This is a genomic window from Pandoraea apista (genome assembly GCF_001465595.2).
Lineage (GTDB): Bacteria > Pseudomonadota > Gammaproteobacteria > Burkholderiales > Burkholderiaceae > Pandoraea > Pandoraea apista.
Window position 1 is genome coordinate 2924242 of record NZ_CP013481.2, and the last position, 57671, is coordinate 2981912.

The 57671-nt window shown below is 63.3% G+C and carries 51 protein-coding genes (2 of these 51 only partly in view); 34 read left to right on the forward strand and 17 right to left on the reverse strand.

From position 1 onward, the window contains the following. Positions 1-2279, reverse strand: partial view of a hypothetical protein gene (locus AT395_RS13465; protein ID WP_048629467.1) — the 5' portion only. It extends 964 nt beyond the left edge of the window; the window shows 2279 of its 3243 coding nt (coding positions 1-2279); it begins with the start codon at positions 2277-2279; its stop codon lies beyond the left edge, outside the window. A 468-nt stretch (positions 2280-2747) separates the two neighbouring features. Between AT395_RS13465 and chrA the strand changes: the two genes are divergently transcribed. Continuing rightward, positions 2748-3962 carry a chromate efflux transporter gene (gene chrA / locus AT395_RS13470; protein ID WP_048629468.1) on the forward strand — a complete coding sequence of 405 codons (1215 nt, stop codon included), beginning with the start codon at positions 2748-2750 and terminating at the stop codon, positions 3960-3962. Between the two features lie 13 nt (positions 3963-3975). On the opposite strand, the gene AT395_RS13475 is transcribed toward chrA, so the two are convergent. Next, positions 3976-6672 carry a penicillin acylase family protein gene (locus tag AT395_RS13475; protein ID WP_082164838.1) on the reverse strand — a complete coding sequence of 899 codons (2697 nt, stop codon included), beginning with the start codon at positions 6670-6672 and terminating at the stop codon, positions 3976-3978. Between the two features lie 178 nt (positions 6673-6850). Between AT395_RS13475 and AT395_RS13480 the strand changes: the two genes are divergently transcribed. Continuing rightward, the gene (locus tag AT395_RS13480; protein ID WP_042115976.1) at positions 6851-7876 is read left to right on the forward strand and encodes a MerR family transcriptional regulator; all 1026 of its coding nucleotides are present in this window, start codon (positions 6851-6853) and stop codon (positions 7874-7876) included. Between the two features lie 34 nt (positions 7877-7910). On the opposite strand, the gene epsC is transcribed toward AT395_RS13480, so the two are convergent. Further along, the gene (epsC, locus tag AT395_RS13485) at positions 7911-8852 is read right to left on the reverse strand and encodes a serine O-acetyltransferase EpsC (protein ID WP_042118497.1); all 942 of its coding nucleotides are present in this window, start codon (positions 8850-8852) and stop codon (positions 7911-7913) included. A gap of 386 nt (positions 8853-9238) precedes the next feature. Beyond that, positions 9239-10672 carry a MocR-like pyridoxine biosynthesis transcription factor PdxR gene (pdxR, locus tag AT395_RS13490; protein WP_048629469.1) on the reverse strand — a complete coding sequence of 478 codons (1434 nt, stop codon included), beginning with the start codon at positions 10670-10672 and terminating at the stop codon, positions 9239-9241. Between the two features lie 127 nt (positions 10673-10799). On the opposite strand from pdxR, the gene AT395_RS13495 reads away from it, so the two are divergent. Continuing rightward, a complete protein-coding gene (locus AT395_RS13495; RefSeq protein WP_042115978.1) occupies positions 10800-11231 on the forward strand; it encodes a carboxymuconolactone decarboxylase family protein in 432 nt (143 codons plus the stop codon). 39 nt (positions 11232-11270) lie between these two features. Here the strand turns inward: AT395_RS13495 and AT395_RS13500 are convergent, their stop codons facing one another. Beyond that, on the reverse strand, positions 11271-12239 hold the full coding sequence (locus tag AT395_RS13500) for a LysR substrate-binding domain-containing protein (RefSeq protein ID WP_042115979.1): 969 nt from the start codon (positions 12237-12239) through the stop codon (positions 11271-11273). A gap of 264 nt (positions 12240-12503) precedes the next feature. Here AT395_RS13500 and AT395_RS13505 point away from each other — a divergent pair, with 264 nt between their 5' ends. The 4 genes from AT395_RS13505 to AT395_RS13520 are packed head-to-tail and all read left to right on the forward strand — an operon-like array spanning position 12504 to position 16500. Next, on the forward strand, positions 12504-13895 hold the full coding sequence (locus tag AT395_RS13505; RefSeq protein WP_224787578.1) for a 2-hydroxycarboxylate transporter family protein: 1392 nt from the start codon (positions 12504-12506) through the stop codon (positions 13893-13895). Between the two features lie 42 nt (positions 13896-13937). Then, a complete protein-coding gene (locus AT395_RS13510; protein ID WP_042115981.1) occupies positions 13938-15125 on the forward strand; it encodes a CaiB/BaiF CoA transferase family protein in 1188 nt (395 codons plus the stop codon). A gap of 3 nt (positions 15126-15128) precedes the next feature. Beyond that, on the forward strand, positions 15129-15953 hold the full coding sequence (locus tag AT395_RS13515; protein WP_048629487.1) for an HpcH/HpaI aldolase/citrate lyase family protein: 825 nt from the start codon (positions 15129-15131) through the stop codon (positions 15951-15953). Between the two features lie 49 nt (positions 15954-16002). Beyond that, a complete protein-coding gene (locus AT395_RS13520) occupies positions 16003-16500 on the forward strand; it encodes a hypothetical protein (protein ID WP_048629488.1) in 498 nt (165 codons plus the stop codon). Between the two features lie 89 nt (positions 16501-16589). On the opposite strand, the gene AT395_RS13525 is transcribed toward AT395_RS13520, so the two are convergent. Further along, the gene (locus AT395_RS13525) at positions 16590-17045 is read right to left on the reverse strand and encodes a MerR family transcriptional regulator (protein ID WP_042115985.1); all 456 of its coding nucleotides are present in this window, start codon (positions 17043-17045) and stop codon (positions 16590-16592) included. 84 nt (positions 17046-17129) lie between these two features. On the opposite strand from AT395_RS13525, the gene AT395_RS13530 reads away from it, so the two are divergent. Beyond that, positions 17130-18365, forward strand: coding sequence for an NADH:flavin oxidoreductase/NADH oxidase family protein (locus AT395_RS13530; RefSeq protein WP_048629489.1), 1236 nt, complete (start codon positions 17130-17132; stop codon positions 18363-18365). A gap of 32 nt (positions 18366-18397) precedes the next feature. Here AT395_RS13530 and AT395_RS13535 read toward each other — a convergent pair whose 3' ends face one another. The 4 genes from AT395_RS13535 to AT395_RS13545 all read right to left on the reverse strand — a co-directional run bounded on the left by AT395_RS13535 (position 18398) and on the right by AT395_RS13545 (position 22407). Next, positions 18398-18790: a carboxymuconolactone decarboxylase family protein gene (locus AT395_RS13535; protein ID WP_042115987.1), complete on the reverse strand. Its 393-nt coding sequence runs from the start codon at positions 18788-18790 to the stop codon at positions 18398-18400. Positions 18791-18935: 145 nt separating this feature from the next. Next, positions 18936-20558 (reverse strand): methyl-accepting chemotaxis protein, encoded by a 1623-nt coding sequence (locus AT395_RS26265; protein WP_053086395.1) that lies wholly within the window; start codon positions 20556-20558, stop codon positions 18936-18938. A 643-nt stretch (positions 20559-21201) separates the two neighbouring features. Further along, positions 21202-21330 carry a hypothetical protein gene (locus AT395_RS26230; protein ID WP_257787200.1) on the reverse strand — a complete coding sequence of 43 codons (129 nt, stop codon included), beginning with the start codon at positions 21328-21330 and terminating at the stop codon, positions 21202-21204. A gap of 186 nt (positions 21331-21516) precedes the next feature. After that, positions 21517-22407 carry a LysR substrate-binding domain-containing protein gene (locus AT395_RS13545; protein WP_048629490.1) on the reverse strand — a complete coding sequence of 297 codons (891 nt, stop codon included), beginning with the start codon at positions 22405-22407 and terminating at the stop codon, positions 21517-21519. 101 nt (positions 22408-22508) lie between these two features. Here AT395_RS13545 and AT395_RS13550 point away from each other — a divergent pair, with 101 nt between their 5' ends. After that, positions 22509-23810 (forward strand): aspartate aminotransferase family protein, encoded by a 1302-nt coding sequence (locus tag AT395_RS13550; protein WP_048629491.1) that lies wholly within the window; start codon positions 22509-22511, stop codon positions 23808-23810. Positions 23811-23867: 57 nt separating this feature from the next. Here AT395_RS13550 and AT395_RS13555 read toward each other — a convergent pair whose 3' ends face one another. After that, positions 23868-24794 (reverse strand): alpha/beta hydrolase, encoded by a 927-nt coding sequence (locus AT395_RS13555; RefSeq protein ID WP_231606151.1) that lies wholly within the window; start codon positions 24792-24794, stop codon positions 23868-23870. A gap of 198 nt (positions 24795-24992) precedes the next feature. On the opposite strand from AT395_RS13555, the gene AT395_RS13560 reads away from it, so the two are divergent. The 5 genes from AT395_RS13560 to AT395_RS13580 all read left to right on the forward strand — a co-directional run bounded on the left by AT395_RS13560 (position 24993) and on the right by AT395_RS13580 (position 31053). Beyond that, positions 24993-25400 (forward strand): hypothetical protein, encoded by a 408-nt coding sequence (locus AT395_RS13560; protein ID WP_048629492.1) that lies wholly within the window; start codon positions 24993-24995, stop codon positions 25398-25400. Between the two features lie 225 nt (positions 25401-25625). Next, the gene (locus tag AT395_RS13565; RefSeq protein ID WP_082164841.1) at positions 25626-27149 is read left to right on the forward strand and encodes a glycosyltransferase family 39 protein; all 1524 of its coding nucleotides are present in this window, start codon (positions 25626-25628) and stop codon (positions 27147-27149) included. A 105-nt stretch (positions 27150-27254) separates the two neighbouring features. Beyond that, positions 27255-28223, forward strand: coding sequence for an aliphatic sulfonate ABC transporter substrate-binding protein (locus AT395_RS13570; RefSeq protein ID WP_048629611.1), 969 nt, complete (start codon positions 27255-27257; stop codon positions 28221-28223). A 267-nt stretch (positions 28224-28490) separates the two neighbouring features. Then, positions 28491-28760, forward strand: coding sequence for a hypothetical protein (locus AT395_RS13575; RefSeq protein ID WP_124988602.1), 270 nt, complete (start codon positions 28491-28493; stop codon positions 28758-28760). Between the two features lie 97 nt (positions 28761-28857). Then, positions 28858-31053: a TonB-dependent receptor gene (locus AT395_RS13580; RefSeq protein ID WP_048629493.1), complete on the forward strand. Its 2196-nt coding sequence runs from the start codon at positions 28858-28860 to the stop codon at positions 31051-31053. Positions 31054-31108: 55 nt separating this feature from the next. Here the strand turns inward: AT395_RS13580 and AT395_RS13585 are convergent, their stop codons facing one another. Further along, positions 31109-32065: a LysR substrate-binding domain-containing protein gene (locus AT395_RS13585; protein WP_048629494.1), complete on the reverse strand. Its 957-nt coding sequence runs from the start codon at positions 32063-32065 to the stop codon at positions 31109-31111. A 127-nt stretch (positions 32066-32192) separates the two neighbouring features. Between AT395_RS13585 and AT395_RS13590 the strand changes: the two genes are divergently transcribed. Then, entirely contained in the window at positions 32193-32885 is a 693-nt protein-coding gene (locus tag AT395_RS13590; protein WP_048629495.1) for an HAD family hydrolase, read from the forward strand. Between the two features lie 11 nt (positions 32886-32896). Further along, the gene (locus AT395_RS13595) at positions 32897-34054 is read left to right on the forward strand and encodes a DSD1 family PLP-dependent enzyme (protein WP_048629496.1); all 1158 of its coding nucleotides are present in this window, start codon (positions 32897-32899) and stop codon (positions 34052-34054) included. A 46-nt stretch (positions 34055-34100) separates the two neighbouring features. Here AT395_RS13595 and AT395_RS13600 read toward each other — a convergent pair whose 3' ends face one another. Together AT395_RS13600 and AT395_RS13605 are read right to left on the reverse strand one after the other, a co-directional pair. Next, a complete protein-coding gene (locus AT395_RS13600; protein ID WP_094069006.1) occupies positions 34101-35078 on the reverse strand; it encodes an alginate lyase family protein in 978 nt (325 codons plus the stop codon). A 59-nt stretch (positions 35079-35137) separates the two neighbouring features. Then, complete coding sequence (locus AT395_RS13605; RefSeq protein WP_048629498.1) at positions 35138-36034, reverse strand: LysR substrate-binding domain-containing protein; 897 nt, start codon at positions 36032-36034, stop codon at positions 35138-35140. A gap of 241 nt (positions 36035-36275) precedes the next feature. Here AT395_RS13605 and AT395_RS13610 point away from each other — a divergent pair, with 241 nt between their 5' ends. From AT395_RS13610 to AT395_RS13695, 18 genes are all read left to right on the forward strand, one after another. Next, a complete protein-coding gene (locus AT395_RS13610; protein WP_082164842.1) occupies positions 36276-37175 on the forward strand; it encodes an ABC transporter permease in 900 nt (299 codons plus the stop codon). After that, positions 37172-38212, forward strand: coding sequence for an ABC transporter ATP-binding protein (locus AT395_RS13615; protein ID WP_048629500.1), 1041 nt, complete (start codon positions 37172-37174; stop codon positions 38210-38212). Before AT395_RS13610 ends, AT395_RS13615 begins: the two co-directional genes overlap by 4 nt. 54 nt (positions 38213-38266) lie before the next feature. Then, positions 38267-39385 carry an extracellular solute-binding protein gene (locus AT395_RS13620; RefSeq protein ID WP_082118041.1) on the forward strand — a complete coding sequence of 373 codons (1119 nt, stop codon included), beginning with the start codon at positions 38267-38269 and terminating at the stop codon, positions 39383-39385. 11 nt (positions 39386-39396) lie between these two features. Beyond that, positions 39397-40284: an ABC transporter permease gene (locus tag AT395_RS13625; protein WP_082164860.1), complete on the forward strand. Its 888-nt coding sequence runs from the start codon at positions 39397-39399 to the stop codon at positions 40282-40284. A 70-nt stretch (positions 40285-40354) separates the two neighbouring features. Beyond that, on the forward strand, positions 40355-40834 hold the full coding sequence (locus AT395_RS13630) for a TIGR00725 family protein (RefSeq protein ID WP_107337588.1): 480 nt from the start codon (positions 40355-40357) through the stop codon (positions 40832-40834). Between the two features lie 98 nt (positions 40835-40932). After that, positions 40933-42141, forward strand: a complete 1209-nt coding sequence (locus AT395_RS13635) for a porin (protein ID WP_048629502.1) — start codon at positions 40933-40935, stop codon at positions 42139-42141. Positions 42142-42436: 295 nt separating this feature from the next. Further along, positions 42437-43192 carry a histidine utilization repressor gene (hutC, locus tag AT395_RS13640; protein WP_042116002.1) on the forward strand — a complete coding sequence of 252 codons (756 nt, stop codon included), beginning with the start codon at positions 42437-42439 and terminating at the stop codon, positions 43190-43192. A 168-nt stretch (positions 43193-43360) separates the two neighbouring features. Next, positions 43361-45040 carry a urocanate hydratase gene (gene hutU / locus AT395_RS13645; RefSeq protein ID WP_042116003.1) on the forward strand — a complete coding sequence of 560 codons (1680 nt, stop codon included), beginning with the start codon at positions 43361-43363 and terminating at the stop codon, positions 45038-45040. Between the two features lie 33 nt (positions 45041-45073). After that, complete coding sequence (hutH, locus tag AT395_RS13650; RefSeq protein WP_376738372.1) at positions 45074-46630, forward strand: histidine ammonia-lyase; 1557 nt, start codon at positions 45074-45076, stop codon at positions 46628-46630. Between the two features lie 186 nt (positions 46631-46816). Beyond that, positions 46817-48196: an amino acid permease gene (locus AT395_RS13655; protein ID WP_042116005.1), complete on the forward strand. Its 1380-nt coding sequence runs from the start codon at positions 46817-46819 to the stop codon at positions 48194-48196. A 7-nt stretch (positions 48197-48203) separates the two neighbouring features. After that, entirely contained in the window at positions 48204-49421 is a 1218-nt protein-coding gene (hutI, locus tag AT395_RS13660) for an imidazolonepropionase (protein ID WP_042116006.1), read from the forward strand. A 28-nt stretch (positions 49422-49449) separates the two neighbouring features. Then, positions 49450-50418, forward strand: coding sequence for a formimidoylglutamase (hutG, locus tag AT395_RS13665; protein WP_231606152.1), 969 nt, complete (start codon positions 49450-49452; stop codon positions 50416-50418). A gap of 442 nt (positions 50419-50860) precedes the next feature. Further along, positions 50861-51823: a LysR family transcriptional regulator gene (locus AT395_RS13670; protein ID WP_042116007.1), complete on the forward strand. Its 963-nt coding sequence runs from the start codon at positions 50861-50863 to the stop codon at positions 51821-51823. A 107-nt stretch (positions 51824-51930) separates the two neighbouring features. Beyond that, positions 51931-52935, forward strand: a complete 1005-nt coding sequence (locus AT395_RS13675) for an ABC transporter substrate-binding protein (protein WP_042116008.1) — start codon at positions 51931-51933, stop codon at positions 52933-52935. A 70-nt stretch (positions 52936-53005) separates the two neighbouring features. After that, positions 53006-53773, forward strand: coding sequence for an ABC transporter permease (locus tag AT395_RS13680; protein WP_048629505.1), 768 nt, complete (start codon positions 53006-53008; stop codon positions 53771-53773). Positions 53774-53844: 71 nt separating this feature from the next. After that, on the forward strand, positions 53845-54612 hold the full coding sequence (locus AT395_RS13685; protein WP_042118514.1) for an ABC transporter ATP-binding protein: 768 nt from the start codon (positions 53845-53847) through the stop codon (positions 54610-54612). Between the two features lie 30 nt (positions 54613-54642). After that, positions 54643-55971, forward strand: a complete 1329-nt coding sequence (locus AT395_RS13690) for an NAD(P)/FAD-dependent oxidoreductase (RefSeq protein WP_042116010.1) — start codon at positions 54643-54645, stop codon at positions 55969-55971. Between the two features lie 158 nt (positions 55972-56129). After that, positions 56130-56417, forward strand: coding sequence for a YciI family protein (locus tag AT395_RS13695; RefSeq protein WP_042116011.1), 288 nt, complete (start codon positions 56130-56132; stop codon positions 56415-56417). A gap of 101 nt (positions 56418-56518) precedes the next feature. Here the strand turns inward: AT395_RS13695 and AT395_RS13700 are convergent, their stop codons facing one another. The 3 genes from AT395_RS13700 to AT395_RS13710 all read right to left on the reverse strand — a co-directional run. Next, the gene (locus tag AT395_RS13700) at positions 56519-56890 is read right to left on the reverse strand and encodes a GFA family protein (protein ID WP_042116012.1); all 372 of its coding nucleotides are present in this window, start codon (positions 56888-56890) and stop codon (positions 56519-56521) included. A gap of 90 nt (positions 56891-56980) precedes the next feature. Then, positions 56981-57442, reverse strand: coding sequence for an Rrf2 family transcriptional regulator (locus AT395_RS13705; protein ID WP_048629506.1), 462 nt, complete (start codon positions 57440-57442; stop codon positions 56981-56983). A 7-nt stretch (positions 57443-57449) separates the two neighbouring features. After that, on the reverse strand, positions 57450-57671 hold the final stretch of the coding sequence (locus AT395_RS13710) for a class I SAM-dependent methyltransferase (protein WP_042116014.1). Its footprint extends 471 nt past the window's final position; only the last 222 of its 693 coding nucleotides appear in the window; its start codon lies beyond the right edge, outside the window; its stop codon occupies positions 57450-57452.

Here is a 57671-nt window from a genome sequence, read left to right on the forward strand (position 1 = left end):
GCTTGCGTCAGGGTGTGAATCGCCCGCCTCGCTTCGACCACGGATAGGGAAATGTCCTCAAGCCCTCGCCACACGTCTGCCGGCGACGGCGCGTGCTGCCAGACCTTGAGATACAACTGCAACAGCGTGCGTGCCTCGCCGTAGCAAATCGACGGCAAAACGATGGCGTTTTCCGCTGCCGCGCGATGATTCTGCGCGGCGCGATACTCCCGGATATCGCGGTGCTCCGCCAGACGATGGTGCAGTTGCACCGTGTGGGTGGTTCGCGCGTCAGCGCCGACCGGCAGCGTGAACCGGTAGTAGACGTCGTGCGACAGTTGCACGACGCCGTGCAGGACGTCGTGGCGTCTGTCACGGTAAGTGCCGAACGGTACTGCGATACGCATGTCGCCGAGCGTCAGTCTCACGCGCCGCCCGCCAATCGGGCCCGCCGTCGTAGCCTGCTCGTAGTAGCTCATCTCGCCAGACAGGCTGGTGGTGTAGACCGACGCGTCGACAACAGGCGAATGCTCGGACACTCGCGGTATTCCCGCGTCGTCGAAATGACCCAGCCTCCCAAAGGCGAAGAACGCGAGACTGCCGTCCGGGGTTGAAAACGGGTGCGAATAGATGGCGACACGCAGCCGTACCATTGGCGACGTCTGCATCGCCTGATGCTGTGTGAGCGTTGCGCCCTGCTCCGTGACCGAGACTTCGCCATCCCGATCGCCGTGGCATTCGAGGCACATGCCGTCAACATCGGCCCCGATGCCACGCGAGATCCGGCACAGCGATTCCGGTCCCCACTCGGCGCGCATGTCCTCAAGCGGGCGTAGGTCGGAGGCGTGTTTGCGCGTGTGCGCCACCGACGCACCGTATAGCTCGCCATCGATGGAAAACACCTTCACACCGTTTTGCGCCCGATCCGGGAGATATTCGACGTAGACATCCGGCGGCAAGGACCAAGTCACGCCTCTTCCGTGGGCGCCGGAGAACGGTTCGTGCCGGATGAGCGCGGGCACGGACTGCGCATGCGACGGTGCCTCGTGGTGCACTTCTGCGGGGGCATCGGGCCATAGGTGCAATAACAGCGAGATGGCGTGCTGATGGAGTTTATCGGCTTGCACCACCGCGGCAAGACACTCAAGTCCCGTCAGGGAGAGTCGCGAAGCCAATGCGTTCACGGCATGCCCGTCGGAGATCGCATCCCGCCGGGAGCGTGGCATGAGCGACGCACCCGACTCCTCGCGACGATCCCGAGGCGCGTGTTTCATCACGGTCTCGATCAGTAGTTCGGCCACTTCCTCCATGTCAGGCGAGTCGAGTATCGACGATTCGGGAGACGGCCAGCCGGGGGCGATTGATGCGCCGGCGCGTTTGAGCGTGAAGCGGATCTCATCGTTCTCGCCGATACGCGACTCGATCGACGCCCAACGTTCGCCCCAGAACACCGGACCATATGTCTCGGCGAAGCACCGATCCTTGAGCGGGCTTCGCTTACCGCCGCATACCACGGGTGTGATGAGCGCTGGCGCCTCGAAGGCTAACGAGAGCGCGAATTCGCTCCATTCGCCGTCCTCATTACGCAGATGAAGCGAGACGGCGTGCGAAGCGTCATAAGCCATACGTCTCGGCGGCGAACCCTCCCGTGACGCGCGTTCGACGACCAACAACGTACGGCTTGGGACCAGTATTTCGGCCCCGGCAAAGGCGGCCCGCGTGTCTTCGTCCGAAGTCGCGACGGCTTCCCGAATCATGCTGACGACGGCGGACCGGATATCGCTACGATAGGAGATCAGTCCCGCTCGCAAGCCTTCATTGCCGTACGCCGAGACCGCCACCGCGCCGACCGCTTGCGCCGGATTGACGGGCAGGCACTGTGCCATTACGCCTTCGCCATTGGCGTGAGTCGGCCACACCCCGAGCAGTCCGTACAAGCCGGAAAGCAGTTCCGAATGCGATAACCCGGCAGGCGCCGCCACGGCAGGCATCTCCGTAGTTTCCCGTCGGTGACCGATCGGGCGCAGTGCATGGGTAGCCGTACCGGAGGCACGGGATACACCGGGCACGGCGGCGGCACTCGCGACCCCCGCCGCGCAAACCACCGTCAGCAGGCCCAGCGCAAATGCGGCCCGGCTGCCTTCGCGAGGGGCCGTATTGCCGGAGTCACGAACGGACCCGGCGGCCGGCGTTTCCCGCGGGGTCGTACCGCGGCGCATGCGCGAATGGCTAACGTGACGAAGTTCGCGTGGCGGCGTCGACATGCCGGCACGCCAGTCCTCGACAAATGACGGATGCATACTGCTCCGTCTTGCCTGGCGCGCGTGTGCGACATAGCGATGCGTGTGGGGTGGCATTGCGTGGTGCAATCGTGTCATTCGACGTGACTCCCTTAGGTCCTGCCACGGCGTACCTTCGCGCCCTCGGAAAGCACGGTATCCGCGACAAAAAGGGCACACCCTATCGTGGTGCGGGACGGCACGATTGCAGAAACGGACCGCCAACTGTGGCAGTTTTCCCTTAGGTATCCGATGCTGTCTTACTTTTTGGAGATTTGGGAACCCGACGAATGCCATCCGCCTCAATCCGGACGACCGATGGGAAAATGTGGGCGAACGAAACACGGCCCCCTCGCGAACGGGTATCGCGTAAGCTGGAGGGCATCGGCGGCGCGGCGTCACGCTCGCGTCACCGCCTTGAGGCTATGCTTGGGGACTTCCATCCCCCGCTCACTTGCCTTGAATCCCTTGAAAACCGATAGCGACGCCATGGCCGCGATTGCCCGCCCGAATCTGAGAAACGCACTCGAAGTCTTGCGCGCGTTTCTCGTGCTGGGTCTGACCAGCTTCGGCGGGCCAGTGGCACACATCGGCTACTTTCGCCGGGAATTCGTGGAACGCCGTCGCTGGCTGGACGACGCGAGCTTTGGGGATCTGGTGGGGTTATGCCAATTCCTCCCCGGACCGGCGAGCAGTCAGGTGGGCTTCTCCATCGGATTGCTTCGCGCAGGCTGGCTGGGCGGCATCGCTGCGTGGTGCGGGTTCACGCTGCCTTCCGTCCTGCTGCTGCTCGTGTTTGCCGTCCTGGCGCCGCATCTCGGCGGCCCGATCGGCGACGGCGTACTGCACGGACTCAAGCTGATGGCGGTGGCGGTCGTGGCGCAGGCCGTCTGGGACATGGCGAGGCGGCTATGCCCGGACACGCGTCGTGCCGGCATCGCCTTGATGGCCATCGCCATTCTCGCAATGACGACAACCCGCTTTGCCCAACTCATCGTGATCGCGGTGGGTGCGGGGCTTGGCTATGCAATGTTGCGCACGGCCGCCCCGCTGTCGGCGTCCCCTTCACCGCCTAGGCTTCGATTCCGGCTCTCCCGGAGGTCGGGTGCGGTCGCACTCGTACTCTTCGTCGCGTTGCTGGCCGGACTGCCTGTCCTGTATCAAGTCACTGGCGAGCGGTCCGTGGCGGTGTTCGACGGCTTCTACCGTGCCGGCGCGCTGGTATTTGGAGGGGGGCACGTGGTGTTGCCGCTGTTGCAGACGCAGACCGTTGCCACGGGGTGGGTATCGGCGAACGACTTTCTGGCCGGCTATGGCGCCGCGCAGGCGGTGCCCGGCCCGCTGTTCACCTTCGCCACGTTTCTCGGTTGGCTCGCGGGAGGCCCCGTGCATCCATGGCTCGGTGCGACACTGGCAACGTTGGGAATATTCTTGCCGGGATTGCTCCTCGTCATCGCTGCGCTGCCGCATTGGCAGGCGCTGCGAGAGCGGGCCACGACAGCCGCCATGCTGGCCGGGGTCAATGCGGCGGTGGTTGGTATTCTGGCGTCGGCGCTGTACTCGCCTGTCTGGACCAGCGCCGTACACAGTCCTGCCGACTTTGCAATTGCCGCCGTTGCCTTCGTCCTGCTGACTCGCTGGAAAACCCCGCCGCTTGCCGTAGTCGCGATGTGCGCGATTGCCGGTGCGGCGGGGCTTGCCTGATGGGCCGTACCCCTTACTGGGCGTTCGACTCTCGCTCGATACGCAGGCGTTCCACCGATTTCGCCATGCGATTCACGTCGGCCGCGTCGTGCCACAGCGGCTTACGCCCGAACGACGTGTACATCTCCAACTGATCGGCATAGTGCGGCGAGCGCGTGCCATCAGGCGCGATGAATCCGCTCTGGCCCGGCGCCACCACATCGTACGCGACGACCTTCGCTGCATTGCCCTTGGGACCGAAAACAATCAGGTCGTTCTCCGTCCCCCGGTTCATATAGACGGGCGTGCGCGCCGCTTCTGCGGCGTTCGCCTGAGGCACACCGAAGAAGTTGTTTGCGCGGAACGTCAGCGGTACGGTCGGTGCGCGCCACGCCGTCATGTCCGGGCCGAGCTTCGTCTTGAGCGAGGCGATGGCGTCGTCCAGTGCGGCGAGAATCACATCGTCCTGACGTTTGCCCTCGAAGATATCGAACGTTTGCGGCACACCTGCCTTGTCGCCGCGCAACGCTTCATAGAGCACCTTGCTGCCATTGCCGATATTGATCGACCCGGTCGGGCCGTCCTGGGGGGCGGCGTAGCCACTTGCCAGGAACCACTTATCGTACGGCGCAGGCACCACCTGCCCCAGCGTGCGCTTGAGCATGGCGCTCAGCCATGCGTCCATGACAGCCGGGCCCGCCGTGTCGTAGTGGCCCGTGTGCTGCGGATCGCGGCTCAAGCCGTTCCATGCGGCCAGTTGCATGGCGAGTTGGCGTCGGGCATCGGTTGCGGGGAGGGTCGCCGTGGCGCGTTCGATGAACGGCACGAAGTGGCGGCGATTGACGTCCACAGCGCTGGTGTCCTTCAGGATCTGCCACATATCGTCGACGCTCAGCTTGTCGTGGGCTTCGATACGCTGGTCGATTTCGACAACGCGGTCGGCGCCACCCCACAGGAACGCAAACAGGTCGCTGGCGGGATAGCCCTTCTGCGGCGAATTATTCCAGTTTGCGATCCAGCCCTGCTTCGGGTTGTAGACCTTCGGGTTGGTCGAGAACGGCAACAGTCCCTTCCAGTCCCACTCTCCGGTGCCGGGCACGGGCAGTCGCGGGTCGTGTCCCGGCTGGCGCGAAGGATAGGCGCCTGTGTGGACATAGCCGATATTGCCCGCCACGTCCGCGTAGTACCAGTTGATGGTGAGTGCGTGACGCGCCGCCTGCGCCGTCCAGGACTTCCAGTCCTGGGCTTGCGCCTGATGGGTCCAGGCCAGCAGCGACTGCACTTCGAGGCCGTCCCATGCGCGAGCCTTGGCGTAGGCAATGGGCTGTTTCGCGTCGCGTTGCATCACAATGCCGTGCACCGTGCGATAGACCTCTTGCACCACCGGCTCCCCGCCTTTCACCTTGATGATCTCTACCCGCTTCTCCATCTCGTGCCATTGGCCTTTGTGGAAATAGCGATTCGGGTTAGCCGGGTCGAGCTTTTCCGCGTAGATGTCGATATCGTCGCCAAAGCCGGCCGTCGAGCCCCAGGAGATCTTGCCGTTGTGGCCGAAGAGAATGCACGGATAGCCGAAGGGCGTGTTGCCGACGAGGTCGAAACCCGCGCCATGCAGTCCGATGCCATACGTATAGGCGGGGGCGAACCAGCCGAATTGCGGGCCATTAAGCATGATGGCGCGGGCGTCACGGGCCTTGTTCTTGCCGACGATCCACATATTGCTGGTGGTAGGGAAACCTGCGAGGCCCGGCTGCCCCGAAGCGGCGAATTGTGCAAGCATCGTGGCAGCGTTCGTCTCGGGGTCCTGATGCAGCAAGCCACCGTCGCTGCCACGGGCAAGGCGGGCGAACATCGGTGCGGGGCCGTCGTAGCGGGCAAGCGGCTGCATCGGCGCGCCGGCGTCGGGGCCGACCTTGACCGGGTAGACACCTTCCGAAGCCGGGACCGTCGAGGGGGCATCCGGATTGGCGATCCACTTCAGTTCGTTGAACAGCGCCATGCCCTTCTGTGCGCCGTACTTGTCCTTAAGCGCCGTTACCAGTGCCAGATTGTCAATTTCGCTGGTGGCGTCCGAGAAGCGGTTCGCCATCGTGCCGACGAAGACCATTGCCACGTCGAAGGCGTCCCAATTCGTGGGTTGAAAGCCGAAGTCATTGAATTGCTTCGGCATGCGTTTATCGGGTTGCGCGCGAATCTGCGCAATCCAGGCGTTCATGCCGGCGGCGTAGCCGTCGAGAATATCGCGCTCGCGCTGCGGCAGATCGGCCAGTTGACGACGAATCGAGGCTGGCCAGTAATTGCCGCGAATCGACTTATCGAAGTCCACGAACTTCTCGCCCAATACCTCAGCCACCGTGCCTTGAGTGCTGCGGCGTGCCATCTCCATCTGGAACAGCCGATCCTGCGCAATCGCATAGCCATAGCCGTAAAACAAGGCGTACGTCGTCGAAGCATAGATGTGGGGCACACCGAACTCGTCGCGCTTGATCGTCACGTCGACATGTCCGGGCACGGTGCCCTCCTGCAACGCCGTCGCGGTGTCGTGCGAGACCTTGCTCTCAGCGGTCGCGGCCGAGGCCACCGCCGGCACCACAACCACGAGGCTCAGCAGCGAAGCCGCAATGCCGGCGAACAGACGTCGCCGACCGGGCGCGCCATAGCGGTTCCATGGTTGCGCCGACGTTACAGCCACCGCACCAGGCACACGAGGCGAACGAGAAATCAAAGTCATCAATGTCTCCGTATTTTTTATGAGAGGAAGCGTAGTGAAGCCTAACATGACAAAAACCGACCGGTCGGTTAATTAATTCGACAGCCGTTGATATGTTAAGTAACGTCGAACGACGTTGACCTGTCCCTTGGGGCCGGCCTGAGCATGGCGTCAACCGGTCAACACTACGAGGTGAACGATGAAGGATTCCGCGATCCGCCTGAACGCATCGGAGGCAGCCCGACGGCTTGGCGTCTCCAACAAAGCGCTGCGGCTTTACGAACAACACGGCCTGGTTTCACCCGCCAGAACCACGGCGGGCTACCGCGTGTATGGACCGGCCGAAATGGCGCGGGCGTCCGAAGTGGTTGCGCTGCGCGCCCTGGGGTTGAGCCTTGCGCAAGTCCGGGGCGTATTGAGCGGTGGCGAACCGCGGGCCCTGGCGAGCGCGTTGGCCGTGCATGAACGCGTGCTTGACGACGAGATTCGCGATCGGCTGAGGCGGCTGGAGAGCGTAAGAAGCTTGCGAGCTGGGCTCGCGGCTGGCCGAATGCCTGCCGAAGGGGAATTGCCGGGCCTCATTGAACGGTCCGCGCCGAGTGTCGCCTTCGATTTGCCGTGGCCGTGGGGTGGCGAGCGATTCGAGATGCGTGACATTCGGCCGTTGAACTACATCATCGGGTCACTTGGGAGCGGCAAAACGCGGTTGGCCATACGGCTCGCGCAGGCTTTGCCAGGTGGCACATTTCTTGGTCTTGATCGACTGGAAGCCGGTCGTTCAACCGCCCTCCTCGCCCTTGAACGGGACGATGCGTTGCGCGCGCGGGTCGAACATGCGACGACGTGGTTGCGAGACGAGGGGGCGAGCGAATCCGAGGCGTTGACCGTGCTGCTCGTTGCGCTGGAATCGGAGTGCACCGGGGCCTTGGTCATCGACATGATCGAACAGGGACTTGCACAAAACACGCAGGAAGCCCTGAGTCGCTACTTGCGCAGGGAGGCAAAAACGCGGGGGCGGCTGCGTTTCGTCATGACACGTTCGTCGGCCATTCTCGACCTGACGGCGGTGGGTCCTGACGAGGCCATTATGTTGTGCCCGGCCAACCACAGTCCGCCCGTACGGGTGGCCCCCTACCCTGGCGCGCCCGGTTTCGAGGCCGTGGCGACGTGTCTCGCGTCGCCCGAAGTGCGATCGAGAATCGCAATGCCGCCGCAGACTGCGTGAGCAGTACGGCATTGCGGCGGCGTGGCGTGACGGATCAGGCCGGGTCGTTATCGCATCCTGAGACGGGGGGCGAGCCGGCTTCCGTGCGCGAGCGGGCTTGGGTGATGTTGCTGTAGGGGGGAACGTCTTGCGTTAGCCAGACGTTACCGCCGATGACCGAGCCTTGTCCGATGGTGACTCTGCCGAGAATCGTGGCACCGGCATAAATGACGACATTGTCTTCCACGATCGGATGGCGAGGGAGGCCCTTCTGGGGGTTACCGTCGTCGTCGGCGGGGAAGCGTTTGGCGCCGAGCGTCACGGCCTGATACACGCGCACGCGTTGACCGAGGATAGCGGTTTCGCCGATCACCACACCGGTTCCGTGATCGATAAAGAAGCCTGCGCCGATTTGGGCACCGGGGTGGATATCGATACCGGTTTCGGAATGGGCTTGTTCCGCGATGATACGGGCGAGCAGAGGCAGTTCGAGGCGATAGAGTTCGTGGGCGATCCGGTGGTGGATCATCGCGTGGATGCCGGGGTAGCAGATCAGGACTTCGTCGACGCTGCCTGCGGCCGGATCGCCTTGATAGGCGGCGAGTACATCGCAGTCGAGCAGTTCGCGGATTTCCGGGAGTTTGCGGGCGAATTGCTGGATGGCGGAGTGTGCGCGTTCCTCGATGAGTGCGGAGGTAATTTCGGCATTATGCCGGGCCTTATAGCGCCATTCGAGCCGAGCTTGTTCCGAGAGGTCGTTAAGAACGCTGGTGAGGGTATGACCGACGTAATAATTCTCGCCTTGTTGGTGGAGGTCGAGAGGACCGAGGCGCATGGGAAAGAGAACGCCTTTGAGTTGCGTGATGATTTCCGCGAGGCGTTCACGCGAGGGGAGATCGCGTCCACCGGATTCGAGCAGGCGACGTTGGCCGTCACGCCAGCGCAGGCGGGCGGAGTGCAGTGAGGAGACAATATCGTCGATTTCGAAAGCGGCCACGGGTGGGAACTCCTGAAAAGCGAAAGTGGCGAAAAATGCATCGCCGACAAAAAAAAGGGGGATGACGCTGACGTCGAGCAAAGAAGCATAACGGGTTTCCAAAGCACCTGTATCGACAGGGTTTCTGGGGCCGTTTAGCAAGCAAAGCCTGAGACATCAGAAAAGAGGAAAAAGAGGGACAAAAGGCAAACGAAAAAGACGGACCGGGGCCCCTTTCTGCAGCGAGTTGGGTTTATGTCTGAGAGGCGGAAAGGGGCGCCGGTCCGTCTGGAGGGCGGTGTAAAGGGGTTATAAAGGGCGCAAAAGGCACAAAAGGTGCGAAACAGAGCAGACGAAATAAAACCGACGAAACGAAGCGGCCACCAGAAAACCGAGCAGTAAAAAAGTCAGCGAGAATTCGCGGCAGCAGACAGTTGTTGGCAGAGCAGCAGCGCTGTTTCCGGGTCGGGAATATTGGTGAACCCCATCAGCAGGCCGGAACGCGGTGTGCCGTGAAGTTGCCAATGGCTTAAGGCGTGCACCGCGAGGCCGAGTTCATGTGCGGCATTCGCGAGCGAAACATCGCTTTGACGGCTGAGCGAATTGCGGAGATAAGCGAGGGTCTGGATACCACCAGCCTGGGGCTGCACGCCAACGTCATCGCCAAAGACGCGATTGAGCGCGTTGACAAGAAACCCGCGTCGTTCGGCGTAGAGCGTGCGCATCTTGCGCAGATGGCGGGCAAAATGGCCGTGATCCATGAAGTCGGCGACCGTTGCTTGTGTGGAGATGGGCCCCGGGCCACCGAGGAGGTTTGCGGATTTGCTGAAGCGTTCGATATGGGCAACCGGCACCACCAGATAAGCCAGGCGGAGGCCGGGGAACAGCGCCTTACTGAAGGTTCCCGCATAGAGTACACGGCCGTCGTGGTCGAGGCTCTTGAGCGCGGGAACGGGGCGGCCGTGATAGCGAAACTCGCTGTCGTAGTCGTCTTCCACGATCCAAGCGTTTTGTTGTCCTGCCCATTCGAGCAGTGCGAGCCGCCGGGGCAGCGACAGCGTTGCGCCGGTGGGACTTTGGTGAGTGGGTGTCACAACGGCAAAGCGTGCGCCGGCAGCGTGTCGAATGCCGTAGCTGACGTCGATCCCCTCATCGTCCACCGGGATCGGGGTCAGACGCATTCCGGCGGCGATCAGGAACTGGCGGGCAAACAGATAGCCCGGGTCCTCGAACCAGCCCTCATCCCCCGGTTCGAGCAACGTGCGGCAAATCAGATCGAGTCCGGCGCGATAACCCGCCGTCACAAACACCTGGTCCGCCGTGCAGGCGATGCCACGGGAAATACCCAGATAAGTTGCAATGGCGTGGCGAAGCGGGCCATATCCGGCAGACTCGGGATATGCCATCGACGTGAGATCCAGCGCGCGAAGGTTGCGCGCGGCGAGGCGAACCCATGTCTTGCGCGGGAAGGCGTCGAGCGCGGGCAGTCCCAATTGAAACGGCCGCGGTACGCCCGCGGCCATCTGTGTATCGATGGGCATCGGCGAAGGTATTGTCGGCGCACCGACCGGCGCCGTCTCGCCAAGATGGGCCAGACGCGGCGACACAAACGTTCCCGCAGCGCCGCGAGGCGAAAAATACCCCTCGCTCGTCAGCATCTGATAGGCCAGTTCCACCGTGCCCCGCGCCAGATTCAGCTCGCTGGCGAGACTGCGCACCGAGGGCACGCGATCGCCCGCCCGGAGCTTGCCGGTGGCGATAGCGTCGCGGTAGCGGCGGTACAGTTGCAGGTAGAGCGGTGCGTCGTCACCCCGGCCCGGCTTCAGATAAGGGAAATCCATCGCAATGTCCCATTCATTTTGTCAATTCTTGCATCTGATAACTAGGACATGATTTTCCTAAAGTGACGACATTGCGACAAGCCCCCGATTGCCGCAACTCACTTCACTACCCCTCTGGAGAATTAGCATGAGCCCCCTTCGTTTGCCGTACTACACGCTGTCGCCCGAAGCCTACCAAGGGTTCGGCGCGACCAAAAAAGCGCTGGAGAAAAGCAGCCTCGGCAAGCCGCTGGTAGAACTGGTGTACCTGCGCGTGTCCCAAATCAACGGCTGTGCATTTTGCCTTGAGATGCACGCGAAGGCGTTGCGTGCGGGAGGCACCCCCGACTTCAAGATCGACAGCCTGGCCGGATGGCGCGTCAGTTCCCACTACAGCCCCCGCGAACGTGCCGCGCTCGCCTGGACCGAATCGCTCGTTGCCATCGACCGTACGCATGCGCCCGATGAAGACTTCGAACCGCTACGCGAACACTTCACCGAGGCCGAAATTTCCGACCTGAGCTTCGCCGTCGCCCTAATGAGCGCGTTCAATCGTCTGGCCATCGGCATGCGTCAGTAAGGCAAGTAACGTTGGCCCACAGCCCCGGCATCACAGGCATCAGGCGAGATCGGCACCCCGATCCGCCGGGCGCAACGTGATGCCCGTCCAATGCCCGTCCGCCTGAAGTTCACGAATCAGATCGGCAATGCACTGACGAACCGCCACCGTGGCCGAGCCCACCGGCAGTGAGTTCGACCAGCACAAGCTGGCCGGCCGTTGCAGGTGCGGCGCCACAATGCGCCGCGACGGCGGGCGCAGCGCCGGATCGCGCGACGCAAGAGACGACGCCGGCAGAATCGAGCACGCGTCGCCCGAGCGTGCAATGTCGATAAGCGTTGGCAGCGAGTCGATATCCGCCACAATGTTCAGTTCCACATTCGCCTGCGCAAAACTGCGCTCAATCAGCAGGCGCAAGCCGTTCGATCCACTCGGCGCGACAATCGGCACGTTGGCCAGCTTCGCCAACTCGCATGTGCCGCGTGCGTCATCCTCGTAAATCGCCGGACACGCCCGATGTCCCCCGAGAACATACAACGCCTCGTCGAACAACGGCATGACCGACACGCCACGCGTTTCCGAATCGCGAAACAGCATCGCCAGATCGAGACGCCCGTTCGCCAGCAACTCGCCGATATAGCCGCTCATGCTCTCGAAAATCTGCAACCGGATGCCCGGATACTGCTCGCGCACCCGCGCGAACAACGGCACCGCGAGAATCGCGGCAATCGTCGTCGGAAACCCGACTGCGACCGGCCCCGCCTCACTGCCCCCGCCCTCCCGAACCTCCTGACGAATCTGCTCCATCTGCCGCAACACCACGCGGGCATGCCGGTAAAGCGCCTTGCCCGCTTCCGTGGGTGTCACCCCCTGTGCACTGCGCAGCAGCAACTGCGCCTGGAGTTCCTCCTCAAGCCCGCGCAACTGCGCACTCAACGACGGTTGCGCGATATGCAGCCGATCTGCCGCCTTCGACAGGCTGCCGCTATCCACAATCGTCACAAAATTCCGAAGCTGTCTGACGTCCATAACGCCGCACGCCACCGACACGCATCGGCGGACTAAAGGGAGAAAGGCTATAGCGTACCGCTATACAGCAACAGCGGGCAGCCCCCCTCCCTCAGCGCTCACCCACAACAATCGTCAATTCTCAGCCATCAGGAACCGAATTGACCGAGGGGCCATAGCCCCACCCTATACCCACATCCAAAATCGGTATTTCCTCCGAGGCGCTGCGCACGCCTATAGTCCCGTCAACAAACCAATTCCAAATTGACGCACGGAGACAACAGCATGCGAGACGGACTCTCTGCCACCACCGCACAGGGCGGTCACGGCGCGAACGGAACTTCCACGACCCCATCATCCGGCCATGCACTGCGAGACGCGTGGTGGCGCTTCATGGACATGCGCGTCGGGATCGTGCCGTTGCCAGTCCACCTCGTGCTGATCGCCGCCATCGTCACAACAGTTCTCACCACGGGAAAACTCTCGGCCGAACTCTCGCCGATCATCGCCCTGCTCGCCGTGTGCAGCTTCACCTGCATGGAGATCGGACAACGGATTCCCATCTTCCGCAGCATCGGCGGCCCGGTGATCCTCGTCACCTTCCTGCCGTCGTGGCTTGTGTTCACGCATGCGCTGCCGCCGTCCGTCGTCACGCCCATCGTCGCCTTCTGGAAACAAAGCAACTTCCTGTACCTGTTTATCCCCGGCATCATCGTCGGCAGCATTCTGAGCATGGACCGCAAAGTGCTGATCGGCGGCTTCCTCAGAATCTTCGTGCCGCTCGCGATCGGTTCGGTGCTCGCCGGCATTGTGGGCACGGCCGTTGGCACCCTGCTCGGCATGGGCCTCTTTCACACCGTATTCTTCGTCGTGGTTCCGGTAATGTCCGGCGGACTGGGCGAAGGCGTGATTCCGCTGACCCTCGGCTACGCCGAAGTGCTGCACGAGAGCGCCGGCGACCTGCTGGCGCAAGCCCTGCCCGCCGTCATGCTCGGCAACGTTTGCGCCATCGTCTTCTCCGGCGTACTCAACGCCATCGGCAAACGCTATCCGTCGCTGACCGGTAACGGCCAACTCATGCGCTCGGGCAATGACGACCTCGGTACGCAGGACTCCCACGATGAAACCGCCAAGCCCGCGCTGCCAGTCGACGCCACCGATATCGCCGCCGCCGGCATGATCGCCGTGTGCCTCTACTTCGTCGGCATGCTCGCGCAAAACACGCTGGGCCTGCCCGGTCCCGTGATGATGCTTGTGTTTGCCGTGGCCGCGAAGATCGGGTTCATCTTCTCGCCGAAGATCGAAGCCGGTGCCGGCGTCGTCTACAAATTCTTCGCCACGGCAGTCACCTATCCGCTGCTGTTCGCAATCGGCGTTGTCATCACGCCGTGGCAGAAAGTCGTCGCATCGTTCAACGTGCCCACGCTCGTGACGATTGTTGCAACCGTTCTCACGCTGATGGTGACGGCCTTCGTCGTGGCGCGCCGCATGAACATGCACCCCATCGACGCCGCCATTGTCGTGGGCACCCATAGCGGCATGGGCGGCACCGGCGATGTGGCCATCCTCACGGCCGCCAACCGCATGCGACTGATGCCGTTCGCCCAGATCGCCACACGCATTGGCGGCGCCATCACCATCACGCTGAGCCTGATCGTGCTCGCCAAGATCGTCTGATCCGGCGCCCGCACCGCTCATCTTTTTTCGGAGATTTTTGTCATGAGGCCCCTGGACGGCATCAAGGTCATTGCACTCGAACACGCCATCGCGGCGCCGTTCTGCACCCGTCAATTGGCCGACCTCGGCGCGCGCGTCATCAAGATCGAGCGCCCGGGCGCCGGTGACTTTGCCCGCGCCTACGATGCGCGCGTGAACGGCATGTCGTCGCACTTCGTATGGACCAACCGCTCCAAGGAAAGCCTGACGCTCGACCTGAAACAGGACGCGGCGCAGGCCGTGTTGCACGACCTGCTCGCCGATGCCGACGTACTCGTTCAGAACCTCGCCCCGGGCGCAGCCGATCGTCTGGGTCTGGGCTACGACGCGTTGTCGGCCCGCTATCCGCGCATTATCGTGTGCGGTATTTCCGGCTACGGCCCCGACGGCCCTTACCGGGACAAAAAGGCTTACGACCTGCTCATCCAGAGCGAGTCCGGATTTCTGTCCGTGACGGGCTCACCCGAGGCCTCTGCCAAGGCGGGCTGCTCGATCGCCGACATCGCAGCCGGCATGTACGCGTACACCAATATCCTTTCGGCCCTGATCCAGCGCGGCAAAACCGGACGCGGATGCCGCATCGATATCTCCATGCTCGAGTGCATGGTTGAATGGATGGGGTTCCCGCTCTACTACGCCGTCGACGACCAGTCGCCGCCGCCACGCGCGGGGGCCGCACACGCCACGATCTTCCCATATGGTCCGTTCGAGACCGGCGACGGCAAGACCGTCATGCTCGGCTTGCAAAACGAACGCGAGTGGAAGATCTTCTGCGACAAGGTGCTTGAACAACCGGCGCTGGCCGACGACGCACGCTTCGCATCGAACCCGAAACGCCTGGAAAATCGCGACGCCCTGCGCGCCATCATCCGCAACGTTTTCATGCAGCTCAGCGCGCCGCAACTGGTCAGCCGCCTCGACGCCGTCGGCATTGCCAACGCCAATCTCAACGACATGCACGACGTGTGGCAGCATGCGCAGCTTGCCGCACGCGAGCGGTGGGCGAACGTCGCCACACCGAACGGCACGATCAAGGCACCCATTCCGCCCGGCATGCCCGCAGCAGGCCCCGATTTCACGCCGCGTATGGATCCGATTCCTGCGCTCGGACAACACACCGACGCCATCCTCGCCGAACTCGGCCGTTCGGCGTCGCAGATCGAAGCGCTGCACGCGGCGCAGGTGGTGTAATCCATGTCGTCTATCCCTGTCATTCGAAGCTGGCTCTTCGTGCCGGGCAATCGCCCGGAACGGTTCGACAAGGCTCTCGCATCTGGCGCAGACGCCGTTATTCTCGACCTCGAAGATGCCGTGCCGCCCGCCGGCAAGATCGAGGCTCGCGACACCGTGCGTCGTTGGCTGAACACACGAGACACTACCGGATCAGCGCCCGTGTACGTACGCATCAATGCGGCGGCAACGCCCTGGTTCGATGCCGATGTCGCGGCTCTCGCCGGATTGCCACAAGTGAGCGGCTTCGTCGTGCCGAAGACGGAAGATGCCGCCACGCTACATCGGGCGGCGCAAGACGCCGGGCCGGCCTTACGGCTCGTGCCACTCATCGAGACCGCGCAGGCCTTCGCCGCATTGACCGAGATTGCCACGGCCGCGCGGGTCGAGCGGTTGATGTTCGGCACCATCGACTTCCAACTGGATATCGGCATCGAAGGCGATGGCGACGAACTGCTCTTCTTCCGTTCCCAATTGACGTTGGCATCGCGCATCGCAGGGATTGCCGGGCCGGTCGATGGCGTCACCACGTCGCTCGACGATGCCGCGCTCATCGAGGCTTCGGCACGCCGGGCACGTGCGCTCGGATTTCGCGGCAAGCTGTGCATCCACCCTCGTCAGGTGCGCGCCGTGCACGCGGCGTTTGCGTGGCGCGACGACGAAATCGCCTGGGCCGAGCGCGTGGTGGAGGCCGCACGCGCCAGCGGCGGCGCCGCCGTGGCGCTGGACGGCAAGATGATCGACGCCCCCGTGATTGCCAAGGCAAGCGAGATCCTGGCGAGCCGCTGAGCTTCATCTACATGGAGGATGGCCGGGTGCAATGACTGTGATGTAATAATTGGCGAATCCCGCCCTCGCCGACAGCCGCGCGGGCGACCAGTGTCTCGCAGGCGCAATCACCGCCAGACTCGATGAACTTGGCTGGAGTCCCGAGGCCATCGATCGCACCCACAAGACGAAGTTCGACGAGATCACGGCCCGGTCTTCGACGGAGCGCGACAGCGGCAACGGGCGCAAACGCCTTGTGCTCAAGCAGAACCCCGGTTGCCTGAAGGTGGTCGACATCAAACGCGACAGCACCGTGAAGAACATGTATTGGTACGCTATTGCCAACACCTGCGGCGAAGTCGTGCAAGCGTATTGGTGCGAGGGCAAGGGCTGCCATCCGACAGATCGCGCGGCCGAGATCGGCGCGGGCGACAAAGAGGAAAGCTGGATGCAGGCGCAGACCCCGTCTGACGTGCGCTTTCGGGGTACCGCTTGCGCCACGGCGTATCGCGGGCATAGCGTGCAGTATGACAAGACGCGCAATGAGTGCTGGGTCTGGGCCGAGTAATGCGCTCGGCCACACTCAGCCACGCTCGGGCCGCTCGAGCGGCATGGCCGGCGTGAGCCGAACCGGCGATTAAGCGCAAGCGGTTCAGTTCAGGCGCGCTTTCTCCCCGCAACGCGCCGTGGCACTGTCTGCGGCGTGTCGTCACTCTGGCGCACCGACGCCAGCACGCGTTGCGCCGCCACCTGACAACTCTCACCTTCCGCGCGCTGCTCGATGGCGTCGATCAGCGTCGACAGGTTTCGCTTCGCCAGCGCCAGATTCTGCGCCAGCGTGTCGATCTCCTCCACCTTGCGGCGCAAGACCGCCAGCAGCGTGTCGTGGGGCCACGCGTTGAGATCCGGTGGCAGGATCGAGCGGATTTCGTCGAGCGAAAAGCCCGCGTTTTGCGCTCGTCGAATGAGGTCGAGCCTCGTGAGCGCATCGTCGTCGTATTCGCGGTAGCCGTTGGCCTGCCGCAGCGCATTCGGCAGCAATCCCTGCGCCTCGTAGAAGCGAATACGCGACGCTGCCACCCCGCTCACCTGCGCCAGTTCACCGATCTTCATTGGTTACCTCTTGACACTTGACTTTAAAGTGAACTTTAAGGTTATGGTCATGCCATCGTCAACAGGAGATTCGAGGCATCGACCATGACACTCTTTACGCCCCTCACCTTGCCCAACGGCACATCGATCCCTAACCGCATCGCCAAAGCGGCCATGGAAGAGAACATGGCAGACGCCGACCACGCGCCATCTGACGCCTTGCTGAGGCTATACGACGCCTGGGCACAGGGCGGCGCCGGTCTGATCCTTACCGGTAACGTCATGATCGATGCGCGCGCCATGACCGGCCCGGGCGGCGTCGTGCTGGAAAGCGATGCCCATCTCGCCCGCTTTCGTCGCTGGGCCGAGACGGCGCGGGCAAAGGGCGCACAAGTGTGGATGCAGCTGAATCATCCGGGACGTCAGATGCAGGCGGCACTGGGCCAGCCGACGGTCGCGCCGTCGGCGGTCGCGCTCGACCTCGGCTCGATGTCCAAGCGCTTCGCCATGCCCCGCGAACTGACCGACGCCGACATCGCCGAGGTCGTCGCACGCTTCACTCGTAGCGCCCTGCTGGCTGAGCAAAGCGGCTTTACCGGCGTGCAGATCCATGCGGCGCATGGGTATCTGCTCAGCCAGTTCCTTTCCCCGCTGACCAACAAGCGCCAGGATCGCTGGGGCGGTAGTCTGGAAAACCGCGCCCGATTGCTCGTCGACGTCGTGCGTTCGGTTCGCGAGGCGGTCTCGCCAGCATTTGCGGTGGCCGTGAAGCTCAATTCGGCCGACTTCCAACGCGGCGGATTCGGGCCCGAGGACGCGCGACGCGTTGTTGAATGGCTCGGCCCGCTCGGCGTGGATCTGGTGGAACTCTCGGGGGGCAGCTACGAGGCACCGGCAATGCAGGGCGAAGCGCGCGACGGCAGAACCCTGGCGAGAGAGGCGTACTTTCTGGAATTTGCCCGCGAGGTGGTGGCTGTCGCATCAATGCCGCTCATGGTCACGGGCGGGATTCGCCGGCGCGCCGTCGCCGAGCAGGTCCTGGCGAGCGGCATCGCCATGGCAGGCATTGCGACCGCGCTCTCGCTCGATCCGCAACTGCCGAATCAATGGCGTGCCGGCCAGCCGAGCGAGCCGCAGCTCAAGCCGATCCGCTGGAAGAACAAGACCCTCGGCTCGCTGGCGAATATGGCCGTCGTGAAGTTCCAGCTCAGGCGGCTGAGTACCGGACGGTCCCCCCGTCCAGCCGTCTCCCCGGTGCGCGCACTCGTTCTGCAACAATTGAGCGCAGCGTGCCAGACCCGGCAATACCGTCAGTGGATCGCGCGCGGTCTCGCGCGCTGATCTCCACGACTGCCGCCCCGTTGCGGCTGGATTTACTCGAATGCGGGATCGACCGGCACGCGGTAACCGACCGCGAGCCGGTTCGTTTCGTTAGCCATGCCGACAACGGCAAGCAGTTCGCCGAACATCTCGTCGGTCATGCCTGCACGTCGTGCCGCCGCCGTGTGGCTGGCAACGCAATACCCGCAGTTGTTCGTGACGCTGACCGCCACGTAAATCAGTTCCTTGATGAGCGGATCGAGCGCCCCCGGGGCCATCACGTCCTTGACGCTGTCCCACGTGCGTTCGAGTGTCGGCGGGTGTTGCGCAATGTATTTCCAGAAGTTGTTGACGTCGGGCACACCGCGCGTGGCCTTGATGTCGTCGAAAACCGCTTTGACCTCGGGGGTGGCGGATACGTATTCAACTGGCTTTTGCTGGCTCATGGATGGGCTTTGCCGGACAGGCATTCGTTGAGATGAAGCCGTAGATTACAAGCATTCCTCGCCCCGCGCCGCCTCATCGATCCGTGACGTCACGGGCGCTACGCCGAACAAGAACACCTCGCTATCGACGAGCGCCGCCATCCGCTCAGGACGACGCCACGGCATGCAACCGCGCCCGAGCCGTTGTGGCGCTTGCCGCGCCGAACGCGCTGCCCGTGTCATCGGCCTGATTCGCCAGACGGAATACTGCGACGGCTTCCTTCAGTGATTCGGCCTGTTCGGCGAGCGACTGTGCCGCTGCTGACGCCTGCTCGACCAACGCGGCGTTCTGCTGCGTGACCTCGTCCATTTGCGTGACGGCTCGCGCGACCTGATCAATGCCCGCCGTCTGCTCTTCGGAAGCCGCCGAAATCTCGGCCATGATGTCAGTCACGCGCCGCACGCTATCCGCGATGCTGTGCATGGCTGTGCCCGCTTCGCCGACAATGCGGCTGCCGGCCGCCGACCGTTCGGCAGACGTCTCAATCAGCGTTTTGATATCCCGTGCGGCGCTGGCTGAGCGCTGGGCCAGGGTGCGCACTTCGCCCGCGACCACCGCGAAGCCACGCCCCTGCTCGCCTGCCCGCGCGGCTTCCACGGCCGCGTTCAGCGCCAGAATATTGGTCTGGAATGCAATGCCGTCGATCAGCGAGATGATTTCACGAATCTTGGCCGATCCGGCGTCGATGGCGCGCATGGTGTCAGTGACTTCGACCATCGCGATATCGCCCGCCCCCGTCTGATCACTCGCCTGACGGGCCAATTGATTGGCCTGTCGCGCGTGCTCCATGTTCTGACGCACGGTACTCGTGAGTTGCTCCATGCTGGCTGCGGTCTCTTCCAGCGACGCCGCTTGCTGCTCCGTGCGGGCCGACAGATCCAGATTGCCTGCCGCAATCTCGCGGGCGCTGGCGGCAATTGCCTCGCCGCTCTTGCGCACCTTGGCGACCGTCTCGCCCAGTTGCGTTTTCATGTTGGCAAGCGCGGCGAGCAGGTGCCCCATCTCGTCGTTGGACGTCACATGCACGGCGCGTTGCAGATTACCGTCAGCGATCTCCTGGAAGTGATCGAGAATGTCGCCCAGCGGACGCGTAATCGCCCGGTTGAGCGAGCGGGCCGTGAGAAATGCCGCAATGATGGCGAACGCAATCGCACCGAGCGTCATCGCGAACAACCGGTCGTAAGTGCCGGTGGCCGAATCGAAACTCTCTTTGGCCCGGCTATCGTAAAGCCGCTTGAGCGCGTCGTTGGCGTTGACGTAGGCGGTGTAGCGCTTGCCGAGCACGGCGGCCTGCTCGTAATAAACGTCGGTCTGCCCGGCGGCAATGCTGTTCTGAACCTGCGAGAAGGCGTCTTTGAGGGCTTGTCGTGCCCCCGTGACCTCCGCGGCGAGACGTTGCTCGTCCGCGTCGGCGGGCAGTGCGAGGTAGGCTTGCCACGCCTTCTCCGATTCGCCCCAGTATTCGGTGCCCTTCTTGACGTCGGCCGCCTTGATCTCGGCGCTTGGCGCCTGAGGGGCCCGCAGCACGACCGCCCGCGCTCGTCCGATATGAATCTCCGCCTCTCCCAGCAGTCGCGTGCTGGCCAGTTCCTTGTTGTACACCTCGCGCAAACTGCCAACGGTGTCTCGCAAGCCCAGCAGGGCGAGCCCGCCGATCACCAGCACCAGACCGGCCAGACCTGCTACGGCCAACCTTAACCGCCAACGAATCGTCCAATTCTTCAACATTTGCGCTCCCGCCTTTCTTTCCTGAGCGTGGCCGCCGACACCGGCTGCCACCATCTGCCACCCGGCACGATACACGCAACCGGGTGATAGCGTTACCCGCTTCAAACGGCTTGAACCCGGAAAACTTGAGGCACCACCGGCACCAGGGCTTCTTTTCCGTAAATTGGCGCCAGAACCTTGCGATATGCGTACCCGTCACAACGCATTAACGTCTAATGGCCGATATTGATCTGCCTCGCACCCCAACGGCTGGTTCTGCACTGATACCGACGACGCTCACAAGCTCGCCCCGTCAACGGCCACGCACGCGGTGATCGTTATCCGGGCAGACGATCCCGCGCCGGGCACACTGGGCTGTCCTTCCGCAGGAAGAGGGGATGTGTCTTTGTGCATTCTGCACACGGCGCGCACGCGGCATGTGCGCAAGAGAGACGAACTAGGGCATTTCCAAAACGGCGGATCAGCCTGTTGCCTGATCTTCGGGGCAGGCGCGGTCCTGTCGTTGACGGTAGACGAAAGCGGGCTGCCGCGTGAAAAGCCGCTGAAACTCAACGCGGCGTTAGCGCTCGCGCAACGATTGATGGCGCGCCGGAATCGCCGGAATCGCCGGAATCGCCGGACGAGCCTCGCCCGGCCCCGCCGCTTACAACGCCCGCTTGACGGTACGCGCCGCGCCCGAAATATCCTGCCCGACGCCGTCGACAGTATTGCAGGCTGCCAAAGAGAGCAGCGAACCGATCACCAGGAGAAACGCCACGAAACGCGACAACATATCGACCTCGATACAAAAAACAGAATCACCCCCAGGTTTCCCGCCTTCGTTTCATGATCCAAAGGCCCGGAACCCGACATTTTTTTGAGTGGCGCGACGGCTTCCGCCCGCGCCTCGAAACAACGCGCAATTGTGCTTCAAATTCGCCCGGATCGGAACTGGCCGAACAGCACCGTAGTTCCCTCGCTATAACACGGCCAGCGTTTGCCGGATGTGCTCGGCAAAGGCCATGCTCAGGTGATTCGGGCGTGCGCGATCGAACTTTACCGTAATCCCGACCGAGGGCAAGGTTGGCAGCGTATCACCTGTAACAATGCGTAAATCTGCGGGCACAGCGGTCTGTGTCATGACCGCTAACGCTTGCCCGGAACGCGCCAGCGCCGTCAGCCCGGACAGATTGCTGCTCGCATAGGCAACGCGATACGCCCTGCCCGCCCGTGTCAACGCCTCGCACGCCGCAATGTAATCGAGCGTATCCGGGTCGGACAGGGCCAGCGGTAAAGGCGCGACGGGATTGGCCAGCAGCGTCTCCAACCCCGGATTGCCGATCCATACCAACGGCTCGCGGCGAATGACGCTGGCCTCGTCGACCCCTTCCGGCAGCGAGATCAACGCCAGATCGAGCGCATGCCGTTTCAACTGTTCCAGCAATCGCGGCGTTGGCTCGCATATCACCTCGACCAGCGCCTGCGGGTGCGCCACCGCAAATTCACGCAGCAAGTGAGGCAGGAACGCGGCCGCGTAGTCGTCCGGGCAGCCAAAGCGGAGGGTGCCGCTCAGCCCGCGCCCCGACATATCGGCCATGGCTTCGTCGTGCGAACGCAGAATTCTCTGAGCATGCCCGAGCAGGCGTTCTCCGGGGTTCGTCAGCACGACCCCGCGCCCGGTGCGCTGCAACAGCGGCTGGTCGACGATGGCCTCCAGACGCTTCATCTGCTGGCTCAACGCCGATTGCGTGCGCGCAATTCGCTGCGCTGCACGGCTGAGCGAACCGGCTTGGGCGATCGCAACAAACGAGCGCAACAGATCGATATCGAGAGACGCACTCAAGGTATTAGCCTCACTTCTATCTTTCATTAGCATTATTCGCTTCTATGAAATCAGAGTGCTGCTTAGACTGCAAGCGATGGCTGCGCCTGCCCATCGCTTTGTCTATCGGATCTATCGGAGATTTCCGCGTGTCCAAGAACCAAGACGCCGACTTCTGGCGCAATGCCCGGCAGCATCTGATTCGTTATGGCGGTACGTTCGAGCCCCTGATCGTCGAACGGGCACAAGGCAGTTTCGTCTATGACGCCGACGGCCGCGCGATTCTCGATTTCACCTCGGGCCAGATGAGCGCGGTGCTCGGCCATAGCCATCCCGACATTGTCTCGGTCGTCACCGAGTCCATCGGCCAGCTCGACCACCTGTTCAGCGGCATGCTCTCGCGGCCGGTGGTCGACCTCGCCAAACGACTCGCCGACATCACTCCGGCAGGGCTGGAACGGGTCATGCTGCTGAGCACCGGCGCCGAATCGAACGAGGCCGCCATTCGCATGGCGAAACTCGTGACCGGCAAATACGAAATCGTCGGGTTCGCACAGTCCTGGCATGGCATGACAGGGGCGGCCGCCTCAGCGACGTACAGCGCAGGCCGCAAAGGTGTCGGCCCGGCGGCCGTGGGCTCGTTCGCGATTCCGGCCCCGTTCACCTACCGTCCGCGTTTCGGTCCCTCGGGGCAGTACGACTATCTTGCCGAACTGGATTACGCCTTCGACCTGATCGATCGCCAATCCAGCGGCAATCTCGCCGCATTCATCGCCGAGCCGATTCTGAGTTCAGGGGGCATTATCGAGTTGCCGCCCGGCTATCTGGCGGCACTCAAGCGCAAGTGCGAAGAACGCGGCATGTTGCTGATTCTCGACGAAGCGCAGACGGGCATTGGCCGCACCGGCACGATGTTCGCATTCGAGCGGGATGGCGTGACGCCGGACATTCTCACGCTCTCGAAGACACTTGGCGCGGGGCTGCCGCTCGCCGCGATCGTCACGTCGGCCGAGATCGAGGAACGAGCCCACGAGCGTGGCTATCTGTTCTACACGACGCACGTATCCGACCCGCTGCCGGCCGCTGTGGGCCTGCGCGTGCTCGACGTGATCGCCCGCGATGCTCTGGTGGACCGCGCCAATGTCATGGGCGAGCGTCTGCGCAACGGGCTGTCAGGTCTCATGGAGCGCTTCGAATGTGTCGGGGATGTGCGCGGACGCGGCCTTCTGCTCGGCATGGAGATCGTCAGGGATCGGCACAGCAAAGCGCCGGCCGACGGCCTCGGCGCGAAGATCACACGCGAATGCATGAACCTCGGCCTGAGCATGAACATCGTTCAACTGCCCGGTATGGGCGGCGTATTCCGCATCGCGCCGCCGTTGACCGTCAGCGAGGAGGAAGTCGATCTCGGCGTGTCATTGCTCGGGCAGGCCATCGAGCGATCTCTGTAACGCGCGCGGCGCCGCGCACCTTCCGGCTGGAGGCTGCGGCGCCGTTATCTCACCCGATCATCGGCTGCGCTGCGGGCGCTGGACGTCGCGGAAGATGTACTTCAGCGCATCGGGCAGCGTGCTCGACCACACCGACCACTCGTGTTTGCCGTCCACAATGCGCAGCTCGGCCGGTTGCTTGTTCGCGCGCAACAGCTCATAGAAGCGCGTAGCCTCCATTTCGATGTTGAAATCGTCGTCGTCGCCCGAATTGATGTACATCGGCACCTTGATGCCCTTCTTCAGGAACTCGTCGAAGTACGCCGGGTAGTTGTTCTGCTGCCAGACGCGTGCGCTGTACTCGCCGTTGGTGTTCGGCTCGGCGAACACCTTCACGAAGCGGGCCGACGAGTCCTTTGGGGGTTCCGGATTGTAGATGGCCGGGCTCAGCAGCGCGGCCGCCTTGAACTTCTCGGGATACTTGAGGGCATAGCGCATGGCGCCGTAACCGCCCATCGACAAGCCGCCGATCAAACGCCCGTCGCGGGTCTTGAGGGTGCGATACGTCTTCTCCACGTGCGGGATCAGTTCGCTGAAGAACGCCGTCTCCATGCGCTCCTTCAGGTCGACATACCAGTTGGTATTGGCGTCCGGCATGATGACGATGGCCGGCGGGATGTCGCCGTGGCCGATCAACTTGTCCATGGTGGATTGCATGCGGCCCTTGACCACCCAATCGTTCTTCACGCCGTCGTTGCCATGCAGGAGATAAAGCACCGGATAGGTGGTGCTGCCATTCGCCTCGTAGCCCGTCGGCAGATACACGTTATAGGTCAGCGGCCTCGCCAGATTCTTGCTGTAGACCTCGCTGGAGAGCACTTCGCTCGCATGGGCTTGCACGCTGAGAAGCGCGGCACCCGCCATCATCCCCACAACCAATTGTCGAGCCAGACCGGCGCCGCGTTGACGGAACATTTCGAACACATACCCTCCTGATGACATCATTGTCTCGTTAGTTTCGTTGTCCAGACCGTTCGCCACTAAGAACGAACGCCCGAAAGATTAACATTTGAAATGAAATTCGGGGCAGCAAATCCGCTTCGACGCCCCGGGGCGCGTTACCATGTCGAGCGCCGTGAGCATTGCGCCGCCCGCTTCCGAACTGCGTCGACGCCACGGTATGAAGCCAATCCGACATTCCCCATGAACGATCTTCCTTTTCTCGATCACGCGGCACTCGCCGAGCTCGCCCAGTCGCACGCGCCCATCGACACCCCCTGCCAATGTACGAAGACGCCGCTCGACGGCTGGGCCAGTCTGCCGAACTCGCTGCCCGACGACCTTCTGGAGGCCGTCGGCACGCTCATGGCGCTGCATGATTCGCAAGAACCCACGTACAACGAATATCACCCGGGCGGCACGTCATACTGGGCCGTCAATGCGCCGATTGCGCCGCGCTACTTTCCCTACAATCGCGCAAACGTTTGCCGATGCCGCCAATGTGCACGCCTCTATCTTCGCTATCAGGAAGGCGGGGGGTATTTCGTCGATCAGCGTATTCGTCTTCTGAACCCGGCGTTGATCGTGAACGCGCCCCTCGATAACGAATGACGCGTTGCCCCTGCGGACACCAAATTGTTGTGATCTGTTTTGATTCGTTGTGATTTGTCCCAATTTGTGAACATGTGTGCGCGAAATCTCGTCTCCGAGCACACCAAGGAGCGCCAAAACTCTAATAAAAACAAGGCACTTCATAGACGTCCGCATCCATTGCGCTGACTTCGGACTGCGACATGGCGTTGCGAACACCTGTCCTTGCTTCCGGTCGAAGCGCGCATGCAAAAACAAGACGCGTCACTACCGGACCCCGACTACCTGACGGCCGCTGCGCCGCCCCCGATCGAACGACTTGCGCGCGTGACCCGCGCCATTTGGCGTTCGCCAACGTTTTACGTGACGATCTATGCGATCGTCTGGGCGTTCGTGAGCACGTCACTCGACCCAACGGTGCCTTTCGACGCCGTCGAGGCCTTCAACTGGGCACGTAACGCCGAATGGGGAACGCCGAAAAATCCGTGGCTGGTCGGGTTTTCGATGTGGCCGGCGCTTGGGCTCGACGGCGAGGCAATGTCGATCTATTGGTATGTCTCGCATTTCGCTGCCGTCGCTATCGGTATGCTGGGCGTGTGGCATCTGGCGCAACGCCTCTCGGGGGATCGCCGCCTCGCCTGGCTTGCCATGCTCAGCCTGCACCTGTCGGGCGCAATCAACATCGACATCCTCCCGTATAACGACAACTACCTGCTGGTCATGCTCTGGCCGTGGATGCTGTGGCTTTTCGTCCGCAGCTTGCTCGACTCGCCGAGATTCTGGCCGGCGTTTGCCGTGGTCGCCGGATTGGCGGCCATGACGAAGTACTCAACGTTTGCACTGCTTGGCGTCATGTTCGTCGTGTCCGTCTGGACGCCGCACGCGCGACGTCACTACCGCCATCCGGCTTTCCTGCTGGGGCTGGCGATCTTCGTCGCCATGACCGTACCCAACGCCGTGTGGCTTGCCCATCATGACTTTGCCGCGTTTCGCTGGGTAGACGATCAGATCCATACGCGATTGAACGCTCGTGCGCTTTACGCCGCACTCACGTCCTTCTACCCCATTGCGGCGCTGGCGCTCGTACTGCGCGTTGCCGGTGTTCGATTTGCGCGACCGGCGGCGGATGCGCGGATCGTTGCCTGCGTTCTGTTACTGCCGCTCATCCCGATCCTGTCGTACTTCACCTTGCATAACGGCGGACGCATCTCGGAGTGGCTCCAACCGTTCGCCGTGCCGCTGCCTGCCGTATTGGTGGCATGCGTGCAACCGGCCACGGCTTGCCGTTCATGGCGCATTGCACGCTGGCTGGTCGCCGCCGGACTCCTGGTACTCGCCGGATACATCGTGTTTCTGAGCACCAATCTTCGCAACGCAGGACAGAAATTCAGCGGCATCAAGGTGGCGAGCATCGAACTGGAACAGCGTTGGCAAGCGCGCTATGGCACCCCCTTGCGCTATGTCGGTCACGATCACCTTGCCACCTGGCTGACGTTCTACGCCCCGGGCGAGCCTCGCCTGCTCATGCGATGGTCGGTGCAACATCGTCCCAACATCTACACCCGCGATATCGACGAAGCGGACGTGCGCGCGCGCGGTGCTCTCCTGCTCGGCCGTCCTGGGGAATCGTGCCGGCGCACCAGCTTCGCACGGACCTTGACGCAATGGCCAACGCTCACGATCGACGCTAGTGAAACCGTGCCGTTCTCGTATCACGGCGGCACCTCGGCCATGCCGCTTTGTGTGGCGTACATAGCACCGCGATCGTGAATATCTAAAGCACAAACGCTTCGTTGCCCGCTGCGCACCCGCACGGATAATCCGTCGAATCGGGCCAATATGTCCAATACAGCCAGTGCCAACGGGGTAACGCTCATGAAACCTCTCGATCCTCTCTCGCGTCGTCGTTTCCTTGCGGTGCTGGGCGCCAGCGCCGCGACGCTCGCCCTTCCGGCGCGTGCCGCCTACGAAGCCGGCAAGTTCCGCATCGGTTATCAGAAGGCCGCGAGCACGCTGGTGCTCGCCAAGGCCAACGGTTCGCTCGAAGCCCGCCTGCGCCCGCTCGGCGTCGAAGTGACATGGGCGGAATTTGCCGCCGGCCCGCAATTGCTCGAAGGGTTGAACGTGGGCGCCATCGACTTCGGTTACGTTGGCGAAGCGCCCCCCGTTTTCGCACAGGCGGCCGGTGCCGATTTCGTCTACAGCGCCTACGAAATTCCGACGCCACTGGCCGAAGGTGTCGTTGTCGCCAACACGTCGCCCATCAAGACCGTTGCCGACCTGAAGCGCCGCAAGGTGGCGTTCAACAAAGGTTCCGACGTGCACTGGTTCCTCGTTGCCCTGCTGCGCAAGCACGGCCTGGACTTCGGTGACATCGATCCGGTCTACCTCGCGCCGGCCGACGCACGCGCCGCCCTCGAACGCGGCTCGGTCGACGCCTGGGCCATCTGGGACCCATTCCTTTCCGCCGTGCTGGATCAGAGCCCGGTGCGCCTGTTGGCCAACGCCGAAGGGGCCGCCGACCATCACCAGTTCTTCCTCAGCCAGCGCACGTTTGCCTCGAAGCGGCCTGACGTCGTCAAGGCGACGCTCGAATCGCTCGGCGAGACAGGACAGCAGATTCGCGCGGACTATGCCGGCGCCGCCGCGAAGCTCGCACCAATTCAGGGACTCGACGCCAAGATCATCGAAAAAGGGCTTCGCCACTATGCCCACCGCTACCAGCCGGTCTCCGAAACTGTGTTGGCTGCGCAACAGCGTATTGCCGACACGTTCCTCCAGCTCAAGCTGATTCCACGCCCCATCCGCGTAGCTGACGCGACACTGCCCCATCCGGTCGGCTAATTCGCTCGCCCCGTCTTCCCGCGCCCCCGGCTTTTCATCCTTGGCAAAGCCACCTCGAATGTGACAGAATTCGCAACTCAGTTGCATTGCAATTGAGTTGCACTTTAATGTCCATGCTGCCCGCCCCGTCGCGCGGCATGCCGTCACGTTTGCGTTTCGTTGTTCCCGCATCCCCTTCGGCTCATGCTTCGTCGCTGGCTTCCGCTCTGGCTCGTTCTCTGCGTTCTGATTTCGCAGACCGCACTGGCACGCCATGTCGCATTTCACATGGCAGCGGCACTTGCGGCGAGCGCATCGACGAATTCAGCAGGCCAACACCGCCAACATGACGAGGACCAGGACAGCAGCGGCGTGTGCGAGCAGTGCCTCGCGTTTATCGCCGTCGATGTGGCGCTGCCCACGCTGCCCGTCATTGCCACACTTGCCGAGGTGCGCCGTTGGCACTTCCCATCGCGCACACCGGTACGCATGCGTTCCGTCTCGCGCGGCCCCACACGCAATCGCGATCCTCCTTGCCGCTCGGCGTCGTTCGTCTGAATCAGAACATTCGCCATCGCCGGGAGCGGTGCGCCCGCAAACGCGCGCACGCTGCCGAGCGCATGGCATCCACACGTAACGCACATTGAGGATCGGCATGGTTGCCCGCTCTAATCTCTCGCGCTTCGGCGCGCTTGGCCGTCACGCGCTCGCTGCTGCTGCGGCGTCGGCGGTTGCCGTCAACGTTTATGCACAAACCGCTGCGCCGCCCGGCGGCAGCGCAGCCGCAGCGACCCCGGACGACGCCAACGTTTCGCTCTCCGGCACGACCGTTTCGGCCAAACGTCTCGACGCCGCGCGCAACGCGCTCTCGCCCGATACCGGCAGTTCCGTCTACAACTTCGATCAGTCCGATATCCAGACGCTGCCGCTCGGCGCCAACACCCCTCTCAATCAGGTGCTTCTGCAAGCGCCGGGGGTGGTGCAGGATTCCTATGGGCAGTTGCATGTCAGAGGGGATCACGCAAACCTGCAGTACCGCATTGACGGCGTGATCATTCCAGAAGCCATCAGCGGTTTCGGGCAGGCGATCGATGCGCGCATCGCGTCGCAGATCAATCTGATTACCGGCGCCCTTCCGGCGCAATTCGGGTATCGCACCGCGGGAATTGTCGATATCCATACCAAAGGCTCGCCCGGTCTGGCGGACGACACCGGCGAACCCCCCAAAGCTTTTGGCGGCGAAGTTGGCGTGGTGTTCGGCAGCCACGCCGACCGCGAGGTCAACACGCAGTTATACGGCACCAAAGGGGCGCTGAGCTATTACTTCAGCGCGCGAGTGTCGGCCAACGATCTCGGCATCGAAAACCCGACGGGGGACCGTAACGCGATTCACGACCACACGAATCAGACAAACGCGTTCGGCATGATGTCGTATCTGCTCAATGCCGATAATCGTGTCTCGTTCATGTTCGGCACGGCCAACAATCGCTTCCAGATCCCGAACCTGCCGGGTGTCGCGCCGGCCTTTTCGCTCGATAACGGCTCGATTCCCGATTCGTCGAGCCTCAACGCGAACCAGCAGGAACGCACGGAGTTTCAGGTGCTGTCGTGGCAGAGCCATCTCTCGCCGAAGCTCGACACGCAACTCTCGCTATTTCACCGCACGAGCCGGGTCGACTACACGCCCGACCCGATTGGCGATCTCGTCTACAACGGTGTGGCGGCCAACATCACCCGGCGCAATGAAGCCTACGGCGTGCAGTCCGACAGCAGCTACAAGCTCACGGATCGCCACACGCTGCGCTTCGGTCTGTTCGTGCAGCAGGAGCACTTCAGCGTAGACAACACATCGAGCGTGTTCCCCGCGGTGGACGGCCAGCAAACCAGCGGCACGCCGATCAGCATCGTAGACAATGCCAGCGATCGCGGCACCACGTACGGACTGTATCTTCAGGATGAATGGAAGGCGACGGAGCGCCTGACGATCAACTATGGTGCGCGCTACGACCACGTCAATACCGTCACGGATGAGGGCCAACTCTCGCCAAGACTGGGCCTCACCTACGACCTGACGAGCCGCACCCGCGTGCACGCTGGCTACGCACGCTACTTCACGCCGCCCGCGACGGAGAAGATCGATACCACCTCGGTTGCGAAATTCCTCAACACGACCAACGCCCTGCCGTCTGACGCCAACACCGCCGTGCGCGCCGAGCGATCCGACTATTTCGATCTGGGCGTCTCTCATCAACTGACGTCGTCGATCACCGTGGGCCTCGATGCGTACTACCGCAACGTGCGCCATCTTCAGGACGAAGGGCAATTTGGCAACGCGCTGATCTACTCGACCTTCAACTACGACAAAGGCCGCATCTATGGCGTAGAAGGCACGGTCAACTATCGTCAGGGCAATGTCGGCGCCTATCTGAATGTGGCAGTCTCACGCGCCATGGGTCAGGGTATCGAGACCGGGCAATTCAACTTCGATGACGACGAGTTGGCGTACATCAATAACCACTGGGTGCATCTGGACCACGACCAGCAGGTGACGGCGTCGGCGGGTGTGTCCTACCAATGGGGCCAGACACTGCTCTCCGCCGATGCTCTTTTCGGCTCGGGTCTGCGCAGCGGCTTCGCCAACAGCGAACATCTGCCTGCGTACTACCAGGTCAACCTCGGTGTGGGGCAGAAGATCAACGTGCCGGGGCTTGGCCGCTTCGACGCGAAATTCTCGATCATCAACCTGTTCGACCGCGTCTACGAACTGCGCGACGGCACCGGCATCGGTGTCGGCGCACCGCAGTTCGGCCCGCGCCGCACGTTCTATCTCGCCATGTCCAAACCCTTCTGACGAAAAACGTGCCCGCCCGGCTGCCGGGCGGGCGCGGACGAATGCCATGTGCAGCTCAGGCGTCTTTCGCAGGACGCTTGCGGCGCATGGGTGTCGATACGCCGAGCGCGTCTTCCAGAAATGCCATGAGCGCCTGAAGGCGTGCCGTGCGTCCCCGCCTTGTCGGCACCAGCAACGTGACCGGCGCACTGTCGAACGCCCAATCCGCCAGCACTCGCACCAGCTTGCCGGCGGCCACAGCCTCGCGAGTGTCCCACTCGGAACGCAGTACCAATCCCAGCCCCTGCTCGGCCCATTCGCGCGCCACGCTGCCGTCATTGCTCGTATAAGCGGGAACGACGCGAACGCTGTCGCGCGTCGACGACCGCCGGGGCGCGGCAGCGTTCGATTTCGCAGCCCGCCGGAATCGCCACAATGTCACGTCCTCGTCGTTCTCGCGAATGCAGATACAGCGATGCCGCAGCAACTCTCCCGGTGTCGCCGGTATTCCGTGTTGCTTCAGGTACGCCGGGCTGGCGCATAGCCACCGTTCGTTGGGCGCAAGCGCACGCGCGATCCACGACGAATCCCTGACCGCGCCAACGTGGATGACCGCATCGGAATCGTGCTTGTCCGGCCAGGGGGTCTCCCGCAAATCCAGTTGCAGACGTAATTCGGGATGAAGTTGCGCGAACCGCGCCAGCGCCGGGGCCACGTGATGGCGACCGTAGCCGAAGGGCGCCGCAATCCGCAGCGTGCCGGTCAGACGCTTGTCTTCGCGGCGGAACGCTTCGGGCAGCGCATCGAGCTGGGCGAGCAACGCCGAGCCCTCTCGCGCCAGACGCTCGCCTTCGGCCGTGAGGCTCAACTGGCGCGATGTGCGCGTGGCCAGCGCCAGTCCGAGAGTCGCTTCGAGCTTTCGCAGCCGTGCAGACAGCGCGGGCGGCGTTACGTTGAGCATGCGCGCCGCAGCACTCAGCGACGCCGACTGCGCCAGCGCCTCGATCAGACGCAGGTCTTCGATCTGGATCATTAACCTGAGCTTAATGTTTGATGTTGCGTCATTTAACCACGACGCCCCCTATCCTTCCTACACTGCGTTCTGTGGCGACTGCCCTTCGCCGTCTTGCCGATCATTCCCTCACGACAACAGAGGCCCCATGTCCGACGCGTCTCCGACTTCTCGCACTTTGCCCACTTCTCCTACGCATGACGCCGCCTGGCCGCGTGCCGTGCTTTTCGATCTGCTCACCGCGCTGCTCGACTCGTGGACCGTATGGAACCGCGCCGCGGGTAGCGAGACTGCCGGGCGCACCTGGCGTGCCGAGTATCTGCGGCGCACCTACGGTTGCGGCGCTTACGTGAGCTACGAGCAACTCGTGCGCGAAGCCGCGGCGCATGTCGGCTTGCCTCCCTCGGCACCGCAAGCACTCGAAGCCGAATGGCTGACGTTGCCCGCGTGGGATGGGGCACGCGAACTGCTTCAATCGCTGCGTGCACACTGCAAGCTCGCTGTCGTCACCAACTGTTCGAAAACGCTCGGGCATCAGGCAGCGGCCTTGCTCGGTGTCGACTGGGACGTGGTAGTGACGTCGGAAGAAGCCGGTTTCTACAAACCCGATCCGCGTCCGTACCGGCTCGCGCTCGACCGGCTGGGCGTAGCGGCTAGCGACGCTGCATTTGTCGCGGGCTCAGGCTACGACCTCTTCGGCACGTCGGCCGTGGGGATGCGCACGTTCTGGCACAACCGCGTTGGCCTTGCACGCCCCGACGGCGCGCCAGCGCCCGACAGGGAAGCCCCCACGCTCGAACCGGCGCTCGCCTGGCTTCGCGACTTTCACAAGACTGCCTGAACACTGACGCCATGACATCGATACAGAACGTTCCGCTGGCTTCATTACAGGCGCTGGAAACGCCCGCTGCCTTGATCGACGTGCCGCGTATGCAGCACAACATTCACCGCATGCAGTCGCGTATGAATGCACTGGGTGTGCGCTTTCGCCCTCACGTCAAAACCAGTAAATGCGTGGAAGTCGTCCGCGCCCAGATCGACGCGGGGGCGACAGGCATCACTGTCTCGACGCTCAAGGAAGCAGCGCGCTTCTTCGACGACGGTGTCACAGACATCCTCTACGCGGTCGGCATGGTTGCCAGCAAGCTTCCGGCGGCGCTCGCGTTGCGCCGTCGCGGCTGCGATCTGAAAATCGTCACGGACAGCGTGGCTTCGGCACAAGCCATCGTGGCCTTCGGCGCAGAATTCGGCGAGACGTTCGAGGTGTTGATCGAGATCGATACCGACGGGCATCGTTCGGGCATCCGCCCCGAAGAAGATGCACTGCTCGATGTCGCACGCGTGCTTCGCGAGGGCGGCGCGATACTGGGCGGGGTCATGACGCACGCGGGCTCCAGCTACGACTTCGACACGCCCGAAGCGCTCGAGGCCGTTGCGGAGCAGGAACGCGCCGGTTGCGTGCGAGCGGCCACGCGGTTGCGCGATGCCGGTTTTCCGTGCCCCGTGGTCAGCGTGGGCTCAACGCCGACAGCGCTCGCCGCCAGGCAGCTCGACGGCGTGAGCGAAGTGCGCGCGGGCGTGTATGTGTTCTTCGATCTTGTCATGCATAACGTGGGCGTTTGCACGACCGGCGAGTTGGCGTTGAGTGTGCTCACCACGGTGATCGGCCATCAGGCGGACAAAGGCTGGGCCATCGTCGATGCCGGCTGGATGGCCATGAGCCGTGACCGGGGTACGCAGAAACAGAAACACGATTTTGGCTATGGGCAGGTTTGTCGCATCGACGGCAGCGTCGTGCCGGGCTACACACTCAGTGGCGCCAATCAGGAGCACGGCATTCTGTCGCGCGACGGCGCGCCCGACACCGACATCGTGGCGCGCTTCCCTATCGGTACGCTGTTGCGCATCATGCCGAATCACGCCTGCGCGACCGGGGCGCAATTCCCCGAGTACCACGCCATTGCGCCGGACCGGGATCCGGCCGTCTGGCCGCGACTGCACGGCTGGTGATGCCCCGAGGCGATCCCCGGTTAACGTCCGGCGCGCCGCCTGCCACTCACTGCTGGGGCAACGGGACGATGCCCTCCTGCGCCATCAGCGTCAGGTTGCCCCCCATGCGCGGGTCCTGGAACGGACCCGCCGCGTGCATGGCGTCGAAGCGCATGGGATCGGGCGAGCGCAGACGATAGAACTCGACCCATCCGCTCGACGCCTTGGGCGTCGCCGTCTCCTGCACCGCACCCGACTGCGTATTGAACCATGACGGATCGCGATAGCCGTCTGCCACGCGCGCAGCGAGCCGCTCCAGCGCCCCTTGCCGGTAGGTGTACCAGTCCTCGCCTTGCAAACGCGCCATTTCCGCCATGAGCACCAGCGGTGCCGTCGCGTAATCGTGGTAGTGAAGCGCAAGCCGCTTGCGCGACATTTCCATCGGCAAACGGCCATCGGGCTCGATCGCGTCGATGCCGGCGCGATAGATGCCTTGCGCCGTGTTGAGCAAGGTATCGTCGCGCGTGGCAACTGCCGTCGCCATGATGCCCACGCCCGTCCAGTAGTAGTGGTTGTTGCGCTTGTGCTTCGGGTTGTCCCAATACGCGAGATTCGCTGCCGACAGACGCTTGAGCCATGTCTCGATGTCGGTGCGCTGTTGCTCGCTCGCCAGCGCCTGCGTACGCAAATAGGCCATGGCCGCTGCGCCGTGGGTCCATTGCCGCATGTAGTCGGACTGATCGTTGTTCACATGCGCCATGCGGCCCAGCATGGCGCCGCTTCGGGCCCACGCGTCGAGCCATGTCAGCGCGCATCGTCCGGCCGCTTCGTCGGCGCCCTTCGCGTAAGCGTCGGCGAACTTCGCAACGTGAGCGGCGAAGGCGTTGAGCGGTTTGACGGCGGCGTCGTTCTGCGTCTTCAGGCGCGGGTCGATCACGGAACGCGCAGCGTCGGTGTAGTACCCGATCGCGCGAATGTCGGGACTGCCCGGCGGTGGCGCGGGGCAGTCGTTCTGCGCCGCGAAGGCGTTGATGTGAAGCAGCATGGCAACCGACCCTGCTAGCGAGAGTGACTGGAATCTCATCGATCGACGTCCCATTTTCCTTATCCTTGCGCCGCTTGCGTCAACATCCATTCTCGGAACTGCCGCAATGCGGTGCGTTGTTGCAGCCGCTCTCGCGGATAACACAGGTAATGCCCGTGATGCGGCACATCGACACCGGCACTCACCGGCTCGACGAGGCGGCCTGCCGTCACCGCCTCGCGCGCGAGAAACGCAGGCACCAGACCGACGCCCATGCCCGCTTCCGCCGCTTGCAGCAACACCGAGTACTGCTCGAAACGCGGTTCCGGTCGCTGCGCATGCGTCGCCACGCCGTAACGATCGGCCCACGTACCCCAAACATCTTCGGCCTGGTTGTGCACCAGCCTAGGCGCCCGGGCAACGTCCTCCACATGGTGGAGCGGATAGCGCGCCAGGAACGATGGCGCACACACCGGCATGAACCAGCGGCCGTCCACATAGTCGCTTACCACCCCCTCCCAGGTGCCGTCGCCGTAGCGGATGGCGGCGTCGAGCGTGAAGGGAAACGCGTCGCCATGCGACAAATGACGGCTAAAGCTCAACGTCACGCCCGGGGTACTTGCCAGAAAGGCAGGCAAGCGCGGAATCAGCCACTTGGTGGTGAAGGTGGGCACGCTGGCAATCGTCAGCAAATCGCTGTCTCCTCGCGACGTCATCAATTCGAGCGAGGCGTTACCGATCTCGCGAAGCGGCTCGGCCACGCGCTCATGATAGCGGCGCCCGGCGTCGGTGAGGGTAAGGTTGCGACCCTCGCGCACAAAGAGCGGCGTGCCCACGAGGCCCTCCAACGCTGCAATCTGGCGGCTCACGGCGCTAGGCGTCAGTCCCAGTTCACGGGCTGCACGAGAGAAATTCAAGTGTCTCGCGGCACTGGTGAACGCGAGCAATTCGGCGACGTTGGGATAGCAATGGCGCATGGCAGACGTAAGGCGGGCGTGGGTTTGCTTGACTTGGCAGCCGCTCGCGCGGACTCGCCAACTGTTCCGTTTTCGCACAGAACGATGCCCGATTCATGTGTTTTCTTCATGACGGTGACATCTCGGAACACGACACTGACGACCAATGTTGATTCGGCTGTCAGCCCTCCCCCGCAAGGGATCGCGAGACATTCGGATCCGCCCGGAGATTTTGTTACCGTACGCCGTTCAGGTTTCCCCGATGTCAGACTTCCACGCCGACCGCCTTGCCCCAACTGTGCCGCACCGGCACAGCGCAGCCCCTGCCGAGGCAAGTGTGACGCAGCATCCGCCACGGCGCGCGCGCACCGGCGCACTGGTCTGGGCCGTGCGAATCGTGGCGGCCCTCTTCCTTGTCTACCTCTGCCTGCCAGTGCTGTTGCTGCTAATCGGCGCGTTCGGCCAGACGTGGACCAATACCGTGCTGCCGGTGGGCATCACCAGCCGTTGGTTCGCTGAGCTCGCCGGCGATCCGTCGTTTCGCCGTGCGTTCTCCACCAGCCTCATCGTCGCGCTGAGCTGCTGCACGATCACCGCCGCCGTAGGCCTGCCGCTCGCCTACACGCTGCATCATCGCGCCCGTTACGGACGCGGCGCCGTCGCCCGGTGGGTAACGCTGATGCCGGTGGCCGTGCCCGCACTGACGCTCGGCTTCGGCTATATCGCGGTGTTCAGCGGCGACACGCTGCCGTGGTTGGGCTCGCTCCCGCTGCTCGTGCTGGCGCACACGGTGCTTACGCTGCCGTATCTCACGCAAACCCTGCTCGCCGACTTGCGCCATCTCGACATCGTCAGGCTCGAGGATTGCGCCGCCACGCTGGGTGCCTCGCCCTGGCGTCAGTTCGCGACTGTTGCCGTGCCGAACCTTACGCACAGTCTGGTCGCCGGGCTCGTGATGGTCGCGGCGTTGTCCATCGGCGAGTTCCAGATTTCCAATCTCATTGCGGGCTTCCGCTATCGCAACTATCCGGTGGTGTTGCTGCAAGCGTTCTACGGTGCCACCGGCTTTGCCTGTGCCGCCACCGTGGTGCTGCTGGTGCTCGCCCTCGCCGCGACCGGACTGTCGATCGTTGCCGCTTCCCGCCAGAAGGTCACTTCATGAGTCTCACACTTGAAAACGTCAGCTTCCGTTACGCCGGTGCGGCGCAAGGGCTCGACGATGTCAGCCTGCAAGTCCGTCAGGGAGAATTGCTGGCGGTCATGGGCCGCAGCGGTTCGGGTAAGTCGACGGTGCTGCGACTGGTTGCCGGACTCCTCGACGGCTACCGGGGTCGTATCGCCATTGGTGGCGAAGATGTCGGTGGTGTGCCCGTGTGGCGCCGTCACGTCGGCATGGTGTTTCAACAGTACGCGCTGTTCCCTCACCTGAGCGTTGCCGAGAACGTGGCCTACGGGCTTCGCATGCGCGGCGTGAACACGGCCGAGCGCCGGCGCGCAGCGCTCGACATGCTGAAGCGGGTCGGGCTGGCCGATTTCGCCTCGCGCCGTCCCGCCTCGCTCTCGGGTGGTCAGCAGCAACGGGTGGCGCTTGCACGGGCACTCGCCGTCTCGCCGCGCGTGCTGCTGCTCGACGAACCGCTCGCTGCGCTCGACGCCGGTATCCGTCAGCAGTTGCGCGACGAAATCCGCGCGTTGCAACAAGCCAGCGGCGCCACAACCCTCATCGTCACGCACGATCGCGACGAGGCGCTGAGTCTGGCCGATCGCGTGGCCGTGATCGATAACGGACGCCTGTTGCAGATCGATACGCCGCAGCGTCTGTACGACGCCCCTGCCTGCGTCACCGTGGCGAGCTTCACCGGCCTGTCGACGGTGCTGCCTGCTCGCGTGACACGAGCGGGCATGGTCGATGTCGGCTTTGCCGAGTTGCACGTGCATACCGGTGCGTGGGGGCCGGGGAGCGCCGTCTCGCTGCTCGTGCGCCCGGAACATATTCAGTGCGACCCACCGGTGGCGACCGTCAACCGGCTGCATGGCAGCCCCGGTGCGGTGCGCTTCTTCGGCGCCACGTGCCGCTTCGATTTCCTGCCACATGGCGCGACAACGCCGCTGCTCGGCGAGAGCCGCACGCCGGCCACCACGGCGATCGCACTGGACCCCGCACATCTGCGCGTGCTGCCCGCAGCCATTGCCCAATAACGAATGCGCAATCCACCGAATTCCTTACCCCGTGCCCCTGATGGAGCTATTTCGATGATTCACCCTGCCTCTCCCCTGCGCTCGCGTGCGGCATTGCCGTCGCTGACCACGCTCGCCGTCTCGTTCGCGCTGCTTGCCGGCACGGCAGGCGCGGCATTCGCCCAGACCGGCGCGGCCGCACCGCTTTACCCTGGCGAAGCCGATCTGTACGCCAAGGCCGCCGAGGAAGGTCTGGTGGTGTCGTTCGATACCGGCCCGGAGTGGGCTAACTGGAAGGCGTTGTTCGCCGAGTTCCGCAAGCGCTATCCGAAGGTCGAGATTACGTACAACGACATCGGCTCGGCCGCGACCGTGGTCGCTCTCGACAAATCGCGCCGCCGTCCGCAAGCCGACACGGCCTACTACTTCGCTGGCTCGGCGCTCGATGCAGTGCAGAAGGATGTCGTTGCGCCGTTCAAGCCGATCAATTTCGACACGCTGCCAAAGGTCTTCCGCGATAACGACGGCCGCTGGTTCACGATCCACTCGCTCAATATCGCGTTCCTCGTGAACACGAAGCTCGTCAAGCATGTGCCGCAGTCGTGGGCCGATCTGCTCAAGCCCGAGTACAAGAACGCGGTGGTCTATCTGGACCCGCGCTCGACCGGTCAGGGTCAGGTTGCCGTGTTCGCCGCCGCCTACGCCTTCGGCGGCAGTGTCGACAATCCGAAGCCGGGTGCCGATTTCTTCGGCAAGCTGCGCGACGCGGGCAACGTGATGCGTGTGGAAGGCACTACGCCGTACGCCAAGTTCGTCAAAGGCGAGATTCCGATTCTCATCGGCTACGAAAACGACGGCCTGAAGGCGAAATACAGCGATGGCATGGGCGAGGCTGCACAGGTCGTGATTCCGAAGGAAGCCAGCGTGTCGGCGCCGTATGCGATCAGTCTCGTCAAGAACGGCCCGAACCCGGACGCCGCCAAGCTCTGGCTGAACCTCATCATGAGCCCGGTCGGTCAGGCGTTATTCGCTCAAGGTTATGTGCGCCCGGCGGTGCCCGGCGTGCCGCTCACGGCAGAGATGCGCGCACGCATGCCCGACGCCCCGCAAGTCCACCCGCTCGACGTGGTTCGCGCTGCGGCGCAGAAGGCGGAAGTCGATCGCCTTTGGTCGGCGGCCGCGCTCGCCAAGTGAGACCGCGCATCATGACGCCCTTGCGCATCCATCCTGCGGAGCCGGTCGGGTCGAACGCGACGCAGCGCGCGAAAGCGGCGCATGCACCGCGCGGCTGGGTACGCCGCTTCGGCGCCCTGCCCGCCGCGCTGGTGCTCGCGATCGGCTTCGGGCTGCCGCTCGCCGCGCTGATCGTCGCGGCGTTCGAGGGGCATGGCGAGGCTTTTATCGCCATTGCGCTCGACCCGCTGGTGTGCAGTGCCTTCGTCAACTCGCTGGTGCTCGCGGCTGGTGCGGGCACTGCGTCGCTGATGGTGGGCTCGCTCATTGCCGTAACGCTGGCCCGCCAGAGTGTGCGCCGTCGCCGCGTCTGGCTCGCCGCGATGGGCGTGCCGCTGGCTTTCTCGGGCCTTGTGATCGCCTACGGCTTCATTCTCGCGTTCGGGCGCTCGGGGTTCGTGACACTCACGCTCGCCTCGCTCGGCGCCGATCCGGTTCGTGTCGGTGCGCTGATCTACACCGCGCCGGGATTGATCGCCGCTTACGCGTATTACCTGATCCCCCGCGTGGCGCTCATGGTCTATCCGGCGATTGCCAATCTGGATCGCCGTCCGATCGAAGCCGCCCTTACGCTGGGCGCAACGCCGCTGCGTGCCTTACTCGACGTGGCGCTACGCGAACTGTGGCCGACGCTGGCTGCCGCATGGTGTCTCGTCACCGCCATTGCCATGGGGACTTACGGCACGGCGCTCGCGTTGGCCGGTACCCAGATCAACATCCTGCCGTTGCTCATGTTCCTGAAGATGTCGGACGGGCAAACGGATTTCCCACAGGCCGCTGCGCTGTCGCTCGTCTTGATGGCGGTATGCAGCGGTGTGCTCGCTCTCGGAGAGTGTCTTGTACGGCGTCATCCTCAATGAGTGGTCGGCCTCGGCCCGCCACGCCCTCGCGCAACTGACCGCCCGGCAGACCGGCGCGGCGCGTCACGTGATGCCCGTCGGCCTGATTGGTCCGCGCGACGCCTCCCCCGCGCAGCTTTACGCGGCGCAGTGCATCGGCGAAGCCCTCGCTGCCGCCGGTATCGCGCTGGTGTGCGGCGGCAAGGGCGGCGTGATGGAGGCGGCGTCGGCGGGCGCAGCATCGGCCGGCGGCATCGTGATCGGCCTGTTGCCCGAGGATCATGCCGCCGACGCCAACCCGCACCTGAGCGTGGCACTGCCCACCGGGCTCGGCATCACGCGCAACGCCCTCATCGCGCGGGCGTCGGTGTGTCTCGTAGCCGTCGGCGGCGGGCTCGGCACGCTCTCGGAAATCGCGTTGGGCCTGCAATGGCGCAAACCGGTCTTTACTGTCCTCGACGCCCCGGCCGTGCCGGGGGCCGAGAACTTCGACGATATCGACGCCCTGGTCGTGGCTGTCGCCACCTGGCTGAGCGTCACCGGACTTCCCGGAGGTGATCCCCTCCGGTAAGCCAGACCGGCAGTCTCCGTATTCCCGACCCACACCGGGGGAACTGCCGGTGCGTTCTCGTGATGCTCCTGTCACATATATTTAGGATTACTAATATTATGAAACGTATTCTTCTCGCAGCACTCGGTCTTGGCGGTATGACCGGTTATCTGGTTCCGGTCCATGCGCAAAGCAACGTGACCCTGTATGGCATTGTCGACGCCGGCGTGGGTTATACGAGCGGCCAGCGCACGGCCAACAGTAAAGGTGGCGTTGGCGCACCGATCAACTACACCAACGGCTCGAACTGGGGTTTCGCGAGCGGTACGTGGTCGGGCGACCGTTGGGGCCTGAAGGGCTCGGAAGATCTGGGCGGTGGCAACGCGGCCATCTTCCAGCTTGAGAACGGCTTCAATATCGGCAACGGCACGATGGGCCAGGGCAGCCGCCTGTTTGGCCGCCAGGCGTGGATGGGGCTGCAAAGCGCCACGTTGGGCAAGCTCACGTTCGGCCGTCAATACGACCCGATCGTCGACTACGTCGGCCCGATCAGTGCCGGCACGTTCGTGACCGGCATGGGCGCACACCCGGGCGATATCGACAATCAGGATAACCAGGCGCGCGTGAACAACTCGGTGAAATGGGCAAGCCCCGTGTACGGCGGCTTCCAGTTCGGCGCCATCTATGGCTTCGGCGGTCAGCCGGGCAGTGTCAAGAATCAGAACACCTGGGGGGTCGGAGGGCAATACGCCAGCGGCCCGATCGCGTTCGGCGTGGGTTACCTGCAAGCGACCAACGCCTACGGCACCTCGACGAGCACGTGGAGCGGCTCGTATGACGGCACGTTCGCCTCGTCGATCAACGAAGGCTTTGCTTCGGCCGCCAGCCAGCGCATCTTCTCCGCTGCCGGTTCCTACACGTTCGGCGCCACGCAAGTCGGAATTCAGTACGGCAACGTGCACTACACGCCGGGCGCACTGTCGACGTTTGCCAGCGGCTTCACGTTCAACTCCATCGGCACGTCCGTGGCGTACCAGTTGACTCCGGCCCTGCGTCTGGCCGCTGCGTACAACTTTACGCAAGGCAGCGATGTGAAGGGGACGGGCGGCCCGAAGTACCACACGTTTAACCTTGCCACGTACTACGCGCTGTCCAAGCGTACGTCGCTGTACGGTCTGGTCGGCTATCAGAAGGCGTCGGGCAGCACGCTCGACACGTTCGGCAATGTGGTTTCCGCCACCGCGTCGGTCGGCGACGTAGGCAATGGCATCTCGTCGGCCACCGCCACCCAGACGATTTTCCGCATGGGCATCCGCCAGACGTTCTGATGCGCTGAGCGCGTGACACCTCATGCAGGACGGTCCCCTGCCGCCCCACGGCGGGGGACTTGAGTACTCCCGGGGACTTCGCGAGAACCGGATCGACGCGCAACGTTGTGGACAGGGTGTGGCGTTGCATGGCGGACCGGCTCACCCTTAGGCACGCTTTCGCACATCCCTCGCACGGTCTGGCCTCAAGCCGTGTCGTGCGCAAGCGTGCCTCTTTTTTCTCGTCTCCGGCAGACGATTGGCTTATCCTTCAGGCTTTCCCACCCGCATGTCCGTGACCGGAGAGCCCAACAAGGTGCCACGTCAAACCGCCCAGCCGACTGTCGAAACGCTCAACGAACAAGGGCCGGCGCCCCGCTACCTGCAGCTCAAGCAGTTCATCTGCCGTCAGATCGACAGTGGCGCCTGGCCGCCGCACCACCGCGTGCCATCGGAAAACGAACTCGTCGAGTTATCGGGCGTGAGCCGCATGACGGTCAACCGCGCGCTGCGCGAACTCACTGCGGAAGGCCGGCTCGTTCGCATGCAGGGCGTAGGTACGTTCGTCGCAGAACCGAAATCGCACTCCCCGCTGCTGGCTGTCAACAACATCGCCGACGAGATTGCCGAACACGGGCATCGGCATCGCGCCGACGTGAAACTGCTGCGTGCAGAACTTGCGGGCCCCGAACGCGCACTTGCCATGGGCCTGCAGGAGCGTGAGACGTTGTTCCACTCGGTGATCGTCCACTATCAGGACAACGTGCCGGTGCAGATCGAAGATCGTTTCGTCAATCCGGCTCTTGCACCGAATTACCTCGAACAGGACTTCACCAAGATCACGCCCAACGTCTATCTGCAACGTCACTCGCCGCTCACTTCGGGCGAGCACGTTGTCGAGGCCGTAACGGCCACGCCGGAAGAAGCCCAGATGTTGCAGATCCCGCGCACTGAGCCGTGCCTGCTCATCCGGCGTCGCACGTGGTCGGGCAAGCGCATTGTCTCCGTCGCCCGCCTGCTGCACCCCGGCTCACGTCACCGGCTCGAAGGGCGCTTCGGCGAAGTCGAGTAAGCCGCGCCCGGTCGGTTACGCCGGCGCTCGATTCTCCCGCCAGTCCATTCCTCTGCCCTCTAAAACGCTTTGCCCATCGGGCAAGGTGCGTGAAAACCCTAGTTCCCGATTACTTGTATATACAATACTGTACAAGCCATCATTTGCTCCGAACTAGAGGAATACGCTGTGAGCCAACCTACCCGATATCGCGACGTCACGATCCGCGCCCCGCGCGGCACTCAGCTCAATGCCCGTAGCTGGCTCACCGAAGCCCCGCTGCGCATGTTGATGAACAATCTCGACCCGGACGTCGCCGAGAATCCGAACGCCCTCGTCGTGTACGGCGGCATTGGGCGCGCCGCACGCAATTGGGAGTGCTACGACAAGATCGTCGAAACGCTCAAAACGCTGGGCGACGACGAAACGCTGCTCGTGCAATCGGGCAAGCCGGTCGGTGTTTTCAAGACCCACGCCGACGCGCCGCGTGTGCTTATCGCCAACTCGAATCTGGTGCCGCACTGGGCCACCTGGGAACACTTCAACGAACTCGACGCCAAAGGGCTCGCCATGTACGGCCAGATGACCGCCGGTTCATGGATTTACATCGGCAGCCAGGGGATCGTGCAAGGCACGTACGAGACGTTCGTGGAAGCCGGCCGCCAGCACTACGGCGGCAATCTGAAGGGACGCTGGGTGCTGACCGCAGGTCTCGGCGGCATGGGTGGCGCGCAGCCGCTGGCCGCCACGCTGGCCGGGGCTTGCTCGCTGAACATCGAGTGCCAGCAGACCAGCATCGACTTCCGCCTGCGCACGCGCTATGTCGACGAGCAAGCGAAGGATCTCGACGACGCTCTCGCGCGCATTGCCAGATACACGGCCGCCGGTCAGGCCACATCCATTGCGCTGTGCGGCAATGCCGCCGAAATTCTGCCGGAACTGGTGCGCCGCGGCGTGCGACCGGACATGGTTACCGACCAGACCAGCGCGCACGATCCGCTTAACGGCTATCTGCCGATCGGGTGGACCTGGGACGAGTACCGCGAACGCGCCCGTTCGAAGCCGGCCGAGGTCGTCAAGGCGGCCAAACAGTCGATGGCCGTGCACGTCAGGGCCATGCTCGACTTCAAGGCAATGGGCGTGCCGACGTTCGACTACGGCAACAATATCCGGCAAATGGCCAAGGAAGAAGGTGTCGAAAACGCGTTCGACTTCCCCGGCTTCGTGCCCGCCTACATTCGCCCGCTGTTCTGCCGTGGCGTGGGGCCGTTCCGCTGGGCTGCGCTCTCGGGCGATCCGCAAGACATTTACAAGACGGATGCCAAGGTCAAGGAACTGATTCCGGACGATGCTCACCTGCACCGCTGGCTCGACATGGCGCGTGAGCGCATTAGCTTCCAGGGGCTGCCTGCGCGCATCTGCTGGGTCGGTCTGGGACTGCGCGCGAAGCTCGGACTGGCGTTCAACGAAATGGTACGCTCGGGAGAACTTTCGGCACCGGTCGTGATCGGCCGCGACCATCTGGACTCGGGTTCGGTCGCCAGCCCCAATCGCGAAACGGAAGCCATGCGCGACGGCTCCGATGCCGTCTCCGACTGGCCGCTGCTCAATGCCCTGCTGAACACGGCGAGCGGCGCCACCTGGGTCTCGCTGCATCACGGCGGTGGCGTCGGCATGGGCTTCTCACAGCACTCCGGCGTGGTGATCGTGTGCGACGGCACCGACGCCGCCGCCGCGCGCATCGCCCGGGTGCTGAACAACGATCCGGCCACCGGCGTCATGCGCCATGCCGATGCCGGTTACGACATCGCCGTCGAATGCGCACGCGAACACGGCCTGAACCTGCCCATGCTGGGCACCGCGAAATAAGTCAGACACCCAATACGCAAGACACCCCCGAATATGTCGAATCAAGGAAATCCGTCCATGGCAACACTATTTGTGACGCCCGGCACGCTCACGCTGGCACAACTGCGCGACGTCTACCAGAACCCGACCACCCTCACGCTCGACGAAACGGCCTACGCCGCCATCGACAAGAGCGTGGCCTGCGTGGAGAACATTGTGGCCGAGGGCCGCACGGCCTATGGCATCAATACCGGTTTCGGCCTGCTTGCCACGACACGCATCGCTCATGAGGATCTCGAAAATCTCCAGCGCTCGCTGGTGCTGTCGCACGCAGCGGGTGTCGGCGCGCCGCTCGACGACGCGCTGGTGCGCCTCATCATGGTGCTCAAGATCAATAGTCTGGCGCGCGGCTTCTCGGGCATTCGCCGCAAGGTGATCGACGCACTCGTTGCGCTGGTGAACGCCGAGGTTTATCCGCGCATTCCGCTCAAGGGTTCGGTCGGCGCGTCGGGCGACCTCGCCCCGCTCGCGCACATGTCGCTGCTGTTGCTGGGCGAAGGCGAAGCCCGCTATCGCGGTCAGTGGATGAGCGCGCGCGAAGCCCTCGCCGTGGCCGGCCTCGAACCGCTCACGCTCGCCGCCAAAGAAGGGCTGGCGTTGCTCAATGGCACACAAGTGTCAACGGCCTACGCGTTGCGCGGTCTCTTCGAAGCGGAAGACATGTTCGCGGCCGCCAGTGTGTGTGGTGCGTTGACCGTGGAGGCCATGCTCGGCTCGCGCGCCCCGTTCGACGCCCGCATTCATGCAGCACGCGGCCAGCGTGGCCAGATCGACGCGGCTGCGCTCTATCGTCATCTGCTTGGCGAGACGAGCGAAGTCGGGCAGTCGCATGCGAATTGCGAAAAGGTGCAAGACCCCTATTCGCTGCGTTGTCAGCCGCAGGTCATGGGCGCGTGTCTCACGCAGATCCGTCAGGCAGCCGAGGTCCTGGCGGTCGAAGCGAATGCTGTGTCGGATAACCCGCTCGTGTTCTGGGAACAGGGCGACGTGATCTCTGGCGGCAACTTCCACGCGGAGCCGGTCGCAATGGCCGCCGACAATCTTGCGCTGGCGATTGCCGAAATCGGCGCGCTGAGCGAGCGTCGCATTTCGCTGATGATGGACAAGCATATGTCGCAGTTGCCCGCGTTTCTGGTGGCCAACGGCGGCGTGAACTCCGGTTTCATGATCGCGCAGGTGACGGCCGCAGCGCTGGCCTCCGACAATAAAGCCTTGGCACATCCGGCGAGCGTTGATAGTCTCCCGACCTCGGCCAACCAGGAAGACCACGTGTCGATGGCGCCCAATGCCGGGAAGCGGCTTTGGGAGATGGCCGATAACGTGAAAGGCATCATCGCCATCGAATGGCTCAGCGCCTGTCAGGGGCTGGACTTCCGCGAGGGTGTCAAGTCGACGCCGGTGCTCGAGCGTGCCCGCGCGTTGCTGCGTCAGGCGGTTCCGTTTTACGATAAGGATCGCTATTTCGCGCCCGATATCGAGGGCGCAAGCGCGTTGATCGCGCAACGGCAACTGAGCACGCTGGTGCCTTCCGGTACGTTGCCGAGCGTTTGAGTCACGTTTGATTTCCGCCCGGCCGGGGCGAAACGAACAGTGATTCGCGCTCCGGCCCGTGGCGTACCGGGTTGCCCTCTCGTCCGGCGAACCGTTGGTGCGGCTTGCCCGACCACCGGCCGTACAACCCGAACCTTCTTGCCGCTCGCTTGCGCGGGCTGGCGCATTACGCATTCAGGAGACAACTTGAAGAACCTTCAACGCAATCTGAGCGCACGGCATATCCGCTTTCTGGCGCTCGGCTCAGCCATCGGCACCGGGCTGTTCTACGGTTCGGCCTCGGCCATCCAACTCGCCGGTCCGGCGGTGATTCTCGCTTATATCGTGGGCGGTGCAGCCGTGTACATGGTGATGCGCGCGCTCGGCGAGATGGTGGTGCGTCAGCCGGTATCCGGTTCGTTCGGCCGCTATGCCCGTGACAATCTTGGTCCGCTGGCCGGGTTCCTCACGGGTTGGACATACATTCTGGAAATGGTGATCGTGTGTCTGGCCGACGTGACGGCATTCGGCATCTATATGGGATTCTGGTTCCCGGATGTGCCGCAATGGATCTGGGTGCTCGGCGTGGTGATGGTGATCTGCGGCCTGAATCTGTGCAACGTGAAGGTGTACGGCGAGATGGAGTTCTGGCTGGCGCTGGTGAAGATCGTGGCCATCGTGGCGATGATTGTCGGCGGTGGCGTGATTCTGTTCGCCGGCGTGCAGTTGCATGGCGAACACGCCCCGGCGGTGAGCAACCTCTGGTCGCATGGCGGCTTCCTGCCCAATGGCTGGGGCGGACTCGTAGCGTCGCTGGCTGTGGTGATGTTTGCGTACGGCGGGATTGAAATCATCGGCATTACGGGCGGAGAAGCCAAGAATCCCGAGAAGGTGATTCCGCGCGCCATCAACGCCGTGCCGCTGCGCATTCTTCTGTTCTACGTGCTGACGATGTGCGTGCTGATGGCGATCTTCCCGTGGACCGGGATCGGCAGTCAGGGCAGCCCGTTCGTGCAGATTTTCTCTGGACTGGGGATCAAATCGGCAGCGGCGATCCTCAATCTGATCGTGATCTCGGCCGCTATTTCCGCCATCAACAGTAATATCTTCGGGGCGGGCCGCATGATGTTCGGCATGGCCGAGCATGGTCAGGCGCCGGCCGCTTTCTCAGCCACGTCGCGCCATGGCGTGCCTTGGGTCACGGTGCTGGTGATGACAGCCGCATTGCTCGGCGGCGTGGTGCTCAACTATCTGATTCCGGAAGGCGTGTTCCTGATCATTGCGTCGATCGCGACGTTCGCGACGGTGTGGGTCTGGTTGATGATTCTGCTCTCGCAGGTGGCAATGCGCCGGCGCCTGTCGCCCGCCGAAGTCGCGGAACTCAAGTTCAAGGTCCCGTTGTGGCCGATCGGGCCGGCACTCGCGATCGCATTCATGCTCTTCGTGATCGGCGTGCTCGGTTACATGGAAGACACCCGCGTTGCGTTGTATGTCGGCGCCGGCTGGATCGTGTTGATGTCCATCGCTTATCTGTTCGGTGTCAAACCCAAGGAAGCGCAGGTGCGCGCCCCACTGAGCCTGGAATGAGCCTCACATGAAACGTACCTACTGGAAGCACTGCCACGTTGCCACAATGCGCGACGGTCGTTATCACGCTATTGAAGATGCGGTGATCGTGACCGCCGGCAACCGGATCGAGTGGGTCGGTCCGCGCAGCGAGCGCCCGGCCCCCGGGGCCGACGAGTGCGTCGATCTTCAGGGGGCGTGGGTCACGCCCGGTCTGATCGACTGCCACACGCATCTGGTATTTGGCGGCAACCGTAGTCTTGAGTTCGAGCAGCGGCTGCAAGGCGTGAGCTATGCGGAGATCTCAGCGGCCGGCGGCGGTATCAAGCACACGGTGCGGCACACGCGCGATGCGACGGAAGACGCCCTCTTCGCGTCGGCGCGCAAACGTTTGCTCGCACTAATGCGCGACGGCGTGACCACGGTGGAGATCAAGTCGGGTTATGGTCTCGATCTGAACAGCGAGCGCAAGATGTTACGGGTGGCCCGCCGGCTGGGCGAAGCGTTGCCGGTTACGGTGAAGACGACGTGTCTGGCTGCGCATGCGGTGCCCTCGGAGTTCGCAGGCAAGGCCGACGAGTACGTGAACTACGTGTGCGCCGAGATTCTTCCGAAGCTCGCCGAGGAGCATCTGGTCGACGCAGTGGATGCCTTTTGCGAGACGATTGCGTTCTCACCGGCACAAGTGATGCGGGTGCTGCTGCGCGCGCAGAAGCTGAAGTTGCCCGTGAAGCTGCATGCGGAGCAACTCTCTCCGCTCGGCGGTTCGAGTCTCGCCGCCGAACTGGGCGCCCTGTCGGCCGATCATCTCGAGTACATGACTCCCGAAGACGCCGCCGCAATGGGACGCGCCGGCACGGTGGCAGTGCTGCTGCCCGGCGCCTTCCACATGTTGCAGGAAACACGACGTCCGCCTGTCGACTTGCTGCGACGCTACGGCGTCGATATTGCAGTGGCGTCCGACCTGAATCCCGGGACTTCGCCTGCGTTGTCGCTGCGTCTGATGCTCAACATGGCCTGTACGCTTTTCGGCCTCACGCCCGAGGAAGCACTCGCGGGTGTTACGCGAAATGCCGCCAAGGCACTCGGCATGCTCGACACGCACGGCACGATCGAAGCGGGCAAAACAGCGGACTTCGTGGCATGGGAGATCGAGCGCCCGGCAGAACTCGCCTATTGGCTTGGCGGCGATCTGCCGTCGCGCACGGTGCGCAACGGGCAGTGGCGCGATCTCGCCACTGTCTGAGTCTGTCCGACCAAGAGGAAACGCTTCCATGGCAACCCAACTGGCGCCGATGTCCGGCGATGGCGATATGCCGGTCTGGCAAGGACGCACGGATATCGGCGAGCGCGGCGACACGCGCCGCCTATTCAATGTGGTGCAAGACATCAAGCCACCTGCGGACGCGGCGCCCAAAGGCACCCCCGTGCTGCTCGGGTTCGCCTGCGATGCGGGCGTCAAACGCAATCAAGGCCGCATTGGCGCCGCCGACGGGCCGCAGGCGATTCGGCGTGCGCTGGCCAATTTGCCCGCACACGACATTGCGTGTCTGTACGATGCCGGCAACGTTACTTGCGATGGCGATGATCTCGAAGCCTCGCAACAAGCACTGGCCAAAGCCGTATGCCGTCAGCTAGACGCCGGGGCACACCCGGTAGTGCTCGGCGGCGGGCACGAAATTGCCTGGGGCACCTGGCAAGGGCTGCGCGCACATCTCGACGCCAAGGGCGACCGCTCGCGTGTACTGATCCTGAATCTCGACGCGCACTTCGACTTGCGCACAGCACGTCCCGGCTCATCAGGTACCCCGTTCGATCAGATCGCGCAAGCCTGCGAGTCGACCGGGTTTCCGTTCGATTACACCTGCCTCGGCGTGAGCCGACTCAGCAATACGGCATCGCTGTTCGAACGCGCCCGTGAATTGAATGTGACCTACGTCGAAGACACCGACATGCAGGACCGGCATCTGGATGCCCGTCTCGCTCAAATCGATGCGCTGATCGCAGAGGTCTCACATGTCTATCTGACCATCGATCTCGATGTGTTGCCCGCACCCGTCATGCCCGGAGTCTCCGCCCCCGCCGCATATGGCGTGCCGTTGCCGGTCGTCGAAGCCATCGTGACTCATGTTCGCCGCTCAGGGAAACTTCGCGTGGCCGATCTCGCCGAGTACAACCCGCACTTCGACCCACTCGGCACCGGCGCACGCGTCGCCGCTCGACTCGCTTATCGTCTGATTTGACTTCGATGCTGCCGCGACCGACGCTTCGTCGCGCGGCATCGTTATCTTTTGCCTATTCTCTACCTCACGCGCTCAACCCGCTCCACACTCCCGCTGTCAGACGGACCGGGGCCCCTTTCCACCTCTCAAACATAAACCCAACTCGCTGCAGAAAGCGGCCCCGGTCCGTCCCTCTCCTCTCCCCCTGTCCTTCCACCGAAACCTCCTCTCCCTTCTTTGTCTATTTTGTGTTTCGACCCCTGGGATGAATGGCGTGCGGCTCCGCCGCCCCCTGCATGGCATTCTCGCAGCCTAATACAAAGTATTAGTTTTTCTTAAGTTTGTTTCGTTTTTCCCCCTTCCCTCTCTACAATCGCCAGAAATTCTTATATCAACTCTTCGCAGCGCCTCAGATAGGCCCTCCCGCCCCCTGATAACCGCCGCCCGGACCGGAGACTCGCCGATGAAGAAGCGCGCAGACCTCGACGTCAGATCGTTGCGGATCTTCGAAGCCGTCGCCTCCGCAGGCAGCCTTTCTGCCGCCGCCAGCACACTCGGCATCACCCAGTCCGCGATCTCTCAAGCCATCGCCCAAATCGAACAAACCGTCGGGACCCGGGTGCTCGATCGCTCGCGCCGCCCCCTCAAACTCACGCCCGCCGGACTCGCGCTTTCTCGCCACGCCCGTCAGATTGTCGACGACATGGATCGGCTCATCGCTCAAGTCCAAGACGCCGATGTCGCCAGCCGCGCTGCGGTTCGTGTAGGCATGATCGATTCGTTCGCCGCCACTGTCGGCCCCTCCATCGTCCGCCAAATGTCTGGCAGCACCAGCGAACTGCTGCTCTGGTCGGGCCTCGCCAACGGCCACGCGCAAGCCCTCCTCGCCCGTCACCTCGATCTCATTGTGACCAGCGACCCCATGAACGACATGGAACGCCTAGTGCGCCGCCCGATCTTCACGGAGCCGTTTGTCGTTGTCGTACCCAAGGCTCGCGCAGCCGAACTCGCAAAGGCCGATCTCAGCGAACTGATCCGCACAATGCCGCTGATTCGCTTCTCCGGACGCTCGCACTTCGGTGCCGTGATTGAACGCCACCTTCGACGCACCGGCCACTCACCTCGCATGCACCTCGAAATCGATACGTCGGACATTGTGATGTCAATGGTCGCCGCCGATCTCGGCTTCACGATCGCGACCCCGCTATGCCTGTTGCAAGGTCGTGCGTCGCTTTCTGAATTGACCGCACTGCCTCTGCCAGGCCCAGCGCTGTCGCGCACTATTTATCAGGTCTCGCGCGAAGGCGAGGTGTCCGAGATGGCCTCGCAGTGCTTTCTCGCCGGTCGCATGGCACTCGAACAGGAGGCGTTTCCGGAACTGCGCCGCATCATGCCCTGGCTCGGCGAACGTCTGTCACTTTGCTAATACCCAACGAATTCACGCCACCGCCCCGGGCGCCGGGCCAGATGGATCTCACCTGAAGCGCGCCCAACGTTCAACGCGAATAACACACTACCTACATGGAGACACGCATGAACCTTTCCCGACGCAAGTTCCTTCACACAAGCGCGACCCTTTCCGCCGCAGCCGCCGCCGGCGGTCTGTCTCTGCCGGGGATCGCCCGCGCCGCAGATGCCGTGACGGTGCAATACGGCGGTTCTGCCTGGCTGGGACACTACCCGGCCTATCTGGCAATGAAGTCCGGCGCTCTGGCAAGCGCAGGTATCGACCAGCAATGGCAGTCGTTCGGCACGTCGTCTGCGCGCATGAGCGCCGTACTCTCGGGCGGTATCGATATCGCCTGTACGGGCATCGTATCGGCGCTCGCGCTGATGGCTCGCGGCGCCAAGCATTTCTCGATTGTGGCGGTGCCGGAGAGCTTCGGCCGCGTGGAAGGTCTGTTCGTGCGCGATGGCGTGAATTCGCTGCAAGACCTCAAGGGCAAGAAGCTGGGGGTAACGTTCGCGTCGAGTGCGCATCTGCTGGTGCTGGATTTGCTCGGCAACGCCGGTCTGTCGAACGATGTGACGGTGCTCAATGTGCCCGCCCCTGAGTTGCCGGGCGCAATTCAGTCGGGGCAGATCGACGCCGCCGCCGCCTGGACGCCCCAGTTCAATCGAATCCGCGCCATGTCGGGCATGAAGCTGCTGGCCGACGACACGCAGTTCTCGCTCTACAAGAAGTACAACGTGACGCCGGGCCCGGACGTTCTGATCGTGCGCAATGCATGGGCGGAGAAGAATGCGGACGCAGTTCGCAAGTACCTGAAGGTGTATTTCGATGCCTGTCAGACGCTGCGCGACAAGCCGGACGAAGCGGCACGTACGCTGATCGCACTCACCGGCATGTCGGCACTCGACCAGATTGAGACGATCAAGGGCGCGGAGTGGTACAGCATCGCCCAGCAAACGCAGTTGATGAAGTCGCCCGGCAGTTATGTCGATGGTCTGCAACGCCTCGCGGAAATGCTGGTGACGTACAAGCAAATCGACAAGGCACCCGCCGTACGCCAGTGGATCAACACGTCGTATCTGTAATTCCCGCAGATGGATCAGTGCGCCGATATCCGTCGGTAGACGTGCCGGCGCACGCTCGAGGAGTCTGATTGTGAATCATCGTCAACCGTCCCGCGCCACGTTGCTGGGCGTGGGGTTTGCGTCCGTGGTCGTGTTCCTGCTCGCCTGGGAAGCGGCCTGCCGCACCGGGATCGTCGATCCCCTGTTCCTGCCGCCACCGTCGGCTGTCGGAGAACGCATCGCGTCGATGCTGGCCGACGGCTCGCTGCTCTCGAATGTGCTCGCTTCCACGCGCCGCGTGATGACGGGCTTCATCGCCGCAACGGTCGTGGCCATTCCGCTCGGCATTTTGCTCGGCACGTCGAGCTATGCCCGTGCCGCGTTCGATCCGATTCTGTCGTTCCTGCGTCCGCTGCCGTCGATGAGCTGGATTCCGCTCTCGCTGCTTTGGTTCGGTATCTCAGAGACGCAGAAGTACAGCATCGTGTTCATGGGCACGTTCGCCCCGGCGCTGGTGTACGTGATCGAAGCCACCCGCAACGTCGACCCGCTGCTGATTCGCGCCGCCAAGAATCTCGGCGCGAGCAACGCACAGGTCATGCGCGAGGTCATTCTGCCCGCGAGTCTGCCGCAGATTCTCTCGGGCATGAAGATCATCCTTGGCCTGTCGTGGACGTGCGTAATCTCGGCCGAACTCGTCGCCGCACGCGAAGGTCTGGGCTTTCTCATCATGAACGGCAAGGAGTTTTTCCAGACGGAAGTCGTGGTGCTCGGCATGGTGATGATCAGTGTCACTGTGCTGGTGACGGATATCGTTTTTCGCGCCATCGAGCGCAAGGTATTGAGGTGGCAAGCATGAACGATCGCATCGATTCCCCCGTTGACGCGCAACGCCTCCCCGTAGGTGACTCCACACGCAACGCCGAAACCATGATCGCCATCGACGGCGTGTCGAAGCGCTATGGCGACTTTCAGGCGCTTGAGCGTGTGGATATGAATATTGCACGCGGCGAGTTCGTGGTGTTACTCGGGGCGTCCGGCTGCGGCAAGTCGACGCTGCTCAATCTGATTACCGGCTTCGACGCGCCGACGACCGGCCGGATTCGCGTGAATGGCCGTGAGGTGAAAGGCATCGATCCTCATTGCGGCATGGTGTTTCAGCAATACGCGCTGTTTCCCTGGCTCAATGTGCTGGATAACGTGGCCTTCGGTCTGAAGATGAAGGGCATCGACAAGGCCACCCGCTACGCCACGGCGCGCCGCTACATCGAGATGGTCGGTCTCAAGGGCTTCGAGGATCGCTTTCCGAAGGCGCTCTCGGGCGGTATGCGACAGCGCGTGTCGATCGCCCGCGTGCTTGCCAACGACCCTGACGTGATTCTGCTCGACGAACCCTTCGCCGCGCTCGATGCGATGACGCGCCAGGTGTTGCAGGAAGAATTACTCCAGATTTATCAGAAGAGCGGCAAAACGATTGTCTTCATCACGCACTCGATCGACGAAGCCCTGATGCTCTCGACTCGCATGGTGATCATGAGCGCACGCCCGGGACGCGTGGCCTGTGACTTGCCGAACGACTTGCCGATGCCGCGCGACGCGCAAGTCCAACTCTCGCCACGCTACAACGAACTCAAGTCGCAAATCTGGAACACCGTACAGACCGAAGTCATGCGCAGTCTGGAAAGTCAGGCCGCGTAACCTCCGGCAAGCCCCCGCATTTCTATCGTCATGTCCAATCAAGTCACTTCCTCTCGCCCCGCGCGGGATACGTTTCCCGCCTATCAGGCGGGCGCCGGCTGGAACGCGCTGCTGCCGTCGCGCAGCCCGCACACGAAGCCACCTCTGGCGCGCAGTTTCGACGTTATCGTGATCGGCGCAGGCTTCACCGGTCTGGCCGCCGCGCGTCGTGTGGCGGAACTTCGCCCGGACGCCACGGTACTCGTGATCGACGCCACGACCGTCGGCAACGGTTCGGCAGGACGCAACTCGGGCTTTCTCATCAACCTGCCGCATAACACGGGTATGGGCGGCCACGGCAGTCCGGTGGAGGTTGCGCGCAAGCAGATCCGTCTCTACGACATCGGTCTGAAGTGGCTGCATGAACTCGTCACGACGCATGGCATCGACTGTGGCTGGAATCCCGTCGGCAAGTATCACGCCGCCGCAACGCCCGACGGCGAGCAGCGATTGCGCGACACGCTCGCCCAATACCGCGAGTGGGGCGTAACGTATCGGGAACTGTCGCGCGACGCACTGCAAAGCGAAATCGGCACGGACTATTACGGCTACGGCTATCACTCGGACAATAATGTCTTCGTGCAACCCGCAGCGCTCGTGCGCGGTCTGGCCGATAGCCTGCCTGCGAATGTCCGGCTGTGGGAGACCGAACCCGTGGTATCGCTTGATGGCAACGGCCCCTTCACGGTGACGACCGCCACAACAACACTAAGTGCCACGCAGGTGATCGTCGCGAACAACGGCTTCGCTCGCAAGCTGGGACTCGCGCGCGATCGCGTATTCACGATTTACACGTACGCGGCCATGACCCCTGCGCTCTCTACCGACGAGCTTGCCAAGCTGGGGCCGGCCCCTGAGTGGGGGGTGATTCCGGCGAACCGGCTCGGCACAACGCTACGCAAAACCCTCGGCGGTCGCTTTGTGGTGCGCAGTGCGTATTCTTACGAGAAGGAGCGCCCGATGAGCGACGTCAGCGCCATGCTCACCGACGCGTATCGCCGCCGCTATCCACAAATGGCTTCGCACAAGTTCGAGCATGTCTGGGGCGGCGTGACGGCGCTGACCCGCAACGGCGCGCTGTATTTCGGCGAAATTCGCAAGAACCTGTTCGCCTCGCTTGGCTGTAATGGCGCAGGCGTGCTCAAGGGCAGCATGTTCGGCAAACTGCTCGGCGAGATGGCCTGCGGGCAACAATCGCCGGAGTTGTCCGACGCGCTGGGCTTCGAGCGGCCAACCTGGCTGCCGCCCGAGCCGATCCGCCGCGTGGCAATCGTCTCTGCAATTCAATATCAGAAGCATCGCGCCGGGCTCGAGCGCTAGGCGAGACCGTCCGCCAGGCACACCGCGCCGCCGGCGGGGCGACATCAGCCCTGCGAAGTCACGGCAGCCGGTGAGCGCGGCGCGATGCGCATGCCGGCAAACGAATTGCTACACTTCCCTGATGCGGCAGATGCCGCTTTTTTAATAGGGTCCCTCAGATGTACATCGTCGAACTGACTTACGTGCAATCCGCCAGCGCCATCGACGCGCAACTCGAAGCCCACCGCCAATTCCTCGACACGCAGTACGCGCGCGGATTGTTCATTGCGTCCGGGCCGAAGCAGCCGCGCAATGGCGGCGTCATCATTGTGTCCGGCAAGGTCTCGCGCGACGAACTCGACGCAATCCTTGCACAGGACCCGTTCCAGATTCACGCGTTGGCCGACTATCGTGTCGTGACGTTCGACCCGGTCAAGTTCCATCCGCAAATCGCCGATCTGCGCTGATCGGGGCGCGCGGCCCGCCGTCTCCGGTTCTCGACGTTTCCGCAGGCCGCGCCTGTACCTCGTGACTCTCGTCTGACGCGGGGGCATCCGTGGCAGACGTCTCACGCGTCTTCCACCACGGAAAGCGTCTGGCCATCGGCCACGGTCGCGTCAAGTGCGTAGGGATCGACACCCTCCAGACAACCGATGTTCGCCCGCCACATGCCGGGCGACGTACGCGATGCATGAAACGGGTAGATACCGCAATGCTTGCAGAAGTAATGACGGGCGACGCGGGTGTTGAACTGATAGCACGTCAGGTCTTCCTCGCCCGACAGGATATGCAGATTGGCCTCGGGAAAGGCCGGCGTCATCAATGCCCCCTTGCGCCGGCAGAGGCTGCAATTGCAGCGCGAGGCCGGCTCGACCGGCGTCTGGACCTCGAAGCGAACCGCCCCGCAGTGACAGGACCCTTGCAACCATTCAGATGACATAGTGTGACCCTCCTGTAAGCCCGCGGCGTTGGCGCGGTCACTGACTGCATTTGTATCACTGCGCGTCGCCTTCCGGTGTTTCGGTATCACCTAGCCCGTCGCACCGGACAAGTGACGCGACAACTCGTGCTGCCGACAGAGCACATCGAAGTTCTGCGCGAGGTCGGCCAGCGAGATCGCTCCCAGCCGCGCGATGAGGATCGACTCCGCCTCGCGCAACGCCCCGTCGAGCGCCGCATTTACTGCCCGCTCGACGGCGCATTCCGGGGCGTCGCTCTCCACACCAATGGCGAAGATGTGCGGCCCGCCCACGGCGCGGTGAATGTCGAGCAGTGTGACATCGCGCAGGTCGCAGGCGATGGACCATCCTCCGCCGTGCCCCTTGCCGGAGCGCACATAGCCTGCGTCGCGAAGGCCTGCCATGGTGCGTCTGACCACCACAGGGTTCGTGCGCAGCATCTGCGCGAGCTGCTCGGAAGTGAACGGAGCGTCGTGCCGCGCCATATGGAGCAAGACGTGCAACATGCGTGAAAGACGGCTATCGCTCCTCATCGTAACCTCAACGATCCAGTGCCTGACGCGCGAACCACGCATGAATGAGGCCGCTCTGGAAAAAGCGCACCGGTGCGTCGAAGCCGCCCTCCCGGATTAGCTCGCTCACTGCCTCGGGTGGGACCACGGCAACCTGCGAGCCATAGATCCCTTTCGCTCGCTCACGCGCCTCCGGGTTCACCGACATCATCTCGAACCAGACGTCGAGCAAACGCCGGCCTTCGTCCGA

Excerpts from the sequence above, each read along its gene's own strand:
- AT395_RS13585 (WP_048629494.1), bottom strand. The coding sequence starts at position 32,065 with ATGATCCAGATCGAAGACCTGCGTCTGATCGAGGCGCTGGCGCAGTCG.
- AT395_RS13670 (WP_042116007.1), top strand. The coding sequence starts at position 50,861 with ATGAAGAAGCGCGCAGACCTCGACGTCAGATCGTTGCGGATCTTCGAA.
- AT395_RS13560 (WP_048629492.1), top strand. The coding sequence starts at position 24,993 with ATGAACGATCTTCCTTTTCTCGATCACGCGGCACTCGCCGAGCTCGCC.
- pdxR (WP_048629469.1), bottom strand. The coding sequence starts at position 10,672 with ATGGATTTCCCTTATCTGAAGCCGGGCCGGGGTGACGACGCACCGCTC.
- AT395_RS13565 (WP_082164841.1), top strand. The coding sequence starts at position 25,626 with ATGCAAAAACAAGACGCGTCACTACCGGACCCCGACTACCTGACGGCC.
- AT395_RS13535 (WP_042115987.1), bottom strand. The coding sequence starts at position 18,790 with ATGAGCCAGCAAAAGCCAGTTGAATACGTATCCGCCACCCCCGAGGTC.
- AT395_RS13685 (WP_042118514.1), top strand. The coding sequence starts at position 53,845 with ATGATCGCCATCGACGGCGTGTCGAAGCGCTATGGCGACTTTCAGGCG.
- AT395_RS13620 (WP_082118041.1), top strand. The coding sequence starts at position 38,267 with ATGATTCACCCTGCCTCTCCCCTGCGCTCGCGTGCGGCATTGCCGTCG.
- AT395_RS13480 (WP_042115976.1), top strand. The coding sequence starts at position 6,851 with ATGAAGGATTCCGCGATCCGCCTGAACGCATCGGAGGCAGCCCGACGG.
- AT395_RS13580 (WP_048629493.1), top strand. The coding sequence starts at position 28,858 with ATGGTTGCCCGCTCTAATCTCTCGCGCTTCGGCGCGCTTGGCCGTCAC.
- AT395_RS26265 (WP_053086395.1), bottom strand. The coding sequence starts at position 20,558 with ATGTTGAAGAATTGGACGATTCGTTGGCGGTTAAGGTTGGCCGTAGCA.
- AT395_RS13500 (WP_042115979.1), bottom strand. The coding sequence starts at position 12,239 with ATGGACGTCAGACAGCTTCGGAATTTTGTGACGATTGTGGATAGCGGC.
- AT395_RS13605 (WP_048629498.1), bottom strand. The coding sequence starts at position 36,034 with ATGCGCCATTGCTATCCCAACGTCGCCGAATTGCTCGCGTTCACCAGT.
- AT395_RS13525 (WP_042115985.1), bottom strand. The coding sequence starts at position 17,045 with ATGAAGATCGGTGAACTGGCGCAGGTGAGCGGGGTGGCAGCGTCGCGT.
- AT395_RS13690 (WP_042116010.1), top strand. The coding sequence starts at position 54,643 with ATGTCCAATCAAGTCACTTCCTCTCGCCCCGCGCGGGATACGTTTCCC.
- AT395_RS26230 (WP_257787200.1), bottom strand. The coding sequence starts at position 21,330 with ATGTTGTCGCGTTTCGTGGCGTTTCTCCTGGTGATCGGTTCGCTGCTC.
- AT395_RS13530 (WP_048629489.1), top strand. The coding sequence starts at position 17,130 with ATGACACTCTTTACGCCCCTCACCTTGCCCAACGGCACATCGATCCCT.
- AT395_RS13590 (WP_048629495.1), top strand. The coding sequence starts at position 32,193 with ATGTCCGACGCGTCTCCGACTTCTCGCACTTTGCCCACTTCTCCTACG.
- AT395_RS13610 (WP_082164842.1), top strand. The coding sequence starts at position 36,276 with ATGTCAGACTTCCACGCCGACCGCCTTGCCCCAACTGTGCCGCACCGG.
- chrA (WP_048629468.1), top strand. The coding sequence starts at position 2,748 with ATGGCCGCGATTGCCCGCCCGAATCTGAGAAACGCACTCGAAGTCTTG.
- AT395_RS13615 (WP_048629500.1), top strand. The coding sequence starts at position 37,172 with ATGAGTCTCACACTTGAAAACGTCAGCTTCCGTTACGCCGGTGCGGCG.
- AT395_RS13700 (WP_042116012.1), bottom strand. The coding sequence starts at position 56,890 with ATGTCATCTGAATGGTTGCAAGGGTCCTGTCACTGCGGGGCGGTTCGC.
- AT395_RS13635 (WP_048629502.1), top strand. The coding sequence starts at position 40,933 with ATGAAACGTATTCTTCTCGCAGCACTCGGTCTTGGCGGTATGACCGGT.
- AT395_RS13595 (WP_048629496.1), top strand. The coding sequence starts at position 32,897 with ATGACATCGATACAGAACGTTCCGCTGGCTTCATTACAGGCGCTGGAA.
- AT395_RS13570 (WP_048629611.1), top strand. The coding sequence starts at position 27,255 with ATGAAACCTCTCGATCCTCTCTCGCGTCGTCGTTTCCTTGCGGTGCTG.
- AT395_RS13625 (WP_082164860.1), top strand. The coding sequence starts at position 39,397 with ATGACGCCCTTGCGCATCCATCCTGCGGAGCCGGTCGGGTCGAACGCG.
- AT395_RS13675 (WP_042116008.1), top strand. The coding sequence starts at position 51,931 with ATGAACCTTTCCCGACGCAAGTTCCTTCACACAAGCGCGACCCTTTCC.
- hutG (WP_231606152.1), top strand. The coding sequence starts at position 49,450 with ATGGCAACCCAACTGGCGCCGATGTCCGGCGATGGCGATATGCCGGTC.
- AT395_RS13575 (WP_124988602.1), top strand. The coding sequence starts at position 28,491 with ATGGCAGCGGCACTTGCGGCGAGCGCATCGACGAATTCAGCAGGCCAA.
- hutI (WP_042116006.1), top strand. The coding sequence starts at position 48,204 with ATGAAACGTACCTACTGGAAGCACTGCCACGTTGCCACAATGCGCGAC.
- AT395_RS13600 (WP_094069006.1), bottom strand. The coding sequence starts at position 35,078 with ATGCTGCTTCACATCAACGCCTTCGCGGCGCAGAACGACTGCCCCGCG.
- AT395_RS13555 (WP_231606151.1), bottom strand. The coding sequence starts at position 24,794 with ATGATGTCATCAGGAGGGTATGTGTTCGAAATGTTCCGTCAACGCGGC.
- AT395_RS13705 (WP_048629506.1), bottom strand. The coding sequence starts at position 57,442 with ATGAGGAGCGATAGCCGTCTTTCACGCATGTTGCACGTCTTGCTCCAT.
- AT395_RS13545 (WP_048629490.1), bottom strand. The coding sequence starts at position 22,407 with ATGAAAGATAGAAGTGAGGCTAATACCTTGAGTGCGTCTCTCGATATC.
- AT395_RS13510 (WP_042115981.1), top strand. The coding sequence starts at position 13,938 with ATGAGGCCCCTGGACGGCATCAAGGTCATTGCACTCGAACACGCCATC.
- AT395_RS13515 (WP_048629487.1), top strand. The coding sequence starts at position 15,129 with ATGTCGTCTATCCCTGTCATTCGAAGCTGGCTCTTCGTGCCGGGCAAT.
- hutH (WP_376738372.1), top strand. The coding sequence starts at position 45,074 with ATGTCGAATCAAGGAAATCCGTCCATGGCAACACTATTTGTGACGCCC.
- AT395_RS13505 (WP_224787578.1), top strand. The coding sequence starts at position 12,504 with ATGCGAGACGGACTCTCTGCCACCACCGCACAGGGCGGTCACGGCGCG.
- AT395_RS13495 (WP_042115978.1), top strand. The coding sequence starts at position 10,800 with ATGAGCCCCCTTCGTTTGCCGTACTACACGCTGTCGCCCGAAGCCTAC.
- AT395_RS13475 (WP_082164838.1), bottom strand. The coding sequence starts at position 6,672 with ATGACTTTGATTTCTCGTTCGCCTCGTGTGCCTGGTGCGGTGGCTGTA.
- AT395_RS13695 (WP_042116011.1), top strand. The coding sequence starts at position 56,130 with ATGTACATCGTCGAACTGACTTACGTGCAATCCGCCAGCGCCATCGAC.
- AT395_RS13630 (WP_107337588.1), top strand. The coding sequence starts at position 40,355 with ATGCCCGTCGGCCTGATTGGTCCGCGCGACGCCTCCCCCGCGCAGCTT.